Source organism: Clostridium sp. 1001271st1 H5 (assembly GCF_005845215.1).
GTDB lineage: Bacteria > Bacillota > Clostridia > Lachnospirales > Lachnospiraceae > Enterocloster.
This window is the reverse complement of the sequence record NZ_SPHO01000014.1, coordinates 1-57671: the sequence shown is the minus strand read 5'-3', so window position 1 is coordinate 57671 and position 57671 is coordinate 1. Positions and strand designations below refer to the sequence as shown.

53 protein-coding genes and 1 pseudogene (1 of these 54 running past the window's edge) are annotated in these 57671 nt (G+C 50.4%); 47 read left to right on the top strand and 7 right to left on the bottom strand.

Features of this window, described 5'->3' with window-relative positions; genetic code table 11:
- The 8 genes from polA to FGS84_RS20025 form a co-directional block, all read left to right on the top strand.
- Positions 1–521, top strand: the 3' end of a protein-coding gene (polA, locus tag FGS84_RS20060; RefSeq protein WP_138310169.1) for a DNA polymerase I. It extends 2227 nt beyond the left edge of the window; 521 of the gene's 2748 nt are visible here — the last part of the coding sequence; its start codon lies off the left edge, out of view; the stop codon is at positions 519–521.
- A gap of 69 nt (positions 522–590) precedes the next feature.
- On the top strand, positions 591–1217 hold the full coding sequence (gene coaE / locus FGS84_RS20055; RefSeq protein ID WP_138310168.1) for a dephospho-CoA kinase: 627 nt from the start codon (positions 591–593) through the stop codon (positions 1215–1217).
- Positions 1218–1238: 21 nt separating this feature from the next.
- Positions 1239–2036, top strand: coding sequence for an MBL fold metallo-hydrolase (locus tag FGS84_RS20050; RefSeq protein ID WP_138310167.1), 798 nt, complete (start codon positions 1239–1241; stop codon positions 2034–2036).
- A gap of 58 nt (positions 2037–2094) precedes the next feature.
- Positions 2095–2367, top strand: coding sequence for an ACT domain-containing protein (locus tag FGS84_RS20045; protein WP_002583283.1), 273 nt, complete (start codon positions 2095–2097; stop codon positions 2365–2367).
- A gap of 57 nt (positions 2368–2424) precedes the next feature.
- On the top strand, positions 2425–3795 hold the full coding sequence (locus tag FGS84_RS20040) for a PFL family protein (RefSeq protein ID WP_138310166.1): 1371 nt from the start codon (positions 2425–2427) through the stop codon (positions 3793–3795).
- Between the two features lie 40 nt (positions 3796–3835).
- The gene (locus FGS84_RS20035; RefSeq protein WP_138310165.1) at positions 3836–4477 is read left to right on the top strand and encodes a histidine phosphatase family protein; all 642 of its coding nucleotides are present in this window, start codon (positions 3836–3838) and stop codon (positions 4475–4477) included.
- A gap of 54 nt (positions 4478–4531) precedes the next feature.
- A complete protein-coding gene (locus FGS84_RS20030; protein WP_138310164.1) occupies positions 4532–5167 on the top strand; it encodes an HAD family hydrolase in 636 nt (211 codons plus the stop codon).
- 9 nt (positions 5168–5176) lie between these two features.
- On the top strand, positions 5177–6505 hold the full coding sequence (locus FGS84_RS20025; protein ID WP_138310163.1) for an SAM-dependent methyltransferase: 1329 nt from the start codon (positions 5177–5179) through the stop codon (positions 6503–6505).
- A gap of 72 nt (positions 6506–6577) precedes the next feature.
- Here the strand turns inward: FGS84_RS20025 and FGS84_RS20020 are convergent, their stop codons facing one another.
- Entirely contained in the window at positions 6578–7966 is a 1389-nt protein-coding gene (locus tag FGS84_RS20020) for a nucleotidyltransferase family protein (RefSeq protein ID WP_243277707.1), read from the bottom strand.
- A 259-nt stretch (positions 7967–8225) separates the two neighbouring features.
- Between FGS84_RS20020 and FGS84_RS20015 the strand changes: the two genes are divergently transcribed.
- The 6 genes from FGS84_RS20015 (at position 8226) to FGS84_RS19990 (ending at position 14640) form a co-directional block, all read left to right on the top strand.
- Positions 8226–9728, top strand: a complete 1503-nt coding sequence (locus tag FGS84_RS20015; protein WP_138310162.1) for a trypsin-like peptidase domain-containing protein — start codon at positions 8226–8228, stop codon at positions 9726–9728.
- A 149-nt stretch (positions 9729–9877) separates the two neighbouring features.
- Positions 9878–10570, top strand: a complete 693-nt coding sequence (gene pduB / locus FGS84_RS20010; RefSeq protein WP_138310161.1) for a propanediol utilization microcompartment protein PduB — start codon at positions 9878–9880, stop codon at positions 10568–10570.
- A gap of 91 nt (positions 10571–10661) precedes the next feature.
- Entirely contained in the window at positions 10662–10994 is a 333-nt protein-coding gene (locus FGS84_RS20005; RefSeq protein WP_002564328.1) for a cyclic-di-AMP receptor, read from the top strand.
- A 272-nt stretch (positions 10995–11266) separates the two neighbouring features.
- Entirely contained in the window at positions 11267–12262 is a 996-nt protein-coding gene (gene pta, locus FGS84_RS20000; RefSeq protein ID WP_138310160.1) for a phosphate acetyltransferase, read from the top strand.
- 24 nt (positions 12263–12286) lie between these two features.
- A complete protein-coding gene (locus FGS84_RS19995; RefSeq protein WP_138310159.1) occupies positions 12287–13483 on the top strand; it encodes an acetate kinase in 1197 nt (398 codons plus the stop codon).
- Positions 13484–13755: 272 nt separating this feature from the next.
- Positions 13756–14640: a hypothetical protein gene (locus FGS84_RS19990; protein WP_330640942.1), complete on the top strand. Its 885-nt coding sequence runs from the start codon at positions 13756–13758 to the stop codon at positions 14638–14640.
- Here the strand turns inward: FGS84_RS19990 and FGS84_RS31995 are convergent.
- Entirely contained in the window at positions 14637–14849 is a 213-nt protein-coding gene (locus FGS84_RS31995) for a glutaredoxin family protein (protein ID WP_319638382.1), read from the bottom strand. The genes FGS84_RS19990 and FGS84_RS31995 overlap by 4 nt on opposite strands.
- A 54-nt stretch (positions 14850–14903) precedes the next feature.
- Positions 14904–15422, bottom strand: a pseudogene (locus FGS84_RS19985) (peroxiredoxin); the annotation flags it as partial.
- A gap of 92 nt (positions 15423–15514) precedes the next feature.
- On the opposite strand from FGS84_RS19985, the gene FGS84_RS30975 reads away from it, so the two are divergent.
- Entirely contained in the window at positions 15515–15685 is a 171-nt protein-coding gene (locus tag FGS84_RS30975; RefSeq protein ID WP_171042682.1) for a hypothetical protein, read from the top strand.
- Between the two features lie 167 nt (positions 15686–15852).
- On the opposite strand, the gene FGS84_RS19980 is transcribed toward FGS84_RS30975, so the two are convergent.
- Genes FGS84_RS19980 through FGS84_RS19970 form a run of 3 tightly spaced genes read right to left on the bottom strand, consistent with a single transcriptional unit; the run spans position 15853 to position 18241 of the window.
- Entirely contained in the window at positions 15853–16311 is a 459-nt protein-coding gene (locus tag FGS84_RS19980) for a heme-binding protein (protein ID WP_138310157.1), read from the bottom strand.
- A gap of 15 nt (positions 16312–16326) precedes the next feature.
- Positions 16327–16872, bottom strand: coding sequence for a BMC domain-containing protein (locus tag FGS84_RS19975; RefSeq protein ID WP_138310156.1), 546 nt, complete (start codon positions 16870–16872; stop codon positions 16327–16329).
- Positions 16873–16888: 16 nt separating this feature from the next.
- The gene (locus tag FGS84_RS19970) at positions 16889–18241 is read right to left on the bottom strand and encodes a 4Fe-4S dicluster domain-containing protein (protein ID WP_138310155.1); all 1353 of its coding nucleotides are present in this window, start codon (positions 18239–18241) and stop codon (positions 16889–16891) included.
- 224 nt (positions 18242–18465) lie between these two features.
- Between FGS84_RS19970 and FGS84_RS19965 the strand changes: the two genes are divergently transcribed.
- The 22 genes from FGS84_RS19965 to tnpA all read left to right on the top strand — a co-directional run bounded on the left by FGS84_RS19965 (position 18466) and on the right by tnpA (position 37684).
- Positions 18466–18846 carry a BMC domain-containing protein gene (locus tag FGS84_RS19965; protein ID WP_138310154.1) on the top strand — a complete coding sequence of 127 codons (381 nt, stop codon included), beginning with the start codon at positions 18466–18468 and terminating at the stop codon, positions 18844–18846.
- A 26-nt stretch (positions 18847–18872) separates the two neighbouring features.
- Complete coding sequence (eutP, locus tag FGS84_RS19960; protein WP_138310153.1) at positions 18873–19364, top strand: EutP/PduV family microcompartment system protein; 492 nt, start codon at positions 18873–18875, stop codon at positions 19362–19364.
- Positions 19336–19908 (top strand): DJ-1/PfpI family protein, encoded by a 573-nt coding sequence (locus tag FGS84_RS19955; protein ID WP_138310152.1) that lies wholly within the window; start codon positions 19336–19338, stop codon positions 19906–19908. The genes eutP and FGS84_RS19955 overlap by 29 nt, the downstream gene beginning before the upstream one ends.
- 183 nt (positions 19909–20091) lie before the next feature.
- Positions 20092–22659 carry a glycyl radical protein gene (locus tag FGS84_RS19950; protein WP_138310151.1) on the top strand — a complete coding sequence of 856 codons (2568 nt, stop codon included), beginning with the start codon at positions 20092–20094 and terminating at the stop codon, positions 22657–22659.
- Between the two features lie 37 nt (positions 22660–22696).
- The gene (locus tag FGS84_RS19945) at positions 22697–23614 is read left to right on the top strand and encodes a glycyl-radical enzyme activating protein (RefSeq protein ID WP_138310150.1); all 918 of its coding nucleotides are present in this window, start codon (positions 22697–22699) and stop codon (positions 23612–23614) included.
- A gap of 27 nt (positions 23615–23641) precedes the next feature.
- A complete protein-coding gene (gene pduB, locus FGS84_RS19940; protein WP_138310149.1) occupies positions 23642–24433 on the top strand; it encodes a propanediol utilization microcompartment protein PduB in 792 nt (263 codons plus the stop codon).
- A 44-nt stretch (positions 24434–24477) separates the two neighbouring features.
- Positions 24478–24756, top strand: coding sequence for a propanediol utilization microcompartment protein PduA (gene pduA, locus FGS84_RS19935; RefSeq protein ID WP_002583259.1), 279 nt, complete (start codon positions 24478–24480; stop codon positions 24754–24756).
- Positions 24757–24871: 115 nt separating this feature from the next.
- Positions 24872–25693, top strand: a complete 822-nt coding sequence (locus FGS84_RS19930; protein ID WP_243130026.1) for a hypothetical protein — start codon at positions 24872–24874, stop codon at positions 25691–25693.
- Positions 25694–25714: 21 nt separating this feature from the next.
- A complete protein-coding gene (locus FGS84_RS19925) occupies positions 25715–26329 on the top strand; it encodes a BMC domain-containing protein (RefSeq protein ID WP_138310147.1) in 615 nt (204 codons plus the stop codon).
- Complete coding sequence (locus FGS84_RS19920) at positions 26330–26659, top strand: EutN/CcmL family microcompartment protein (RefSeq protein ID WP_347563858.1); 330 nt, start codon at positions 26330–26332, stop codon at positions 26657–26659.
- Between the two features lie 27 nt (positions 26660–26686).
- Entirely contained in the window at positions 26687–28009 is a 1323-nt protein-coding gene (locus FGS84_RS19915) for an aldehyde dehydrogenase (RefSeq protein ID WP_279232824.1), read from the top strand.
- A gap of 27 nt (positions 28010–28036) precedes the next feature.
- Positions 28037–29221 (top strand): methionine adenosyltransferase, encoded by a 1185-nt coding sequence (gene metK / locus FGS84_RS19910; protein WP_138310144.1) that lies wholly within the window; start codon positions 28037–28039, stop codon positions 29219–29221.
- A 45-nt stretch (positions 29222–29266) separates the two neighbouring features.
- Positions 29267–29545, top strand: coding sequence for a propanediol utilization microcompartment protein PduA (gene pduA, locus FGS84_RS19905; RefSeq protein WP_002568818.1), 279 nt, complete (start codon positions 29267–29269; stop codon positions 29543–29545).
- Between the two features lie 65 nt (positions 29546–29610).
- On the top strand, positions 29611–30246 hold the full coding sequence (locus tag FGS84_RS19900; protein WP_347563859.1) for a phosphate propanoyltransferase: 636 nt from the start codon (positions 29611–29613) through the stop codon (positions 30244–30246).
- A gap of 25 nt (positions 30247–30271) precedes the next feature.
- Positions 30272–31096 carry an ethanolamine utilization protein EutJ gene (gene eutJ, locus FGS84_RS19895; RefSeq protein WP_138310142.1) on the top strand — a complete coding sequence of 275 codons (825 nt, stop codon included), beginning with the start codon at positions 30272–30274 and terminating at the stop codon, positions 31094–31096.
- 21 nt (positions 31097–31117) lie between these two features.
- The gene (locus FGS84_RS19890) at positions 31118–32533 is read left to right on the top strand and encodes an aldehyde dehydrogenase family protein (RefSeq protein WP_138310141.1); all 1416 of its coding nucleotides are present in this window, start codon (positions 31118–31120) and stop codon (positions 32531–32533) included.
- A gap of 47 nt (positions 32534–32580) precedes the next feature.
- Positions 32581–33696 (top strand): 1-propanol dehydrogenase PduQ, encoded by a 1116-nt coding sequence (locus tag FGS84_RS19885; protein ID WP_138310140.1) that lies wholly within the window; start codon positions 32581–32583, stop codon positions 33694–33696.
- Between the two features lie 178 nt (positions 33697–33874).
- Positions 33875–35206 carry a PocR ligand-binding domain-containing protein gene (locus FGS84_RS19880; RefSeq protein WP_138310139.1) on the top strand — a complete coding sequence of 444 codons (1332 nt, stop codon included), beginning with the start codon at positions 33875–33877 and terminating at the stop codon, positions 35204–35206.
- A gap of 14 nt (positions 35207–35220) precedes the next feature.
- A complete protein-coding gene (locus FGS84_RS19875) occupies positions 35221–36237 on the top strand; it encodes a response regulator (RefSeq protein WP_243130025.1) in 1017 nt (338 codons plus the stop codon).
- Positions 36238–36293: 56 nt separating this feature from the next.
- Positions 36294–36821 (top strand): DUF177 domain-containing protein, encoded by a 528-nt coding sequence (locus FGS84_RS19870; protein ID WP_138310137.1) that lies wholly within the window; start codon positions 36294–36296, stop codon positions 36819–36821.
- 3 nt (positions 36822–36824) lie between these two features.
- A complete protein-coding gene (gene rpmF / locus FGS84_RS19865) occupies positions 36825–37007 on the top strand; it encodes a 50S ribosomal protein L32 (RefSeq protein ID WP_002564324.1) in 183 nt (60 codons plus the stop codon).
- A gap of 203 nt (positions 37008–37210) precedes the next feature.
- Complete coding sequence (gene tnpA, locus FGS84_RS19860) at positions 37211–37684, top strand: IS200/IS605 family transposase (protein WP_048931400.1); 474 nt, start codon at positions 37211–37213, stop codon at positions 37682–37684.
- A 231-nt stretch (positions 37685–37915) separates the two neighbouring features.
- Here the strand turns inward: tnpA and FGS84_RS19855 are convergent, their stop codons facing one another.
- A complete protein-coding gene (locus tag FGS84_RS19855; RefSeq protein ID WP_138310136.1) occupies positions 37916–38845 on the bottom strand; it encodes a diguanylate cyclase in 930 nt (309 codons plus the stop codon).
- Between the two features lie 311 nt (positions 38846–39156).
- Between FGS84_RS19855 and FGS84_RS19850 the strand changes: the two genes are divergently transcribed.
- The 10 genes from FGS84_RS19850 (at position 39157) to FGS84_RS19805 (ending at position 57577) form a co-directional block, all read left to right on the top strand.
- Positions 39157–41922, top strand: a complete 2766-nt coding sequence (locus FGS84_RS19850) for a transporter substrate-binding domain-containing protein (RefSeq protein WP_171042681.1) — start codon at positions 39157–39159, stop codon at positions 41920–41922.
- 207 nt (positions 41923–42129) lie between these two features.
- Entirely contained in the window at positions 42130–43563 is a 1434-nt protein-coding gene (locus FGS84_RS19845; protein ID WP_138310134.1) for an MBOAT family O-acyltransferase, read from the top strand.
- 14 nt (positions 43564–43577) lie between these two features.
- A complete protein-coding gene (locus tag FGS84_RS19840) occupies positions 43578–44393 on the top strand; it encodes a GDSL-type esterase/lipase family protein (protein ID WP_138310133.1) in 816 nt (271 codons plus the stop codon).
- 243 nt (positions 44394–44636) lie between these two features.
- Positions 44637–45365 carry a flavodoxin gene (locus tag FGS84_RS19835; protein ID WP_138310132.1) on the top strand — a complete coding sequence of 243 codons (729 nt, stop codon included), beginning with the start codon at positions 44637–44639 and terminating at the stop codon, positions 45363–45365.
- A gap of 311 nt (positions 45366–45676) precedes the next feature.
- On the top strand, positions 45677–49903 hold the full coding sequence (locus FGS84_RS19830) for a PAS domain-containing hybrid sensor histidine kinase/response regulator (protein ID WP_138310131.1): 4227 nt from the start codon (positions 45677–45679) through the stop codon (positions 49901–49903).
- 166 nt (positions 49904–50069) lie between these two features.
- On the top strand, positions 50070–50270 hold the full coding sequence (locus tag FGS84_RS19825) for a response regulator (protein ID WP_171042680.1): 201 nt from the start codon (positions 50070–50072) through the stop codon (positions 50268–50270).
- A 287-nt stretch (positions 50271–50557) separates the two neighbouring features.
- Positions 50558–51685 carry a cobalamin-dependent protein gene (locus FGS84_RS19820; protein WP_138310129.1) on the top strand — a complete coding sequence of 376 codons (1128 nt, stop codon included), beginning with the start codon at positions 50558–50560 and terminating at the stop codon, positions 51683–51685.
- Between the two features lie 32 nt (positions 51686–51717).
- Entirely contained in the window at positions 51718–53955 is a 2238-nt protein-coding gene (locus FGS84_RS19815; RefSeq protein WP_138310128.1) for an EAL domain-containing protein, read from the top strand.
- A 167-nt stretch (positions 53956–54122) separates the two neighbouring features.
- Positions 54123–55460, top strand: coding sequence for an extracellular solute-binding protein (locus FGS84_RS19810; protein ID WP_138310127.1), 1338 nt, complete (start codon positions 54123–54125; stop codon positions 55458–55460).
- Entirely contained in the window at positions 55457–57577 is a 2121-nt protein-coding gene (locus FGS84_RS19805) for a hybrid sensor histidine kinase/response regulator (protein WP_138310126.1), read from the top strand. The genes FGS84_RS19810 and FGS84_RS19805 overlap by 4 nt, the downstream gene beginning before the upstream one ends.
- Positions 57578–57671: the final 94 nt, after the last annotated feature.

Genomic DNA, 57671 nt, shown 5'->3' with positions numbered 1-57671 from the left:
ATGCAAAGGCAGTGAACTTCGGTATTGTTTACGGAATCAGCGCCTTTGGACTCAGCGAGGGACTCAGCATTTCCCGCAAGGAGGCCGTGGAGTATATTGATAAATATTTCGAGACATACCCCGGCGTAAAGATATTCCTGGACAGTCTGGTCAAGCAGGGCAAGGAACAGGGCTATGTAACCACCCTGTACGGCAGGAGGAGGCCCATACCGGAGCTTAAGTCCGCCAACTTCATGCAGCGCCAGTTCGGCGAGCGTGTGGCTATGAATTCACCGATTCAGGGAACTGCTGCAGACGTTATGAAGATTGCCATGATTGCAGTGGACCGGGAACTGAAGAAGAGAAACCTGAAATCCAGAATCGTGCTTCAGATTCACGATGAGCTTTTGATTGAGACAGCCGTGGACGAGATTGAGACGGTTAAGGATATACTGACCGATAAGATGAAGCATGCGGCGGATTTACGGGTTTCACTGGAGGTGGAAGCGGAAGTGGGAAAATCCTGGTTTGACGCAAAGTAGGGGTGCGGAAAAAACAGCGGAAAAAACAGCGCGCAAAAAACCAACGTATCGGAAGGGCAGCGGCAGGATATGGAATCGATAGGAAATGCACCCGCCACAGGCGGTAAATTTATATTGGGAATCACAGGCGGTGTTGGCTCCGGCAAAAGCCGGGTGCTGGAGATACTGAAAGAGGAGTACGGCTTCCGTGTTATCCAGGCGGACCAGGTGGCAAAGAAGCTGATGGAACCGGGGCAGGAGAGTTACCGGGCAGTGGTGGACTGCCTGGGCCCTTCCATCCTGAATGAGGATGGAACCATCAACCGTCCTGCCATGGCCGGGGTCATCTTCGGCTGTCCTGAAAAACGCAGCCAGGTGGACCGTCTGACCCATCCCCTGGTGTGGAAAACAGCCTTCCGGGAGGCCTTGGACTGCCCTGAACCGCTGGTGGTTATAGAGGCAGCCGTCCCATCAAAAGAATTCCGTGACAACTGCCGGGAAATGTGGTATGTTTATACATCGAGGGAGAACCGCACGGCCCGTCTCAGGGAGAGCCGCGGCTACACCAAGGAGAAGACGGAGAGCATCATGGACAGCCAGGCGTCTGAATCCGGGTTCCGGGCATTTTCCGACGCAGTGATTGACAACAACGGCTCTGTGGAGGAGACAGGGAACCAGATTCGCCAGCTCCTGAAAAACAAAATCAGAATGCAATAATAAGACAAAGGACTGTAAAACATGAGAATGGTAAGTATTGCCAGCGGAAGCAGCGGCAACTGTATATACATAGGTTCCGACAGCACCCACATACTGGTGGATGCAGGAATCAGCAACAAGCGGATTCAGCAGGGACTGAATGAGATAGGGCTTACGGGAAATGACGTAGACGGGATTCTCATCACCCATGAGCACTCGGACCATATCAAGGGGCTGGGAGTGCTGTCACGCAAGTATGAGATTCCTATTTACGGGACCCGGGAAACCCTGGATGAGATTGCGTCCGCAGGCAGTCTGGGCAAATTTGACAAAGGGCTTCTGACTCCGGTATGCCCGGATTTGGATTTCATGGTAGGGGATTTGACTGTGAAGCCCTTTAAGATTGACCACGACGCTGCCAATCCGGTGGCATACCGCGTACAGAACGGGGAGAAATCCGTGGCAGTGGCCACGGATATGGGACATTTTGACCAGTATATCATAGACCACCTGCAGGGGCTGGATGCCCTGCTTCTGGAATCCAACCACGATGTGAGAATGCTGGAGACAGGCCCCTATCCCTATTACCTGAAACGGAGGATTTTAGGGGACCACGGCCATCTGTCCAATGAAAATGCGGGCAGGCTTTTGAACTGCGTCCTCCATGACAAACTGAAAAAGATTCTATTGGGACATCTCAGCAAGGAAAACAATTACGAGGAGCTGGCCTACGAGACTGTACGGCTGGAGATTGACGAGGGAGACTGCCCTTACGGGGCCTCTGACTTTTCCATCTCCGTGGCCAGCAGGGACTGCATGAGTGAAATCATATATCTGTAAAACGTATGGATATCCGTTCACCGGATTTCAATAAAACAAAAGCGTGAGGAGAATGAAGATGAATAAGGCAATCATTACAGTAGTAGGGAAAGACAGGGTAGGAATCATTGCAGGCGTATGCACGTACCTGGCTGAGAACCAGATTAATATACTGGATATCACCCAGACCATTGTCAAGGGATTTTTCAATATGATGATGGTTGTGGACGTGGAGAACATAACCAAGTCCTTTGGCGAAGTGGCCCGGGAGCTGGAACAGGTGGGAGAGGAAATCGGCGTGAGCGTGAAGATTCAGCGGGAAGAAATCTTTCTCAAGATGCACCGTATCTAACGGCATCCCCAGAGGATAGGGCGGGCCTGTAATTCAGAAGAAAGGGACGAAAGAACTATGATTAACGTAAATATGTACGAGGTAAATGAGACCTACAACATGATTGAACATGAGAAGCTGGATGTGCGTACCATTACCCTGGGCATCAGCCTTCTGGACTGTGTGGACAGCAATCTTGAGGCTCTCAATGAAAAGATTTATAAGAAAATCACGACCCTGGCAAAGGACCTGGTTTCCACCGGCCAGGATATTGAGGCTGATTTCGGTATTCCCATTGTCAACAAGCGTATCTCCGTCACCCCTATTGCGCTGGTGGGCGGTTCTGCCTGCAAGCGCCCTGAGGATTTCGTCACCATAGCCAAGACTCTGGACAGGGCTGCAAAGGAAGTGGGCGTGAACTTCATCGGCGGCTATTCCGCCCTTGTAAGCAAGGGTATGACCAGGGCTGACAAGAACCTGATTCTCTCCATTCCCCAGGCGCTGTCCCAGACAGAGCGCGTGTGCAGCTCCGTCAATGTAGGCTCCACCAAGACAGGTATTGACATGGACGCAGTGGAACTGATGGGAAGAATTGTGACTGAGACAGCCGAGGCCACCAGGGACCATGACTCCCTTGGCTGTGCCAAGCTGGTGGTATTCTGTAATGCCCCTGACGACAACCCGTTTATGGCAGGCGCTTTCCACGGCGTAACTGAGTCCGAAGCCATCATCAATGTAGGCGTAAGCGGACCCGGGGTTGTGAAGGTTGCACTGGCAAAGGTAAGGGATGCCAACTTTGAAGTGCTCTGCGAGACCATCAAGAAGACTGCATTCAAGATTACCCGCGTGGGCCAGCTGGTTGCCCAGGAAGCCTCCAAGCGTATGGGTATTCCCTTTGGCATCATTGACTTGTCCCTGGCCCCCACTCCTTCGGTGGGAGACAGTGTTGCCGAGATACTGGAAGAGATTGGCCTGGAGCGCGTGGGCGCGCCCGGAACAACAGCAGCCCTTGCCATGCTCAATGACCAGGTGAAGAAGGGCGGCGTCATGGCTTCCTCCTATGTGGGCGGTTTGAGCGGCGCGTTCATCCCGGTCAGCGAGGACCAGGGAATGATTGACGCGGTCAGCATGGGCGCCCTGACCATTGAGAAGCTGGAGGCCATGACCTGTGTTTGTTCCGTTGGTCTTGACATGATTGCCATTCCGGGGGATACGCCCTCCAGCACCATTGCAGGCATCATTGCAGATGAGGCCGCGATTGGAATGGTGAACCAGAAGACCACAGCGGTGCGTCTGATTCCCGTGGTGGGCAAGAAGGTTGGGGAAACTGCCGAGTTCGGAGGACTGCTGGGATATGCGCCTGTCATGCCTGTGAACACATTCTCCTGCAGGAGATTCGTGACCAGGGGCGGAAGGATTCCGGCGCCAATCCACAGCTTTAAGAATTAATGCTGTCCGGGATTCAAACAGCCGGACGGAGGGAAAACAGATGAAGATATTTTTGATACGCCACGGCAGGCAGTGCAGCAAGCTGTGCAACGTGGATGTGGATTTAAGTGAAGAAGGTTACAGGCAGGCGTCTCTCTTAGGAGAGCGCCTGTTTCATGAAAACATACAGGTGGTTTATTCCAGCCATCTGCTGCGGGCCGTGGAAACGGCTCAGGCAGCCAATCTCTACTGGAATGTGGAGCATATCATACGGCCGGAGTTAAGGGAGATATCCTTTGGCCGCATGGAGGGCATGACAGACCAGGACATTGCGGTAAAATACAGGGATTTTAAGGTGCAGCAGTCCCTTATGGAGGAAGACCTTCCTTATCCGGGCGGGGAATGCGCCGGGGACGTGGTCCGGCGGGCGGAACCCGTGTTCAGGGAAATGGCTGAAAGCGGCTATGAGCGCATAGCAGTGGTGACCCACGGAGGCGTTATCCGTTCCATGACAGCGCACTACCTGGGAATTCCCATGAAAACATGGAGGATACTTGGAAAAAGCCTGGAAAACTGCAGCATAACAGAGCTTAACTGGGATGGAAAAACAGACCGGTTCACCCTGGAGCGCTTTAACGACTATGCCCATCTGGAGCCTTATCCGGATTTGCTGCGAAAAGGCTGGGTCAGCGCGGAGAATTAAGGACAGCAGGACGGGGCTGGTTTTAAATGATTGTGAAAAGGATGGTTTCAGGGTATGAATAAAGGGGTACTATTTGATGTGGACGGCACACTCTGGGATTCAGCTGCCCAGGTGGCTGAATCCTGGAATGAGGTGCTGGAGCGTTATCCCCATCTGGGAGTCAGGATTACGGCTCAGGATATGTATGACAATATGGGAAAGACCATGATGGATATTGGTAAGACATTGTTTCCGGGGCTGGCCCAGGATGCGTGCAGAAGGGTAATGGAGGAGTGCATGACCTATGAGAACCATTACCTGCTGGCCCATCCCGGAATCCTGTATCCGGAGGCAAGGGAAATCATGGCGCGGCTCAGCCGCCAGTATGGCCTGTATATTGTCAGTAACTGTCAGTGCGGATATATCGAGGTGCTTCTTAAGAGCTGCAGTCTCCGGGAATATGTCCGTGATATTGAGTGTTACGGCAATACCGGCCTTCCAAAAGGAGATAACATCCGCATGGTGGTGCAGAGAAACCATTTGGACCGCTGCTTTTATGTGGGAGATACCCATATGGATGAGGAAGCGGCAGGTGTGGCAGGAATCCCCTTTGTACATGCAGCATATGGGTTTGGCAGGGCAGAGCGGCCGGCTGGCTCCATCGAGTCATTAAGCCAGCTTCCTGTTCTTGCCAAGAAACTTCTGGATTAGGAGCTGGAAATGAATCAGGAAGAATGTAACGAAATCAAACAGGCGCTGGAGCTGTTCTTAAATGAATCCCTGGAACGGATTCTTATGAGCAACCCCATTGACAGCGAAACAATTTCCCGGTCCAGAATCCGTCCCCTGCTCATGAAGGGCAGGCTGGTGTTCCAGGCAGAGGAGCAGTGCGGCAGACAGGCGTTTCACCGCAATCTGGACCGGGTCCAGGCAGCTGATTATGTAACAGGGCTTCTGGATGGCTCCTTCCGCCAGGCCGAGATTGCATCCGGCCTTGGAAAAGCCCTTATCCTGGTGAGCAGGAAGGGAAAGGTAACTGTGAAGGTGAAGTTGAATCCGAGGCCGGGAGGGACCCAGCCGGGCGGTACCCAGTCAGCCGGGACTCAGCCGGACGGTACCCAGCCGGGCGGGATTCGGCAAGCCGGAACTCAGCTGAACGGAACCCAGCCTGCCAGGATTCAGTCTCCCGGAACCCAGTTTCCCAGGGAACCAGGGCTTTCCGGCCTGCTGTCCCATAACCGGAAAAAGCATTATATCCTGGAAGAGGGAATACCGGTTCCATTTCTGGTGGACTTAGGAGTCATGACAAAAGAGGGCAGGGTGGTAAACAGCCGTTATGACAAATACAGGCAGATAAACCGTTTTCTGGAGTTCATTGAGGATATTCTCCCCAACCTGGACCAGAACAGGGAGTCCACCATCATTGACTTTGGGTGCGGTAAATCCTACCTCACCTTTGCCATGTATTATTATCTGAAGGAATTAAAGGGATATCCGGTCCGAATCATAGGCCTGGACCTTAAGAAGGATGTCATAGAGCACTGCAGCCGCCTTGGCAGGCAGTATGGTTACGAGGGGCTTACCTTCTGCCATGGTGACATTGCCTCCTTTGAGGGAGTGGAGCAGGTGGACATGGTGGTCACCCTTCACGCCTGCGACCTGGCCACGGATTATGCCCTTGAAAAAGCAGTGAACTGGGGAGCCAGGGTCATTTTGTCGGTCCCCTGCTGCCAGCATGAGCTGAACGGGCAGATGGCCAACAGCCTCCTTAAGCCGGTACTTCAATACGGCCTGATAAAAGAGCGCATGGCAGCTCTTTACACGGATGCCATCCGCGCCCAGGTCCTGGAATACAGGGGATACAGGACCCAGATTCTGGAATTTATTGACATGGAGCACACGCCGAAGAATATTCTGATTCGGGCTGTGCGCCAGGGAAAGAGACGGGACAACGGCCGGCAGATACGGGAGCTGGTGGATTTTCTGGATGTGAAGCCCACTGTGGTGGAACTGCTGGCCCCGGAGTTATGGGAGCTGTCTGGGAAATAGTAATAAAGAAAACAATAGGGCAGGTCAGCGGCAATGCAAAGCATCCGCGGACAGGCCCTTTTGTCCTTTATATCATAAAATACAGATTGGCTGGTTAAATTCGTTGCGTACAGGCTTACCCAGCTTTTCCGAAAGCAGGGCCTGGCGGATATGGGAGGCGTAGATGTCCTGTGTGAACATGTCCAGGGCTGTCCCGGTGAGAATATGGGGAGCATCAGCTGTCTTGGTAATCAGGGGAATGGAGGTTTTCTGTTTTACCAGGGCCAGCAGTTCCCTGGATTCCCTCCTGAATCCCAGGATTCTGGCGTAAGGGGCGCGGCCTGCGGCCTTGTAGGCCTGCACCTTGACAGCGGTCAGGCCAAGCACCATGTGCAGAAGGGCCCGGCTGATTCGTGTATAAGTATACTGGCGGGTCTTAAGCTGTTCAATCCGGCCTTCCCAGCTGGTCTGCTGAAGAAGGCAGTTGTCCAGTCTCCGGGCCATTTCCGGGGACACATCCCCGTATAAGCTATAGTCCTGTCCCTCCCGTTTCAGGGACAGGAGGCAAAAGTTCAGCACCTCCGACAGGTCATTGGCCTCCACTGGCGGTTCCTGGCCGTACAGGGACCAGATTGCCCGGGGAATGTGCGGCCTGGCCTCCTGGGCCAGCTTTCCATGAGAGGACAGGCCCCTATCATGGGGCGGCTCCTGTTTTTGGAGTATCCGCCGGATGGCGGAGGCGGAGGCCTGACCGTATTCCAGTTCCTTATCGTGGTATCCCCGGCCCTGGCGCAGGATGGTCAGCGGGATAAGGGGACTGTTCTGGCGCAGGATGGCCTTGCAGTATTCGATTCCCAGAAGATTGTTGGGAGAACCCAGAAGCCGGCCCATTTCTTCTGGTTTCAGCGGAAAATCCCTGTCTTTTTCCGCCATTTCCAGCAGAGCCTGGTTGCGGGCCTGGGGCCAGCTGAGGCCGCTGCGCAGCCCCCGGCTTAACAGAGCGGAAAAGTCCCCGCCTTCCTCCGCCAGAATATGGGCAGCTGTCTGAATCCTGTGTATCTCCCCATCCTCACTGCCAAAGCAAAGCACATCCACTGCCCCCAGCCCTGTGAGCAGGGCCACACCGCAGGCGGCAAAGTCCTCTGCACTGCTGACCGCAAAGGCGGAGGGCAGCTCCACCACCAGGTCTGCGCCGCAGGAAAGAGCCATTTCTGCCCGCAGGTATTTGCTGTAGACCGCAGGCCCGCCCCTCTGTACAAAATCACCGCTCATGGCCACGATGCACCAGTCCGCGCCGGTCCGCCTTTTTGCTTCCTCTATCTGATATCTGTGTCCGCTGTGAAACGGGTTATATTCGGCAATGATGCCGATTACCCTTAGGGGCTGTTCCTGTTTTTCTGTTTTCCCTGAATTCGCAGGTTTTTCCCATGTTGCTGTTTTCCCGAAATCCGCTGGTTTTCCCAAGTTTACTGACTGTCCCAAATTTCTTTACCCCTGTCCTGATTGTTTACCGGTTTATTTTATCATGTCCATTATATCTGCAAACATCCATTCCGTCCAGACGGCATTTGTTTATGTTCAGTTTATAAATCTATAATAATTAGAACACAGATTCTCCACAATCGTTTCACAATTCCACCATAAATGACGGCTATATTAATAAATGTAAAAAGGAAGAGCAATTAAGAGACAGCCCTTACAGTTAATAAAAATAGAGAAAAGTATGAAAGGAGACTTTGCTATGTACGAGAATGAAAATAAGAATATGAATGGTTTGGGAAATGAAACGGTGGAACACAGGGATATACCGGAGACAACCGTGAACTGGACGACTCCAGGTGATGGGAGGAACCAGCAGGGCCAGGGAAATCAGAGTGCCCGGTTCCAGCACAGCCAGGGACAGGAGGGCGGATTTCCTCCTTACGGCAGCCAGCCCCAACGCCAGGATTACTATGGAGGAAATTCCTATCAGGGCTGTCAGGGCGGCGGCGATAAACGTCAGAACCGTTCAAACAAGGGACGCTTCGCCAAACGGGTGGCCGGAATCACGGCAGCAGCAGTCCTCTTTGGAACCGTGTCAGGCGGAGTGATGACAGGCGTAAATTATCTGGGAAACAGGCTTACCGGTGCATACGCTGCTGCAGGCACAATGGCTGAGACACAGGCACAGAGCCAGATAGGCCAGGCGGTACCGGCCAATACACAGGCATCCGGAAACCAGGGAACCACGGCCGTGTCCGCTGTCACCGACGTATCGGGCATCGTGGAAAACGCCATGCCGTCCATTGTGGCCATCAATGACACCATGACCGTGGAGCAGCGGGATTTCTTCGGAATGCCCCAGACCTACACGGCGCAGAGCAGCGGCTCCGGCATCATCGTGAACCAGACCGACACAGAGCTTCTCATTGCCACCAATAACCATGTGGTGGACGGAGCCTCTGACTTAAAGGTTACATTTGTGGACAACAAGGACGTAAGCGCGGCTGTTAAGGGAACGGATTCCGCATCTGACCTGGCAATCATTGCAGTGCAGTTAAAGGATATCCCGTCGGACACCATGAGCAAGATTAAGGTGGCAACCCTGGGCAACTCCGATGAAATCAAGGTGGGGCAGCAGGTTATCGCCATCGGAAACGCCCTTGGCTACGGCCAGTCCGTCACCGTCGGGTATGTAAGCGCCCTGGACCGTGAGATTACAGATGAAAAAGGAATCAGCAGAACCTTTATCCAGACAGACGCTGCCATCAACCCGGGCAACAGCGGCGGTGCGCTCATTGATTTAAATGGAAACGTTATCGGCATCAACGCAGCCAAGACAGCATCCACGGAAGTGGAGGGAATGGGCTTTGCCATTCCGATTTCCAAGGCCCAGGACATTTTAAACAGCCTGATGACAAAGAAGACGCGTGTGGCTGTATCCGAGGACGCTCAGGGCTATCTGGGTATTCAGGGAACCAACATTGACGCTGCCACATCGCAGATGTACGGAATGCCGGTGGGTATCTATGTTTACAAAATCGTGGAGGGCGGAGCTGCCTCATCCTCTGATTTAAAAGAAAAGGACATCATCACCAAATTTGACGGCCAGTCCGTCACCAGCATGGAAGAACTGAAGCAGATGCTTACTTACTATGAGGGCGGCGCTTCCGTCACCCTGACCGTCCAGTCACTGACGGACGGGGCATACGTGGAGCACGATGTGCAGGTGACCCTGGGGACCAGGCCGGCAGCCCAGAGCTAATTTACAGATACATGTATTTTACAAATTTATGGTTTTGATTGTGCATGTATCTGGATAAACGGCTATGGTATAATATTCATGTTCCATCATCATAAGCCGGATAAGGGCCGCCGGCAGACCGGCGGCTCCTTATCAACAGGAGGATACATATGTCAGAACACAGCCAGTTAACGGAGTTTGTAGGTACCGCCATCGGAGATACGATCGGTCTGGTGATTCCCGGAATCGACCCGTCCCTTGTACGGTTCATGAAGCTGGGAAAATACCGTTCCATCGGCATATTCGGAGGCCGGGCGGCAGTGGGCCCCCAGGTGATTGCAGTGGACGAGGCGGTAAAGGCAGCAAACGCGGAGCTGATATCCATGGAAGCCTGCCGGGACAGCAAAGGCGGGGCAGGGTGCGGCACCCTGTTCTACATTGGGGCAGACGATGTATGGGACGCAAGACGGGCGGTGGAGATTGCCCTGGAACAGCTTCCCAGGCAGTTTGGAGAGGTTTACGTCAATGAGGCGGGCCATCTGTCCTTCAGCTATACGGCCAGAGCCGGACAGTGCTGCGTCAAAGCCCTGGGAGCAGTGGAAGGAAAAGCCTTTGGTATCATATGCTGCGGTCCGGCGGCCATTGGATGTGTTGTATCGGATTTGGCGGTAAAATCAGCGCCTGTAACCGTCACAGGCTATCATCATCCCCTTGACAATTGTTTTGCCAATGAAGTGGTGCTGTGTTTTACAGGGGAATCAGCAGCCGTAAGACAGGCGCTGCGGACAGCGGTCCGCGCGGGCAGGCAGCTTCTGGGCAGCATGGGGGAGGAACCCTATTCCCTGGGCACCCCGTGGATTTAGGGAATTAAGAAACATTTGCGAAAAAATTACAGATTTTAACTGGAAAATGTGCTATACTAACGTATATAAACTCGCCAAGGAGGTACAGCTTATGAAATTAGTGTATGCAATTGTGAGAAATGATAATGAAGATGATGTTGTAAGCCAGCTGACCCAGCATCATTACAGTGTTACAAGACTCTCCACCACAGGAGGTTTCCTGAAAAAAGGGAATACAACATTGATGATTGGTGCAGAAGATGATAAGGTGCAGGAAGTGATTGATGTGATTAAGCAGGAATGCGGACAGCATCAGAAGCTGACAGTCAACATGCCGTATATATCAGGCACCACCATGGTCAATTATGCAACGATGCCGATGACGGTGGATGTGGGCGGCGCCACTATCTTCGTGATTAACGTGGACCGTTACGAGAAAATTTAATCATCCGGTATCTGAATCCGCGGGCAGGACACAGGGGCCCCGCGGATTTTTTGCGTTCCGGGACAGCAGAACGGCTGATTGTGTCATGGGAAATGGCACAGGCCCTGCTGCATACCGGCTGCCACTGCAGAAATGGTGGAAAATAAACACAAAATGTCCTCAGGTATACGAAAAAGTGCAATATTTGGATAAAATCGGCTTGTATCTCCAATTCTGTCAGTATATAATAAAGATGTATGCTTAAATACACCAAGGAAAGGGGTAAATTTATCATGGGATTTATCGATTTAGTTAAAGCTCGTGCCAGGGCTGACAAAAAGACCATAGTACTGCCAGAGTCTATGGACAGGAGAACCTGGGAGGCGGCCGAGACGATATTGAAAGAGGACATCGCCAATCTGATTATTATAGGAACACCGGAGGACATTGCCGACCACAGCAAGGGACTGGATGTATCAGGTGCAACAGTGATTAATCCTCAAACCTATGAGAAGACTCAGGAGTATATTGATTTATTTGTAGAGCTGAGGAAATCAAAGGGAATGACACCGGAAAAGGCTAGGGAAATCATTTTGTCCGATTATGCCTACTACGGCTGTCTTATGATTAAAAACGGAGATGCAGACGGATTAGTATCCGGCGCCTGCCACTCCACGGCCGATACATTAAGGCCATGCCTGCAGATTGTCAAGACAAAGCCAGGCACAAAGCTTGTATCTGCATTTTTCCTCATGGTAGTTCCGGACTGCGAATACGGAGCAGAAGGAACCTTTATTTTTGCCGATTCAGGACTGAACCAGAATCCCAATCCGGAGGAACTGGCAGCTATCGCCAAATCATCCGCTGATTCATTTGAACTGCTGGTACAGAAGGAGGCAAGGGTGGCCATGCTGTCCCATTCCACCAAGGGCTCAGCAAAGCATCCTGATGTGGACAAGGTAGTGGAGGCTACCAGGATTGCCAACGAGCTTTATCCTGAGCTTAAGCTGGACGGGGAACTCCAGCTGGATGCAGCCCTTGTACCGGAGGTTGCTTCCTCCAAGGCGCCGGGCAGTGAAGTGGCCGGCAAGGCAAACGTACTGATGTTCCCGGATTTGGATGCCGGCAATATCGGATACAAGCTGGTTCAGAGACTGGCAAAGGCAGAGGCTTACGGCCCTGTTACCCAGGGAATTGCAAAACCGGTTAACGATTTGTCCAGGGGTTGTTGTGCAGATGATATTGTGGGTGTAGTAGCAATTACGGCCGTTCAGGCACAGGCTGAATAGGCCGGAATATAGGAGGAGATATCAATGAATATATTAGTTATTAACTGTGGGAGCTCATCATTAAAATACCAGCTGATTGATTCCGCGTCAGAGGCCGTGCTTGCAAAGGGACTTTGCGAGAGAATCGGTATTGAGGGAAGCCAGATTACCTATCAGCCGGCAGGGGGAGAAAAGGAAGTAACCGTTTCACCTATGCCTACCCATACCCAGGCCATTCAGATGGTATTGGATGCCCTGACCAATGATAAGACAGGCGTAATTAAGAGCCTGGACGAAGTAGGGGCAGTGGGACACAGAATCGTACATGGAGGAGAAGCATTTACAGCATCTACCCTGATTACGGAAGAGGCAGTTAAGGCTATCGAAGAGTGCAGCGATTTGGCGCCTCTTCACAACCCGGCAAACCTGATTGGCATCCGTGCCTGCCAGGAACTGATGCCAAATACTCCAATGGCAGGTGTATTCGATACAGCCTTCCATCAGACCATGCCGGAGAAGGCATACCTGTATGGACTTCCATATGAGTATTATGAGAAATACAAGGTGAGAAGATACGGCTTCCACGGTACAAGCCACAGCTACGTGTCCAAGAGAACAGCCGAGGTTCTTGGCCGTTCCTATGATTCCCTTAAAACAGTTGTCTGCCACCTGGGCAACGGTTCCAGTATCTCAGCTGTCCTCAACGGAAAATCCGTGGATACCAGCATGGGACTTACTCCATTAGAGGGACTTGTTATGGGAACCAGAAGCGGCGATGTGGACCCGGGCGCCCTGCAGTTCATCATGCACAAAGAGAATCTGGACATTGACCAGATGCTGAACGTGCTGAACAAGAAGTCCGGCGTATACGGAATGTCCGGCGTTTCCAGTGATTTCCGCGATGTGGAGACCGCTGCAAAGGACGGCAATAAAAAGGCAGAGGTTGCTCTGGAATCATTTGCTTACAGGGTAGCTAAATACGTAGGCGCATATGCAGCTGCTATGAGCGGCGTGGATGCCATTGCATTCACAGCAGGCGTGGGCGAAAATGACAAGGAAACCAGGAAGAAAGTGTGCGAATATCTTGCATTCCTGGGAATTGAGATTGATGATGAGGCCAACTCAAAGAGAGGACAGGAAATCGTGATTTCGACCCCTGATTCCAAGGTAAGCGTTCTTGTTATTCCTACCAACGAGGAGCTGGCAATTGCAAGGGAAACACTTGCATTAGTGGAGCATTAAGGAAGAAATAATAAAAACAGTATGGTAAAACAGCAAAAGGCCGGTGTGCATGTAATTTCAAAACATGCGCACCGGTTTTTTTGCGGCGTATTTATGGGTTGATATGGAAGAAAATGTCTTGAAAGTACCTTTTTTTAGCATGAATAGGATAAGGGAAAACAGCACAGGGGATGTTAAAATCATAATAACAAAAAGGTAGGGAAAGGAGGGAAGGGTACATATAAGGGGACTGCCTTCAGGCAGATAAAAAAGAGAAGGGAGAATACAAACATATGAATTTGTTTGCATTAGTAGCATCATTTGGAGGAGGAATCATAGGCGCATACATGGGAGCACTGCCTGCATTTATACTGACCGGCGTGATTGCAATTGCAGGGTCGGTGGCCGCCATGGCAGGAGGAGCGGACACGACAGTGGGTTTCATTGCCTTTGGCTCCTACCTTGGTCCGCACATTGCCTTTGCCGGCGGTGTGGCTGCTTCCGCCTACGCAGGCAGGGCAAAGAAGCTGGGAAGCGGAACCGATATCCTGTCCTGTCTTAATGGACTGGCAGACCCGGCCACATTGCTGGTAGGCGGTGTGTTCGGCGTGATTGGTTTTCTCATTCATTATCTGATAGGGACGGTTCTTCATCTGAATACGGACCTTCCCGGATTTACCGTTATCCTGTCAGCCGTCATTGCGCGCCTGGTGTTCGGCACCAGCGGCCTTATCGGAAAGGCTGCGCCTGGTGAAACCAGGGAGTATTTTACCGGCGGAAAGGGAATGCTCTGTAATGTAATCCTTGGTCTTGGCCTGGGAACCACAACCGGTTTTGTGTATCAGGCCCTTCTAGACGGCGGGGCGTCAGCAGCTGCCATAGGCAGCTATCCCGTGCTCTGCTTCGGAATAGCAGCCGTTTCCCTGATTTTTGCCCAGACCGGCTTTGCCATGCCTGCAACCCATCACATTGCGCTGATTTCGGCTTTGGCAGCTGTTTCCTCCCAAAATCCCGTTATGGGTATTGTATTCGGAATACTGACCTCGCTGTTCGGTGACTTTGTGGGCAAGACATTCAACAGCTGCTGCGACACCCATATAGACCCTCCTGCATTCACCATCTTTCTCTTTACGTTCATTGTGAATATACTGTTTGGAAACGGATTCTTCAGCGTTTAAAGCAGCAAATCCCTGATTTTATCCAGGCGGAATCCGGAAATCTCATGGCTGCCAATGACGGTTACAGGAAGAGCGGTATAGCCCCTGCTGTCCATGAAAGCCTGGCCTTCGGCGTCGTTTTCCAGGTTGATTTCCTTGTAGGAAATGCCGTTGTCTGATAAGAATTCCTTGACCTGGCGGCAGTAGGAACAGCCCGGAAGGGTATATATCCGTACTGTTTTGTCAGAGGAAACCGTGTGAGGGAGCGAGGGCCTGTCTTCCTTCAGGGGCCGGCTTCCAATGGTCCAGTTGGCCCCGCAGAGGGAGCCTGTCTGCAGCGCCTTCAAGACACGCAGGACCTCCTGGGTATTTCTGCCGATGTTGTTGTCATGTATCACGCTGTAACGTATTATCCGGTCAGGGTCAATGATGAACAGACCCCGCAGGGCAACCCCCTGGTCTTCCAGGAGAACGCCGTAGTCAGCTGTCATGGACAGGGTCTTGTCGGCGCCCAGGGGATATCCGATAGGGCCCAGGCCGTTTCTAATCCATGCCTGATGGGTGTACTCGCTGTCCGTGCTGACGGCAAGCAGTCTGGCATCCGCCTCTTCAAACAGATGCAGGTCATTGCTGAATGAGGTAATTTCAGTTGGGCAGACAAATGTAAAATCCATGGGATAGAAGAACAGGACCAGCCAATGGCCTTTATAGGTGTCAAGGCTTACGTCAAAAAAATCTTCTCCATCTCCGGAGACAGCTTTTAAATGAAAATCAGGAGCTTTTTTTCCAATGATTCGGTTCAATCTTGATTCCTCCTTTATCTGAATGATGGTTTCTGTTATAATGATATCACAGAAAGAGGAGAAATACACCACGTTTTTAAGGAGGCAACAGCATGAGCGATAAAAAATATTCCGGCAACTTCTACAAGACGGACAAAGTAGAAGAAACCCCGGACGATTGTCCAAGCTGCATCTATCAGAATAAGAAGGCAGAAAAGGACCCGGATGAATGCCCGAACTGCTATTACATTCCCAACAAGGAAAAGAAGGAAGAACAGGAATAGCTGTATGCAGGGCCAAATGCCGCATGTAAGACAGGCAGCAGGGGCTGCGCGCAGTACCAGCGGCAAGAAAACCGCATATAAGACCCGGCATCAAGAAAGACAGGAAACACGGTATCAATTCCCGTGTATCCTGTCTTTTTTGCTGTTGTTTCTAAGAAAAAATCGGGTCAGTCCTGTGACAGTGCATATCTGGCCACAGCCACATCCTGTTCCACCGAGCCGCCGGATACACCCAGGCCGCCGATACAGCGTCCGTTCTTCATGATGGGGAGTCCTCCGCCAAAGATACAGAACCTGCCGGGGTGGGTCTGCTGAAGCCCGTACAGGGGCTGTCCCGGCAGGATGTCCCTGGCAGCGTTCTCCGTGGGCGCGCGGAGGGCGGCTGCCGTGTAGGCCTTTGAACAGGAGATGGAGATGCTGGCCAGAAGGGAATCATCCATCCGGTGCATGGCAACCATATTCCCTCCCTGGTCCACCACTGTGATGACCATGGGAACCCGGATGCGCTCCGCCATTTCCTCGCCCTTTTCAATCAGCCTCAGGGCTTCCTTCAGACATAATCCCTGATGCTTCAGGGCGTCCACCAGAGCGGCTGTTATTTCCTTTGCTGCATAAGTATCATTCATGGTGTTACCTCCTTATCAGAGCAGGCTGCGGTACAGTTCCCTGTCCGGATGCGCAATTACGACCTTTGCCACCAGGGCGCCGCTGTTCTCCGCTGTTTTCGCCCCTGCCTCCGCACTTTCCTCAACTGCGCCCACATCCCCTGTAAAGGTGACAAAGGATTTGCCTCCGATGCCCGTGCCCAGACGGATTTCAATCAGGGAAACATTGGCCGCCTTGGCTGCTGCGTCGGCTGCAATGACTGCACCGGTGACGGAGAAGAATTCCAGGATGCCCAGGGCCTTCAGGCTGGAAGGCATGGAGGACATGTTGATGGCCTCGATTACCTGGGGATGTACCCTTGGGATGAGAAGCCGGTCCACCACATTGATTTTCGCGCTTTCCTCTCCAGTCCTCAAAGCCGATTCCACGGCTGAAACCTCTCCGGTTATTAGTATCTGGTATTTGCCCGGACAGCTGGGTCTTGCAGAAACAAGCCTGATTTCCGCTGCCTTAAGCATCATGTCTGCTGCCAGGATACCTCTGGCAATGCTGTTTAACTCTAAAAAACCAATGGTAATCATAAGATTTTCCTCCTGACTACTGCCTGCCGGCAGAGATGACAATTTCTGTTTGGGTGACCCGGGTAACGGTTCCGGATATGCTTGCGTGGATATTGGCGCCCAGGGCCTGTTCCGGGATTGCTCCTATCAGCTGTCCGCGCTCAACCCTGCCGCCCGGCTGTACCATGGGTACGCTGGGCGCCCCAATGTGCTGCCTGAGGGAAATGCGCACAGTATCAGGCTCTGCGGTTACGCAGCGGTCAATGTGATAATCGTAGTACTGGTCAACGCCCAGACGGACCGCCATACGTTTGGAAGGCGCTTTCCGGAAGCTTCGCTCTTCCAGCTGTGTGAAGGTCCCGGAAGGCTTTTGGTAGCGGAACTGATTCTGCCGGAGCAGGTTTTTGATATGGATATTGACCTGGCGGGGCTGAAGGCCCATGGGGCAGGCATAGGTTTCACACAGCCCGCATTCACTGCATATCATGGTCTGTTTTACATGCTCATCCTCCAAGACATCCTGGGGAGACTGCGCATAGGCCAGCTTCCTCATAATCATATGGGGCTTCAGGGGATGGCCTGTAAGGTAGCGCGGACACATCTGGGTGCAGCAGGAACATTGGATACAGCACATTTTAGCCCGCTTCAGGGAAACAGACACAGGAATGTTATGTTTCTCCACAAGGGGCGTCTGGTCTGCCACAATGATATAACCGGAGGTGGTTTTTGTGACAGTGAGTGCAGCAGCCTCCTCCATATCATGGCATTTACCCATCATGGGTCCTCCCGCAATTACATGATAGGAGGTAAGCAGACTTCCTCCCGCCAGGGCAAGACATTCTGCAAAGGATGTCCCCAGGGGGGCGCGGACAATACAGGGGGAGGCGACGGCGCCTGTGACAGTCAGATATTTTTCCGTAAAGGGCTGTCCCTGGGCAGCGTTGAAAATGGTGTGGACCGTGGCCAGGTTGGAGACAACGGCTCCCACGTCAAGAGGAATTCCGGAAGGAGGAACCGTGCGGCCCGTGATGTCACAGACCATGACCTGTTCATCTCCGGCCGGATAGAAGTTTTTCATCCTGTACAGCCTGACAGGACTGCCCAGGTCCGCAATAGCGGCTTCCAGGGCAGCAATCTCCTCCGTGTATGTCTCTTTCAGTGCGATATAACGTTTGTCCGCCTGCACCATGTCGCCAATCATGCCGGCGGCAGCAGCAATCTCCTTTGCTTTGTGAATCATGAGCCAGCGGTCGGTCCGCAGAAGCGGCTCACACTCAGCGGCATTGATAATCAGATATTCCACGGTACAGTTCAGCTTGACATGAGCAGGGAAGCCGGCCCCGCCGCACCCGACGATTCCAGCTTCTTTTATTTGTTCCAGCAGTGTCATATATATCTCCCTTCATATACCATTAAGGTCCTTTTTTATTAATTATAAAGAAAAAAGACATCCTGTACAATGAATGGCCAGTCTAAAAAACGGTATTATCCAATACTGTCTGCTTCCCGGAGGATACGTCTGGATAATACAGTAAATCAGTTTGTCTATTACTAAGGGAAAGCCTTTGTGTAATGTTACAATATAAAAATAAAGTTGGAAAGGCGATGAAATGAATGGAAATAAAGGACTGGAAGGCCGGTCAGGAAGGCCTGATGCGGATTATACAGGAATCAGTGCCGGGCAAACAGATTACCATGGCTCATATAATAGCCAGCCCGGATGAGATTATTTACAGAAAATTGGGACTGGATCCAAAGGTTGATTATCACCGGTCGGCCATCGGAGTGCTGACACTTACACCAAGCGAGACAGCAATCATAACCGCGGACCTGGCCATTAAGGCTTCGGCCATACAGATTGGTTTCATTGACCGGTTCAGCGGCACGCTCATTATCACGGGAACCATTTCCGATGTCAATATTGCCTTTGAGCGTATTCTGGAGTATACGTCCTCGGAGCTGGGTTTTACCGTATGCAAAATAACAAAGGCCTGATTCCATACCAGAAGCAGGGAGGGGCAATGAAAAAAATTATGCTGGTGGGGCGCAGCGGCGCCGGCAAGACAACGCTGACGCAGGCCATGAAGGGCAGGAAGATAACATACCATAAGACCCAGTACATTAATAACTATGATGTGATTATTGATACGCCGGGGGAGTACGCGGAAAACAAAACCCTGGCAAGGGCGCTGATTCTGTACTCCTATGAGGCGGATATCGTGGGACTGCTGATGAGCGCCATTGAGGATTATTCATTATACAGCCCGAATATTGTGTCCATGGCAACCAGGGAGGTCATAGGAATCGTGACCCAGATAGACCAGCCCGATGCCAGGCCGGACCTGGCCGCCATGTGGCTGGAGCTTACGGGCTGCAAAAAGATATTTTATGTCAGCTCCGTGACCGGCGAAGGGGTGGGGGATATTCTGAATTACCTGAGGGAAGAGGGCGATGTGATGCCGTGGGAGAGAGAGGAGGAAACAGATGAAACGAGTGTTGATGCTGGCAGGTGACTACACGGAGGATTATGAGGTAATGGTCCCGTACCAGGCACTGCTGGTAACCGGGGTGGAGGTGGATGTGGTCTGCCCGGATAAGGCTGCGGGCGATACCATAAGGACAGCCATCCATGACTTTGAAGGTGACCAGACCTATTCTGAAAAGCCGGGACATAACTTTGTGCTCAATGCTTCTTTCCAGTACCTGAAGCTGGAGCAGTATGACGGATTGTTCCTCACAGGCGGAAGGGCGCCGGAGTATCTCCGGCTGAATCCAAGGGTTCTGGATATGGTGCATTATTTCATGGATTTGCAAAAACCGGTTGCAGCTATCTGCCATGGGGTGCAGATTCTGACTGCGGCAAGGGTGCTCAAAGGAAAGCAGGTTACGGCTTATCCGGCTGTGCGTCCCGAGGTGCTGGCAGCAGGAGGCATTTTCATGGAAAAGGAGCCGTACGAGGCGGTGGTTTGTGATAATCTGGTAACTTCCCCTGCCTGGCCGGGCAATGTGGAAATTCTGAAAGGGTTTCTGAAGCTGCTGGGCGTCACGGCACTGTAGTGAAAATGGCTGGTCTTTAATCATCAAAAGTCTGGATTTTACTTTTTTTACGTTTTAATAATATGTCCTGTTTTCCGGCTCCATAGGATATTATGGGGAGGAGGGACGCCCCGGGAAATGAGCCGGGACATTCTTGGAAACCGGAAACCATAAATCGAAAACAAAATAAAGGAGGATATTTGTATGATAGCAAAGGGGTTTACAGAACCAACCGAGAGAGTGAAACGTCTTAAGAGAGCCATTGTCGACGCAACTCCATACGTTGAGTCTGAGAGGGCGGTTCTCGTAACAGAGTCCTACAAAGAGACAGAGGGGCTGTCTCCTATTATGCGTCGTGCCAAGGCTGCTGAGAAGATTTTCAACAATCTTCCCATCACCATCCATGATGATGAGCTGGTGGTAGGCGCAATCACAAAGAATCTGCGTTCAACAGAGATTTGTCCTGAATTTTCTTATGACTGGGTTGAGAAGGAATTTGAGACAATGGGCACCAGAATGGCTGACCCCTTCCAGATACCAAAAGATACGGCGGCAGAGCTGCATGAGGCGTTTAAATACTGGGAAGGAAAGACCACCAGCGCCCTGGCTGACTCCTACATGTCCCAGGAGACAAAGGACTGTATTGCCAACGGCGTATTTACAGTGGGCAACTACTTCTACGGCGGCGTAGGTCATGTGTGCGTGGACTACGGCAAGGTTCTGGAAATCGGTTTTACAGGAATCATCAAACAGGTAATTGAGGCAATGGATAAGCTGGATACCAGCGACCCGGAATATATTAAGAAGAAAAACTTCTATGAGGCTCTGGTGATTACATATACAGCAGCAATCAATTTTGCCCACCGCTATGCTGCAAAGGCAAGGGAAATGGCGGCCGCCTGCCCGGAACCCGCAAGAAAGGCAGAGCTGCTTCAGATTGCAGCCAACTGCGACCGGGTGCCTGAAAGAGGAGCCACCAATTTCTACGAGGCATGCCAGGCATTCTGGTTTGTACAGATTCTTCTTCAGATTGAGGCCAACGGACATTCCATTTCACCAGGACGTTTTGACCAGTATATGTATCCCCATCTGGCGGCGGATAAGAACATTTCCAGGGAATTCGCGCAGGAACTGGTGGACTGTATCTGGGTTAAGTTAAATGATGTGAACAAGACGCGCGACGAGGTTTCCGCACAGGCCTTTGCAGGATACGCGGTATTCCAGAACCTGATTGTAGGCGGACAGACCGAGGACGGACTGGATGCAACCAACGACGTATCTTATATGTGTATGGAAGCAGTTGCCCATGTGGCGCTGCCGGCCCCGTCCTTCTCCATCCGTGTTCACCAGAATACACCGGATGAATTCCTTTACAGGGCCTGCGAAGTGACCCGCCTGGGTCTGGGCGTACCGGCCATGTATAACGACGAGGTTATCATTCCCGCGCTGTGCAACCGGGGCGTATCCCTGGCAGACGCCAGAAGCTACTGCATCATCGGCTGCGTGGAGCCGCAGTGCCCGCATAAGACAGAGGGATGGCATGATGCCGCATTCTTTAACATTGCCAAGGTTCTGGAAATCACCCTGAATAACGGCAAGGTGGGCGACAAGCAGTTAGGGCCGCAGACAGGCGACATCACTTCCTTTAGCAGCCTGGAAGACATATTTGCAGCTTACAAAAAACAGATGGAATACTTTGTGTATCATCTGGCTGAGGCTGACAACTGTGTTGACTTCGCCCATGCGGAGAGAGCACCCCTTCCATTCCTGTCAGCACTGGTTGACGACTGTATCGGAAGAGGAAAGAGCGTTCAGGAAGGCGGAGCAATCTATAACTTTACAGGGCCGCAGGCATTCGGCGTAGCTGATTCCGGCGATTCCCTGTGCGCTATCAAGAAGCATGTATTTGAGAGCAAGGAAGTGACCATGGCCCAGTTAAAGGAAGCCCTGGCCAATAACTTCGGCTATGCGTGCAATGCCTCCGCCCCGGCAGCAGCTGACCCGGGCACGGACGAGGCAAGGATTTATGAAGCAGTGAAGCGAATCCTGAGCAATAACGGCTCCATCAACCTGGCAGACCTTCAGGCACAGCTGTCCGCCCCGGCACAGGCATGCCGCTGGCCGTCAGCAGCAGAGCCTGCCAAGGCAGAAGCTGCCTGTGTAAATGCGGATTACGCCCACATTAAGAGACTGATGGAGAATACGCCATGGTTTGGCAACGATGACGACGAAGTGGATATGATTGCAAGGCGCTGCGGACAGATTTATTCCTACGAGGTAGAGAAATATAAGAATCCGCGCGGCGGACAGTTCCAGGCAGGATGCTATCCTGTATCTGCCAACGTATTATTCGGCAAGGACGTAGGCGCCCTTCCGGACGGCAGGCTTGCCAAGTCTCCTCTGGCTGACGGCGTATCCCCAAGACAGGGCAAGGATACCAACGGACCGACAGCAGCAGCCATGTCCGTGGCAAAACTGGACCATTCAAACTATTCCAACGGAACCTTGTACAACCAGAAGTTCCTTCCATCCGCACTTGCAGGAGACGAGGGCCTGAAGCGTTTCGCATCCATTGTGCGTTCCTACTTTGACCACAAAGGAATGCATGTGCAGTTTAACGTTATTGACAGAGCCACGCTGCTTGCAGCCCAGGAGCGTCCTGAGGATTACAAGGACCTGGTTGTCCGCGTCGCAGGATACAGCGCGCAGTTTACGGTTCTGGCAAAAGAAGTTCAGGATGATATCATCAGCCGTACAGAGCAGACCTTATAGTGAGGTTTCAGCATAAATACAGTGAAGGGAGTTCGGCATGGATTCAATCAATTATAATTTAACAGGAACCGTGTTCGACATACAAAGGTTTTCCCTGCATGACGGGCCGGGTATCCGGACAATCGTGTTTTTAAAGGGCTGTCCTCTCTCCTGCAAGTGGTGCAGTAATCCTGAATCCCAAAGTATCAAGCCAGTTATTATGTATAAAGCAGATGACTGCCTCCATTGCGGCCGTTGCATGACGGCCTGCAAGAGGGGGGCAATCAGCCCGGAACATAAAAATTGGGTCAGCAGGGAGCTGTGCAGCGGATGCGGCGAATGTGCCAATGCATGTCCGGCAGGCGCTCTGGTGCTCAAGGGAAAGACAATGTCAATCCAACAGGTAATCCGGGAACTGAAGAAGGATGCCACGACCTACAGGCGTTCCGGCGGAGGCATCACTTTATCCGGCGGGGAACCGCTGGTGCAGTATGAATTTGCTTCTGAACTTCTGCAGGCCTGTAAGGGGCAGGGATGGCATACTGCCATTGAGACCACGGGTGTGGGAAGCAGGGAAGCCATTGAAAAGGTGATTCCTTATGTGGACACGGTGCTTTTGGATATCAAGCACATGGACAGCGGGCAGCATAAAAAGTTTACAGGCGTTACCAATGAACGGGTCATTAAAAATGCCCCTGAAATCTGTAAGATAAGCAATACTGTCATCCGTGTTCCTGTGATTCCGGGATTTAATTATTCGGTGGAGGACATAAGGGCAATCTCAGAATTTGCAAGAAACCTGGTGGGCATACGGACCATACATCTGCTGCCGTATCATTCCTTTGGCGAGAATAAGTATGGATTGTTAGGCCAGGATTATGCGCTGAAGCAGGTTAAGCCGCTGACCCCGGAAGATTTGGAGGAATGCAGGGCAGTGGTGGAGAGTTATGGTTTTCAATGCATCATTGGCGGTTAGACACGATTTTAGAATGGAGGAAGAAGAATGGACCAACAGTTAATTGAGAAAGTAATGAAGCAGGTTTCCGACGAGCTTGGCATCAGGCAGGAGGAGTGTAAGGCAGAGGCGCCAAAGGAAGAATGCAGCACCAATATCGGATTGACCGAGTTCGTAGGAACCGCAATCGGAGATACAATCGGGCTGGTGATTGCCAGTGTGGACCCCATGCTGGTGGATGTGATGAAATTAGGCAAATACCGTTCCATCGGCATTGTAGGCGGCAGGGTTGGAGCCGGTCCTCAGATTTGGGCGGTTGACGAGGCTGTAAAGGCAACCAACACTGAGATTATTTCCGTGGAGCTTCCAAGGGATACAAAGGGCGGAGCCGGACACGGCAGCCTGATTTATATTGGTGCGGATGATGTATCAGATGCAAGAAGAGCAGTTGAGATTGCCCTTCAGGTTCTTCCCAAATATTTCGGCGACGTATATGGGAACGATGCAGGCCATCTGGAGTTCCAGTATACCGCAAGAGCCAGCTACTGTCTTGAGAAGGCGTTGGGCGCGCCGGTTGGAAGGGCATTCGGCATGACGTGCGCTGGGCCGGCTGCAATCGGTACGGTTCTGGCTGATATTGCGGTGAAGGCAGCCAATGTGGAGGTGGTAGGATACTGCTCACCCACCAGCGGCACCAGCTATTCCAACGAGGTTATCCTTACATTTACCGGTGATTCCGGAGCCGTACGCCAGGCAGTGAAAGCTTCCATCGAAGCAGGCAAGAAGATGCTGGGTGCATTGGGCGCTGAACCGAAGTCTACAACAACTCCATACATCTAGTAAGTCCGGTCTGGAGAATGTGAATCAATTAAGGAGGTTCTAATATGAATGCAGATGCATTAGGTATGGTCGAAACAAAAGGATTAGTGGGTGCAATTGAAGCAGCGGACGCAATGGTTAAGGCTGCCAATGTTTCCCTGGTAGGATATGAAAAAATCGGTTCCGGACTTGTTACCGTTATGGTAAGAGGTGATGTTGGTGCGGTTAAGGCAGCTACCGATGCCGGCGCAGCTTCTGCAGCAGCAGTTGGAGAGGTTGTATCCACCCACGTTATTCCTCGTCCTCATACAGATGTTGAAAAGATTCTTCCGCATCTTGAATAAAGGCAGCAGATAGAAGCAGTTATCTGTCAGCGGTTGCAGCGGGGAATGCCCCTATCCGTTGGATAGGGGCATTCCCTGAAACGAGGTGAAGGAATTGAATATCAGCGAGGAACAGTTGAAAGAACTGATGCTGCGTGTCTTAAGGGACCTGGAGGCGGAAAAAAGGGCGGAATGCACCAACCATCCCGGACAAAAACTGTATATGCTGTGCGTATCCCCGTGGAGCGAACAATATATGGACTTTTTGAAGGAAATGGAAGAATGCGGCGCCTATGATGTGGTGCCTGTCATTCCGTCTTCCTGGAAGGATATGGGATATGAGGCCAGACTCCGCCAGTCTTCTGTCTGCGGCAGTATCCGGTACCGTTCCGGTGAAAAGCCGGCTGATTTGGACCGGGCGGTGACTCTTCTGCCGGTGGTTCCCAGGGATGTTCTGGTGAAAACAGCATTGTGCATCAGCGATACATATGAGACATCATGGATAGCGGAATGCATGGAACAAGGCGGCCGGGTCGTATTGCTTCGTTCCGGCCTGGCAAGGTTTTCCGGAAAGGAAAAGCCAGCCTACCGGAACCGTATCATGGAGTATTGCAGGCAGACTCTGGAGTTTGGAATCGAAATCTGCAGCGCAGAGGAGTTTTCAGGCAGAGAGCCCGATGAAATTCCTCCTGGAGAACCGGACCGGACAGCAGCCGGCCAGGCAGCCGGCAGCCGGACAATACCCGGCCGGGCAGCAGGCCGGGTAACGGGCGGCGGGGCAGAAAAGAGCCTGAGGGAAGCCGGTACATGTATGGCAGAGCCGAAGAAAAAAAGAGTGATAGCATCGTCCAATGTGGAGCAGCTTGCGTCTGAGGGCGTCATATATCTTCAGCCCGGAGATATCGTCACAGACCTGGCAAAAGACAGGGCGAAATTTTTAAAGATAGTATTCAGATAAACAGGAGAGTGAGGTGACAGGATGAAACAGGCGTTGGGATTAGTTGAAATCAGCGGACTGTCCACAGCAGTGGTGGCAGCCGATACCATGGCCAAAGCAGCCAATATCCGCATTCTGGAGATTGAAAACACAAAAGGTCTTGGCTATATGACCATTAAGATTGCCGGGGACGTGGGAGCTGTCAATGCAGCCGTCAATGCAGGAAAGCAGATAGGAGCAGCTAACAATAAGCTGGTTTCATGGAAGGTCATTCCAAGGCCGTCTGATTATGTGGAGCATGCGTTCTGCTGCCCTGAGCCGCCAGTACCGCCTTCCCCTCCGAAGAAAGAAGCGCAGGAGGAGACGGAAAACGGGGCCGAAAGCGAGCCAGCGGCGGAAACAGAAAACGGAGCCAAAGCCAAGAAAGTGGCGGAACCGGAAACCGCGGCCGAGGCCGATCCAGTGGCGGAGCCGGAAGCAGGAACCGAAGCCATGCCAGTAACGGAAGCAGAAACCGGGGTTCAATCCGAAGCTGAGACAGCTGAAACTGAGCCGGCCGGGCCGGAACCGGCAGCACTTCCGGAAAAACCAAAGAAGGCTTCCAGGCGCGGTTCAGCGGCCAAGGGCACAGGCACTGAAAGGCAAAAAAAGAGTTAGTTGAAATCAGGAATACCGGTAATGGCAGGGGACAGCCGGATTCTCCGTGAAAGGAATGTGAATGACATGAGATTAGCTAAGATAATAGGAACAGTGGTGGCAACCAGAAAGGATAACTCCCTGGTGGGCTACAAACTGATGATTATCAGACGGATTGATGGACACGGTAATTTCATTGATTCAGAGGAAGTGGCTGTGGATTATGTGGGAGCCGGAATTGGTGAAACCGTCCTGATTGGTTCGGGCTCTTCTGTACGTGTGGACCAGTCCAAACGGGAGGCTGTCATTGATATGGCAATTATCGGAATTGTAGATACAATGGATATATAGTGTAATCATTTTAAAGGAAAGGAGGTAATGAATGACATGAAAAGCAGTATTTATTCCAGCGTGACCGATGCAGCTGCTGCTGCAAAGGGAGCCTATGGCAGATATACAAAGCTGACCCTGAATGAACGCCAGGAAATACTGGAAGGAGTGAAAAAAGCACTTCGTCCTATTGCAAATGAGCTTGCCGCCATGACAGTTGCGGAAACCGGCATGGGAATTGTCCTTGACAAGGCGCAGAAAATAAAGCTTGCCATTGAGAAAACGCCCGGCGTGGAGGACCTGATTACGGAAGTCAATACAGGTGACCATGGAATGACGCTCTATGAGCTGTCCTCGTTTGGTATTGTATGCGCGGTACAGCCATGCACCAATCCCTGTGCAACGCTTATCAGCAACACCATCGGTATGCTGGCTGCAGGGAATGCAATCATCCATTGCCCACATCCGAGAGCAGTTAAGGTTTCACAGTTCCTGACCACGATTATCAGCAATACTATCCGCGATATCAGCGGTATCGACAATCTGGTAGTCACCCTTCACGAAAGCCTTATGGGATTTACCACAGAGGTCATGAGCCATCCGGATGTTGACCTGGTTGTATGCACCGGGGGCAGCGGTTCCCTTCGCCAGGCCATGACGTCCGGCAAAAAGGTAATTGGGGCCGGTCCGGCCAATCCAGTGACAATTGTGGATGCAACGGCCAATCTGGAGAAGGCGGCAAGGGATATTGTGCGGGGAGCTGCGTTTGACAATAATCTGATGTGTACATCGGAAAAGTGTATGGTAGTGGAGGATAAGGTGTCGGACCGTTTTATATATGAGCTTCTGAAAAACGGTGTGTACTATGTCAGGAATGAGACGGAAATCCGGAAGCTTCTGGATGCTGCAGTCACCGGGGATTTTGTGATTAATAAGAAACTGGAAGGCCGGAGCGCCAATGAGATTCTTGAATATGCCGGTATTTCCTGCAGCGGGAACATAAAGCTGATTGTGGCAGAGACAGGGCGTATGCATCCCTTTGTCACCACAGAACTTATGATGCCTCTTGTGCCGTTGGTAAAGGCGGCTGATTTTGATGAGGCCCTGGAGATTGCTTTGGAAGTGGAGCAGGGATATAAACATACGGCAACCATTCATTCGGAGTCCATTGAGCACCTGAACCGGGCCGCCAAGGAATTGCAGACTTCCGTATTTGTTAAAAACGGTCCTTCCTTTATGGGAATCGGCTTTGATAAAGAAGGTCATACCAGCTTTACAATCGCAACCACCACAGGAGAGGGAACTACCACGGCAAGGCATTTTGCCCGCAGAAGAAGATGCACGTTGACAAGTGGATTTTCGATTCGCTGATTGTAATTAGGAAAGCAGGTTGATGAAATGATGGAAGGACGGGATGACAGATTTTATTATGTGACTTCGGAATCTGTAACCGAAGGCCATCCGGATAAGGTTTGTGACCAGATTGCAGACGGCATACTGGATGCATATCTGGAACAGGATTCCAAATCCAGGGTTGCAGTTGAGGCCATGGCATCTGCCAATACGCTGATGCTGGCAGGGGAAGTCACATCAAAGGGCCGTGTGGATGTGGCGGCAAAGGCCAGGGAGATTATCAGAAACATTGGCTACACGGAACATGGAAAAGGGTTTGACGCCGATACATGTATGATACTGACCAATATCCACAACCAGTCGCCGGATATTTCCATGGGAGTCACCAGAAGCAGCGAAACCGGGAAAGAGGTTCTGGGCGGAGGGGACCAGGGAATTATGTATGGCTATGCTGTCAATGAGACGGAAAGCCTGATGCCGCTGTCCTGCCACCTGGCTAACCGCCTGGCCCAACGTCTGGCCTATGTGAGGAAGGTGCTGAAAACGGATTTTCTATATCCTGACGGCAAAACCCAGATTACCATGAAGTACGACGAGGCGGGGAAACCGGTGTGCATTCACAGCATTGTTGTATCCACGCAGCACAGCGAAGCGGTATCCCGTGAGCTGCTGGAGGCATTCATACGCTGCACCGTCATTGAGCCGGTCATTGATTCCCGGTGGATTAGGCCGGAGACAAGAATACATGTGAATCCCACAGGCCGTTTTGTCATCGGAGGACCTGCCGGGGATACGGGCGTCACGGGAAGAAAAATCATGGTTGACACCTACGGCACCATTGGCAAACACGGGGGCGGCGCTTTCTCAGGAAAGGACCCCACAAAAGTAGACCGTTCTGCTGCTTACATGGCCCGCTATGTGGCTAAGAATATTGTGGCAGCGGAGCTGGCGGACCGGTGCGAGGTTGCGCTGGCCTATGTAATCGGAGGCATTGAACCGGAGGCCATTACCATCAATACCTTTGGAACCGGCCTGATTCCGGACAGCCACATTGAGGAGCTGGTCAAATCCGTATTTTCATTTGGGGTGGCTGACTACATAGAGGAGCTGAATCTTCGGACACCCCAGTTTTTAAAGACAGCAGCATACGGGCATTTCGGCAGGGATGACCAGGGTTTCAGATGGGAAGAAACCGACAAGGCCTGGCTGCTGAAACAGTTGGCTTTTTAGCATTTCATATTTTAAATAAAATATAACATTCAGGAGGAAAATAATATGTCGAATGAAGCATTGGGAATGGTTGAGACAAAGGGTCTGGTAGGGGCAATTGAGGCGGCAGACGCAATGACAAAGGCAGCAAATGTGGCTCTCATTGGTTATGAGAAGATTGGTTCCGGACTGGTAACTGTCATGGTCCGCGGGGATGTGGGCGCAGTAAAGGCTTCTGTTGACGCAGGAGCGGCAGCGGCAGCAAACGTAGGCCAGGTTGTATCCCAGCATGTAATCCCAAGACCACACACGGATGTAGAGAAAATCTTACCGAAATCATTATAATATGCCAGTAAGTGTATACCGGCTCCGGGAGCCGGTATACAAACTTCCGGAAGGGGTTGAACATGATGGTAAACGAAGAACTGCTGAAACTGATTACTGAACGGGTAATGGAAAAAGTAAAAAAATATGATGCATTTAAAATCCCTGTGGGAGTTTCCAACCGGCACGTTCATGTGACCTCGGAAGACTTGGAAACCTTGTTTGGAAAAGGATATCAGCTCACCAAAAAAAGCGATTTAAAGCAGCCCGGGCAATATGCCTGCAATGAGACTGTGACCATCCGCGGACCAAAGGGTGAGTTTGAACGGGTGCGCATACTGGGGCCGGTCAGGAAGCAGAGCCAGATAGAGATATCCAAAACAGACAGCTTCCGTCTGGGCATCAAAGCCCCCATCAGGGAATCAGGGGATTTGACAGGAACGCCCGGACTGGAAATGGCAGGTCCAAAGGGAACGGTCAAACTGCCCCAGGGAGCCATTATAGCGCTCCGCCATATCCATATGACTCCGCAGCAGGCAGAAGCCATGGGAGTATGGGATAAGGATATCGTAGAGGTGGAAACATTTGGTGAAAGGCACGGAGTGTTTGGAGATGTATTAATCCGGGTGTCGGAACAGTTTGAACTGGAGATGCATGTGGATGTGGATGAAGCCAATGCATGTGCGCTTAAGAACAATGATTATGTAATTATCCGGCGATGAATAAAATTTAGAAAAGAGGGGTTATATGCTCATGACCAAAGAAGTGCTGTCTGAATTTGCGGAGCTGATAAGGGAGAACAAATGCAATCCCTTTTCAGGGCCCCTGAAGACAGGTGTGGATTTGGGAACCGCCAACATAGTAATCGCTGTTACGGATGAGAATAATCATCCCGTTGCAGGCGCCACTGCTGTCTCCAAAGTAGTAAAAGACGGCATAGTAGTGGACTTTGTGGGCGCAATGCAGACCGTGCGCCGCCTGAAGGCACAGCTGGAGGAATTGCTTGGAGTGCCTCTGGAAACAGCGGCCGCAGCAATCCCCCCCGGAATCATAGAGGGAAACGTACGGTGCATTTCCAATGTGGTGGAAGGCGCCGGATTCGAAGTGATTCATGTGATAGATGAACCCACAGCAGCTGCCTCGGTTCTGGGAATCAGGGACGGGGCCGTGGTGGATGTGGGAGGAGGAACCACCGGAATCAGCATACTGAAAGACGGAAAGGTAATCTTTACAGCGGATGAGCCGACCGGCGGAACCCATATGACCCTGGTTCTTGCAGGCTATTACGGTATCTCAATTGAGGAAGCTGAAAAGCTGAAAACAGATAAGGACAGGGAACGGGATGTCTTTCCGATTATAAAGCCGGTGGTTGAAAAAATGGCCTCAATCGTCAAAGGATTCCTTTCCGGGTATGAGGTGGACTGTGTCTATGTGGTAGGCGGAGCCAGTTGTTTTGACGAGTTTGAGAAGGCATTTGAGAAGGCATTGGGTATAACAACGGTCAAGACCAACGATGCGCTCCTTGTTACCCCTCTGGGGATTGCATGGAATGCCTCTGCTGACCCCGCATAAATGAAAGAAGGTGTGATACGCTTGGATATGGATATAAAAGTAATTGAACAGCTGGTTGAGCAGGCTCTAAAAGAGATAAAGGCAGAACAGCCCCGGAAATTTGAAGGGCCCAGGGTGGAGCCTTACGGCGTGTTCCGGACAATGGACGAGGCGATTGCAGCATCAGAAGAAGCCCAGAAAAAGCTGTTATTCTCTAACATTTCAGACAGGCAGAAATATGTGGATGTGATTCGCCAGACCATTCTTAAGAGGGAGAATCTGGAGATGATATCCAGGCTGTCGGTGGAAGAGACAGAGATAGGAGACTATGAACATAAACTGATTAAAAACCGTCTGGCGGCTGAGAAGACTCCGGGTACGGAGGATTTGCTGACAGAGGCCATGACCGGTGATAACGGACTGACCTTAGTGGAATATTGTCCCTTTGGCGTTATAGGCGCCATTACCCCGACCACCAATCCCACCGAGACAATCATCAACAATTCCATTTCCATGATTGCCGGAGGGAATACCGTTGTATTCAGCCCTCATCCCAGGGCAAAAAAGGTTTCACAGATGACAGTGAAGCTGCTGAACAAGGCATTGACAGAGTGCGGCGCCCCGGCCAACCTGATTACCATGGTAGAGGAGCCGTCCATAGAAAATACCAATAAGATGATTGAGAACCCAAGTGTCCGCCTGCTGGTGGCCACAGGAGGTCCCTCTATTGTCAGGAAGGTACTGTCCTCCGGCAAAAAGGCCATTGGCGCGGGAGCCGGCAATCCTCCGGTTGTGGTTGATGAGACCGCTGATATTGCAAAGGCTGCCAGGGATATTGTGGATGGATGCAGTTTTGACAATAATGTTCCGTGTATTGCGGAAAAAGAAGTGTTTGCCGTGGATTCCATCTGCGACTACCTGATTCACCACATGAAGGAAAACGGCGCGTATCAAATCACGGACCCGGCCCTGCTGGAACAGCTGGTAACCCTGGTAACCACGGAAAAGGGCGGTCCCAAGACATCCTTTGTGGGAAAGAGCGCCCGCTATATCCTGGATAAGCTGGGAATTACGGCGGATGCCGGTGTCAGAGTCATTATCATGGAAGTTTCCAGGGAGCATCTGCTGGTCCAGGAGGAAATGATGATGCCCATTCTTCCGGTGGTGCGGGTTTCCGATGTGGATACGGCCATTGAGTACGCCCATCAGGCAGAGCACGGCAACCGCCACACCGCCATGATGCACTCCAGGAATGTGGAAAAGCTCAGCAAGATGGCCAAAATCATGGAAACCACTATTTTTGTAAAAAATGCCCCTTCCTATGCCGGTATCGGTGTGGGCGGCGAGGGGTATACCACGTTCACCATTGCCGGACCTACCGGAGAGGGACTTACCTCCCCCAGGTCCTTCTGCAGGAAGCGCAAATGTGTCATGGCCGATGCCTTTAGTATCCGTTAAATCCTAAGCGGGGCAGTAAATGGACTGAATGTGAAGGAGAAGCGCAAATGTCAAATGTATATATAAAAACAAAGATACGCAGCGGAAGCTATGCAATGGAGTATCTGCGGAAAATACGAAAAAAAAGAATCCTGGTGGTATGTGATAAGTTCCTTGCAGAGAGCGGGGCAATCAGCTACATAACGGATGCTCTGGATTCCAGCAATACCGTGGATATATTTGACCAGGCCATACCGGACCCCACCATCGAGGTGGTGGGAAAGGGGCTCAGCGTAATCTGTAAGGTACGCCCTGAAATTGTCATTGGTTTTGGCGGCGGTTCCGCCATTGACACGGCCAAGGGAATGATTTATTTTGCCGGAGTGAGGAACCTGGTTCCCAAGCCGAAATTCATCACCATTCCCACCACCAGCGGAACCGGCTCAGAGGTTACCTCGGCCGCTGTCATAACAGATTCAGAGAGCAAAAGCAAGCATCTGATATCATCGGATGATATCCTGGCAGACGTGGCAATCCTGGACCCAAGGCTGACACTGTCCGTACCGCCTTCCATTACGGCAAACACCGGAATGGATGTTCTGACCCATGCCCTGGAAGCCTATGTTGCAAACGGAAGCAATGTGTTCTCTGACGCATTGTCGGAAAAAGCGGTTGAACTGCTGATTAAGGCCCTGCTGCAATGCTACCGGGACGGGAAGAACCTGGAGGCCAGAACCCTTATGCATGAGGCGTCCACATTGGCGGGGATGGCCTTTAACACAGCTGGTCTGGGTCTGAACCACAGCATTGCCCACCAGCTTGGGGGCACCTTCCATATTCCCCACGGACTGGCCAATGCCATGCTGCTGGATAAGGTCATTGATTACAACAGTGTGAACCATGATATCATGAACAAATATGCAGGCCTTGCATATAAGGTCCGGCTGGTTGACATGAATGAGCCGCCGGCAATGGCTGTCAGTGCCTTCAAGGAGCTGATTCGCGCCCTGATGCGGTGCATGGAGATGCCGTCCTCAATCAGGGAGCTGGGAATCAGCAGGGAGGCATACGAAGAACAGCTGCAGAACATGACGGACAATGCCCTGATGGACAACTGCCTTGCAGGAAATCCGAGGGAAGCCGGAACAGAGGCCATTAAGAAAATCTTACTAAGTATCTATTGATTGACAGAAAAGATGCCTTATGACGAGCTGGACATAAGACCGTGCTGCCCAAAAGGAGCTGGCACGGCCTTTTTCCATACGCCGCTACACCACTTTGCCCCTGGTCGGATTATGATTGTTTAAATGGTAAAAAGATGCTAAAATAACAATTACAGGCATAGAGAGAGGGATTAATCAGATGGCAGAATATCATAAGATGATGCATGTGGATGAGATGGAACCAGATGCATTGGATGAATATCTCAGCATGAATGAGGAAAACAGTATCAATCAGCTGGATATCATCCACCTGTTCGGAAAAGAGAAGCTGGAGACAATACAGGAGAGTCTTTCCAAGGCAACCGGACTGGCCTTTATCACAGTGGATTTCAAGGGGGACCCTATTACATCGGCTACTTCCTTTTCACGCTACTGCGAAAAGGTCCGCAATAACCCGGAGGCAATGGAACGGTGTAAATCCTCGGATGCCTTTGGCTCCATCCAGGCAGCGGTTACACAAAAGACAAACGTGTACTTTTGCCCCTGCGGACTATTGGAAGTGGCCATTCCAATCATTGTCCGCGGTCATTATCTGGGCGGTTTTATCGGGGGGCAGATACGATGCAGCGATGCCCCGGAATCTGTCAGCAGACTGTCATCCGTTATGCATGCCGCCAGGGCAGACGAGGCAGTAGCGGAATACAGACCCCTGCTGGAGGAGATTCCCTTCTATTCATATGAAAAATTTCTGGATATAGCAAACCTGGTATTTCTGGTAATCAACCAGCTGAGCGAAAATGAGGTCAGCCAGCACCTTCAGGAAGATATTCTAAAGAAACGGATTAAAAAGATACAGGCATTGAACCACAGCTATGCCAAGGAAATCACACAACTTAACAGGCAGGTACTGGAGCTGGAGATGCAGAGCAATCAATATGAGCTTTTGGATATGCTGACATCGCTGCTCAATCTTACTATCATAGAAGAAGCCGGCAGGACAAATGAACTGCTGACCTCCTATATTGACTATATAAAATATAAGTACACGGAAAAAGGCACCTTTGTCCATATTTCAGGGGAGCTGGAACATGCGGAGCAGTATCTGTTATTCCAGAAAAAGAAGACAGGGGACAGGCTGAAGTATTCCATTCAGGTGCCGAAGGAACTGCATATGCAGAAGATGCCCTCGGATATATTAATGCCCTTTATGCAAAACGCCTTTTATAACGGCGTGATGCTGAAAAAGGAAGGCGGGGAAATCACAGTGTCCGGTTATGTGCGAAACGGCAATGTGATTCTGGAGATAAGCGATACAGGACCGGGACTGACGGAAGCTGAATTGGATATCAGGTATGAAGCCTACAAGGAAAAACATGAAGGCCGTTATATTAAAATAGGCATGGAATACGCAAAGGAGAAGATGAAGAGACTGTTTGGAAAGGAGTACAGCATTATTACAGAGAATTACAGAAACAAGGGTTCGAAAAGTATCTTACTGTGGCCGGAGCATTATGAAGAAAGGACTGAGTAGTCATGTACAGGGTTTTGATAGCAGATGATGATATACTGATGCGCGAAGCGTTGAATGTGATGATTGCAAAGGACAGTGCTTTCAAAGTGGTTTCCATGACAGGCACCGGCGAGAGTGCGGTGCGGGCCTGCAAAGAGGATGTAATTGATATTGTATTCATGGACATGCAGATGCCGGGAATCACCGGCCTGGAGGCCAGCAGAATCATTCATCAGTCCAATCCCGGGATTAGTATATATATCCTTTCCGCCCATGCGGCCAATGTCCTGATTCGCAGCGCGGCCCAGAGCCAGATTAAGGATGTTCTGGAAAAGCCGATTACATACAGCTGCCTGAGGAAAATCCTGGAAAACTATAAAACAGAGCATGAGGATTCCGTGCAGAACCAGCTGGAAACCCTTGCTTCCTATCTTCGGAATAAGGATTTCGGGGATTTTTATGGCGGGATATCCGACGTAATAGATGAGATTTACGCAATTGCCGGAGAGGATTCCGTCCGTTTGATTAAACTGTTTACCTATCTGGGGCAGAACCTGTTAAATACCAGGAGCATGTACGGCGACAGCGGGAACATATCGGAGCTGTTTCCAATCAACGAGGTGCTGATTCCGGACCGAAAGACATCTGAGCTCTGGCTTTTCAGGGTCATGGATTATCTGTTCCGGCAAAACAGCATTGGCCGTTATCCGCTGCTGGAGAATATTTTTATTTATATAGAGAAACATATAAAAGAGGATATCACCCTCAACCGTATTATTGAGAACTGCGCAATCAGCCAGGGTTATCTGAGCCGTATATTCAGGGAGCAGTTCAAGGTCAGTGTCACGGAGTATCTTCATATGAGAAAACTGCATCTGGCCAAGGGCTATTTTTACTTTACAGAGGACAGTATTGCAGAGGTTGCATTCCGTTTGGGCTACAATGAAAGCAGCTATTTCAGCAAAGTTTTCAAAAAGTTTGAAAATATGACGGTAAAGCAGTATAAGAACAAAATTCGACGTCAATCTTCTGGAAAAAAAACGGAAATATAGTTGACAAAATGTGCAATGGTATGTATAATGCAAGAGATGCGTATTAGGAGGTTAATATGCTAATTAACTTATCTGAGCTGTTTCCTGTTGAGGGAAAGTCCAAAACATATACGCCTGAGCTTGAGATGAACCAGTTCAGGATGGCCGACGCTGTATACGACATTGCAGAGAAGGGACCGTTATCATTCGTGATAACAAACAAAGGAGATAAGAAGCTGACCATAGCCGGAACCGTTGATTTGGTTCTGATTATGCCATGCGCCAGATGTCTTGACCCTGTAAGAGTTCCTTTCCATCTGGAGATTGACCAGGAACTGGACATGAACCAGAGTGATGAAGAACGGGTGGAAGAATTGGACGAGCAGCCCTACGTAAATGGTTATAAACTGGATATCGACCAGCTGGTTGGTAATGAGTTAACCTTGAACCTGCCTATGGCGGTTCTCTGCAGTGAAGACTGTAAGGGAATCTGTGATAGATGTGGCACAAATCTCAACCATGAGACTTGTGACTGCGATAATAGGCCACTTGACCCAAGGATGTCAGTTATCCAGGATATTTTTAAACAGTCGAAGGAGGTGTAAACCATGTCTATCTGTCCAAAGAATAAATCTTCTAAAGCTAGAAGAGACAGCCGTAGAGCAAACTGGAAGATGAGCGCTCCAAATCTGGTAAAGTGCAGCAAGTGCGGTGCCCTGATGATGCCTCATAGAGTTTGCAAGGCTTGCGGTTCTTACAACAAGAGAGAAATCGTAAGCGTTGAAGATTAATTTTTCATAATCTTTGCGTCGTAAAAATGTAGTAGAATTAAGACCTTCGGGGTGAAAACCCCGGAGGTCTTTTACATTGTGTCACAGTAAAAATAAACCACCTGCTCTGCAGGTGGAGGGGATATCTTCAGATAAAAGCAACTCCTGTGCTAAACTAGATGTAGGTCTGCAAACCACAAATAAAAAAGCACAGGAGGTCCAAAATGGACAATAATAGTTTAGCGCATACAAAATGGGATTGCAAGTATCATCTGGTTTTTGCACCAAAATATCGTAGACAGGTAATCTATAAAGATATCAAGGCAGATGTAGGACAAATCCTTGGGACATTATGTCGAAGAAAAGGGATTGAGATAATCGAGGCACAATGTATGCCAGATCATATTCATATGCTGGTAAGCATTCCACCCAAATATTCAGTATCAGAGGTGGTGGGTTATCTCAAGGGAAAAAGTTCGCTCATGATATTCGAGAAGCATGCGAATCTAAAGTATAAGTACGGAAACCGTCATTTTTGGTGCCGTGGATATTATGTGGACACAGTAGGAAAGAATACGGCGGCAATAAAGGCATACATCCAAAATCAGATAAAAGAGGACTTGGAATATGACCAGATGTCGTTAGTAGAGTACATAGACCCGTTTACGGGCGAGCCGGTGAAGAAAAACAAGAAGTAGGACTCTTAAGAGTCAGTAGGAAGTCAAAGCAAACCAGTAAGCCCCTATTGGGGCAAAGCCGGAGTAAGGAAGCACTGAACATGCCCTTTTAAGGGCAGCTGAGAATGTGGTGCAGCAGGCAGACTTTTCAGTGCGCCTTCCGGGCGTAAGCAGGTAACAGCCCCTTATAGGGGCAGAGCAAGCCACCGGCTAAGCCGGTGGTCTTGACTAAAAGCCTTTTGTATAAAATATTCAGTTCCTCAGGATTTTCCATGTGTTTTTCCCGTCTTTTTTTGCCTGATACATGGCGGCATCCGCTTTTTCATAGCATTGTTTGTAGCGTATCTGCTGTCCTTCCTGCCGGAAGAATACCCCGATGCTGGCAGAAGGTGTGTAGAGCTGGGTGTTCAGGGTTATGGGCTGGGAAAAGCGGGAAAGGAAACCGGTCACGCATTGGATTACGTCCTCCTCCTTTTCCACGGAGGGAACCAGCACCACAAATTCATCCCCTCCCAGCCTGGCAATGGAGGCAGTGTCCCCAAAGGATTGGAGCAGCTGTGCGGCTGCCAGTTTCAGGACGCTGTCGCCGCAGCTATGGCCGTACTGGTCATTGACATATTTAAAATTATCCAGGTCAATCAGTATGCAGGCCATGGAGTCGGAACGGGTCAGGAGATAACTGGAAGCAAGCTCTTCAAAACTGGCCCGGTTCATCAGATGGGTCAGGGTGTCCTCTCTGGCCTTCTGCATAATGTTGTTAGCGAATTTAACAGGAAAATACTCATCCTTGTCCAGCAGAGCAGTGCCCACGGAGCAGTGCCAGGAGGAGATTTTATATCCATCCTCTGTTTCAACACATACATAGGTGCAGCGTGATTCAACAGACAGGCTCAGTTCACTGCCTCTGGAAAAGCTCATAAGCGCAAAGATGGAGGACACGTCCGGCTTCAGCATTGTTTCACGTATGTCCAGGATTTTTACTGAATAAGGCGTTGGATTGCCAAGGAAATCATCCTTCAGCAGAGGCAGGACCTCAGCCTTCCCAAAGCAATGTTCGTGCCATCCGGTGCCAATCCAGACAACATCCTTTGTCAGAAGACGGAGTACCCCTTCTATATCCAATGCCTCATATGCGCGAATCAGCTGATGTACTGCTTCCATGGCTGTAGCTGCATTTACCATCTAATTTCCTCTTTTTCCTTCATTTTGCATCCATCGGGCAACAAAGATTATTTATCAGTTTATCATGAAAATATATTTATTTCAATATTTTTGGTATGGAACAGGGAACATTGGAATAAGCCGTTACTTTTTAGGATATGTTCTGTAATGAAAAGCTGCCGGAGGGTAAAATGGCAAACGCAGCCAGCTTTAAAGCAACGGGTCCTGAGACAGCGAATCCGGATAATATAAAATAACATTTTTATTATTACCAGTGATATGTTATACTATTTTCAGAAATGTACAGGAATTCATGGTATATAGGAGGGCGAATGAGAGAAAAATCCAGCATCCGGATGACTGTTTTTTTGTGTACAGCATTTATATTGCTGGCCATGGACATGGTATCTTACGGGCAGGAAAGCGGAAAACCAGACAGGCTTCGGGTGGGCTTCTTTGAACATGAGGGATATCATGAGATGGACGCCCAGGGAAACAGGAAGGGCTATGGTTATGAGGTTTTACAGCTGCTGGCCCGTTATGAGTATGTTACATACGAATATGCAGGTTATGAAAAAACCTGGAGTGAAATGCTGGAAATGCTGGAGTCCGGAGAGCTGGATATCCTTACCTCGGCCGAAAAGACGCCGGACCGTATGGAGAGGTTTGATTTTTCCGAGCGTGATATAGGAACCAGTAATACCATCCTGACGGTCAGGGCCGGGAACAACAAAATAGCAGCAGGAAACTATCCTACCTACAACGGGATGTGCGTGGGAATGGTATCTGACAATATCAGAAACCAGCGTTTTGCGGATTTTGCCAGGGACCATGGATTCGGTTATGTCACCCAGTATTTTCCATCTGATTCAGAGCTGATAAAGGCGCTTCACGACGGCACTGTGGACAGCGCACTGACCAGCGACCTCAGGTCATTAAAAGAGGAATGGATTATAGAGACATTTGAGGACGTTCCCTTTTATGTGATGGTGAAAAAAGGAGATGAAAAGCGGCTGGCCATGGTAAACGACGCTGTCATGAAGCTGGATGCGGATTCTCCTAAGTGGAGGGAGCGGCTCTACAGTAAGTATTACCAGAGGGATATGGGAGGACAGCTTCATCTGACTGCGGATGAGCAGGACTTTCTGGACAGTGAGGGGGACCGGGTGTTCCGTGTTGCAGTAAATCCGGACCGTTATCCATATTCCTGGTTTGAGAAGGGAGAGGCCAGAGGAATCATGCCGGACTTGTTTGCCGAAATAGCAGGAAGGGGAGGCATCCGGTACGAAATCATGGAAACAGCCAGCAGGACGGAGTATGTAGAGCTGCTGAATACCCGCCGGGCGGATATATGCATAGATGTCCACGATGATTTTTCAAAGGCAGAATCCATGGGCATGGAAATTACGGACAGCTATCTGACCACGGATTTTTCATGGGTCATCCGCAAACAGTTTAACGGTAAAATGGAACGGGTAGCAGCCATTGGTCCCGGCTCAGCGTCAACCACAGCTTTATCTGGTCTGATAGGAGATGCCCGGGTCTGTTATTATGATTCTGCCCAGGACTGCCTGGATGCGGTGCGGACCGGGGCGGCGGACGGATATTATACTTATACGTATCAGGCGGAGCGGTATGTGTACGACGATGTGCACAATGAACTGGCAACGGTTCTTACGCCTCACTACGAACGTTTCTGCCTCGGAGTCAGAAATGATTTGGATTCATGTCTGCTTACCATCTTAAATAAGGGTGTGAATAGTCTGGATGAGTACTATACAGAAAGTGTGGTTCGGAGAAATACGGAACTGGGGGAACGGCCTTTCAGTCTGATACGCTTATTTTATGAATATCCCTTTTTGGTTGTGGGCATGTTTTTCTTTTTGGCTGTATTTGGAATCCTGTGTACGGCCACCTTTATTCAGAGAAGGTATCACCACAGAATCAGGATAGCCCTGAATGAAGCAGAAATTGCAAACCAGGCCAAAACGGATTTTCTGGCCAATGTTTCTCACGATATCCGAACCCCCATGAATGCAATTATCGGCATGGCCACCATAGCTGAGATGGAGGAGGATAACCTGGACCAGATGCGCAAATGTGTCCGCCAAATCAAGAAATCATCCATTCATCTGCTCTCCATTATCAATGATGTGCTGGATATGAGTGCCATTGAGGAAGGAAAATTCACGCAAAAGGAAGATGCATTCCGGATATCGGAAATGCTGCAGGAGATGGGCAGCATGATGGAACAGCAGGCCAGGGATAAATCCCTGTCATTTGAGATGGATATGTCCGGAATCCGTCATGACAATGTGATTGGGGATATGTACCATCTAAACCGTATTGTCATGAATCTGATTAATAATTCAATCAAATTCACAAGGCCCGGGGGATGGGTCCGAGTCAGGGTGACTGAACAGGAATGCAGTCAGGAAAACCAGGCTGCGTATCAGCTGAAGGTCAGCGACAATGGAAGAGGCATGAGCAAGGAATTCCAGCAGCACCTGTTCGAGCCGTTTGAACGTGAACACAGCAGTACGGACAGCAAGCTGGAAGGCACTGGACTGGGACTGTCCATTGTGAAGCATATCGTGGATATGATTGGCGGAGAGATTCATGTGGAAAGCCAGCTGGGCCAGGGAACGGAATTTACGGTATCCTTTTGTCTTGAGATTGACACCAGCAGCAGGAACGATGAGTCCCGGACAGACCAGGAGCTTCATTATGAAAACCGGCGGGTCCTGCTGGTGGAGGATAATGAAATCAACCGGGAGATTGCGGGGACTATATTGGCACATACCGGGCTTGCTGTTGATTATGCTTCTGACGGCCTGGAAGCCGTGGAAATTTTGGAAAAGGCATCTCCTGAAACCTATGATTTGATTTTCATGGATATTATGATGCCGCGAATGGACGGGTATGAAGCGTCCCGTCAAATACGAAGTATGGGAGTGACTATTCCTATTACAGCCATGACAGCCAATGCCTTTGCAGAGGACAGAAGGAAGGCTGCCAATGCAGGGATTGACGACTATCTGGCAAAGCCCCTTGAGATGGGGGAACTGAACCGGGTGCTGAGGAAGTTCCTGGGATAGGAGCGGCACAATCCGCAAAGCCGCCTGAGCGGAATAAACTGATTCATATGATAATAAATGGAGTGTCTGCAGTGGGAATTTGCAGGCACTCCATTTTAAATCCATGCCTTCAGGACTGCCCTGCCATATAAAAACAATTGTCCTGCAACTTTTGACCGCTTAAATGAGTCTAAAGATATGAGTGTGTACAAAAGAGAGGGTGGGAAAATGGTTTTCAGCAGTTTGGAATTTATCTTCCGGTTTCTTCCGGCGTTTCTGTTTATTTACTATATCATTCCGGGCAAAGGGAAGAATCTGTGGCTGCTTATGGGCAGTCTGGGTTTTTACTTTTATGGGGTCAGAGACACCCCATTTTATTTTGTCCTCCTGATTCTGTCCATTTTGGTGAACTACCGGATTGGGATATTGATTGGGAGACGCAGAATCGGCAGATTCCGGAGACGGTGGCTGATTTACGGAGTCATATATAATCTTTTTTGGCTGATTCTTTTTAAATACTGCGGTTTTCTGGTTCAGAACCTGAACCTGATGTTGAGTTTGGCCCGGATTCCCGCGGAGCTGCCGGTCATTGCGCCGGTACTGCCTGTGGGAATTAGTTTTTATACATTCCAGGCCATTTCTTATCTGGCGGACGTGTACCGGAAAACAGTTCCTTACGAACGCTCCCTGGTGGGGTTCGGCATGTATATCAGCATGTTTCCGCAGCTGATTGCAGGTCCTATCGTCACCTATTCCTCTGTCCGGCGTCAGATTGGATTCCGGCGGATTACGTTTCAGTCCATTGAGGACGGTCTGCGGGATTTCACAATCGGACTGGGATTCAAGGTACTTTTGGCCAACCGGATTGGCGGACTGTGGAACGAGGTTCAGGCAATCGGCTATGACAGTATTTCCACACCCATGGCCTGGCTTGGTCTGGCGGCTTTCAGTCTTCAGATTTATTTTGACTTCTGCGGGTATTCCCTCATGGCTAAGGGGCTGGGCTCTCTGATGGGCTTTCAGCTTCCGGATAACTTTCATCAACCCTATATGTCCCTGTCCATGACGGAATTCTGGCGGAGATGGCATATGACTCTGGGCAGCTGGTTCCGTGAATATGTTTACATTCCGTTGGGCGGCAACCGGTGCGGAACCTTTCTCACCTTCCGGAATCTGTTTGCGGTCTGGATTCTGACCGGATTCTGGCACGGGGCAAGCTGGAATTTTATTGTCTGGGGCCTTTTATTGTTCTTAATTATATCTGTGGAGCGGCTGGGCCTTCTCAGGATATTGGAACGGTGGAAGGTGATTGGCCATCTCTACATGCTGTGCATGATTCCGCTGACCTGGCTTGTGTTTGCAGTCACGGATATGAAGCAGACTGCACTGTATGTCCAGAGACTGTTTCCTTTTTTGCAAAATCTGTTCCCGTTTCATCAGGAACAATGTTTCTATTTCAGCGGCGATTATATGAAGTACGGAAGACTCTATGCATTCTCCCTGGCAGCCGGACTGCTGTTTATGACCGGCATCCCCATGAGGTTTTATGCCCGGTTCAGATATTCCATGGTTACGGCGGCTGGGCTTCTGGCTGTCTTTTGGCTGTGCGTGTACTGTATGCATATGGGGATGGATGACCCATTTCTGTATTTCAGATTTTAGGCAGAGGTGTAGAGATGAGAAGATATTGGTACAGCATTTTTTTGACATGCAGCATCGTCGTCATGGCAACCGCAAATCTGTCACCGGACAGACATGGCAGCATTTCCGTGAGCCAGGCAGCAGACAGGACAGATTCAGGGCCGGACCTGCGGATGGCAGTCCGGGAAACCGCAGTCACGGAAACAGCAGCCCGGGAAATATCAGTCACGGAAACAGCAGACCGGGAAACAACCGCCCTGGAAACCGATGGAATCAGTATAGAAACCGATTTTTCAGAGGCCCTGTTTATCGGTGATTCGCGGACAGTGGGGCTTTATGAGTATGGGAATTTAGGCCGGGCAGAGGTGTTTGCCAATTCCGGCATGTCGGTATTTAACCTTCTGAATACCCGGGTTTCACTTAAAAATGGAGACAGGCAGAATCTGGACCAGGTTTTATCGTCAGGAGATTTCAAAACCATTTATCTCATGCTGGGCATCAATGAGCTGGGATATGACATTCAAAGCATTGTCACCCAATACCGGGATATGGTGGACTGGATTCGTGGAAAACAGCCTGGGGCAATCCTGATATTGGAGGCCAATTTACATGTCACCGGGGAAAAAGCTGCCAGGAGCAGTATTTATAACAACCAGAGAATCGATGAACTGAACAATGCCATCCGGAAAATAGCAGAGGACACCGGCTGTCTCTATTTGGATGTCAACCCCATTTTTGACGACGGGAATGGAAATTTGTCCGCTGCTTACTCCACTGACGGCGCCCATATTCTGGGGAAATACTATTCCGTATGGGCGGATTGGCTTCGGACCAATTCAGCGGAATCATAGTCCCTGATGAGCAGAGGGATGGAGGATACTTTGCGGCATGGGTTGATGAAAGGCGGTTCCTGGGAAGGTGGGAAGGTGGGAAGGTCCGGCAGGCGCCATGCCCTAAAAGCATGATGCAGGCAGTGAATCTAAGCATTAGACATTAGCAACGCTGTAAATTATAATATGGGTGTAAGGAGATGGTTTATATTTCTTTATGCCCATATTAATTTAAACACAGATAGAAACGGAGGACAAGAGAATATGAAAAAAATCACGGCCCTTTTGCTTACGCTCTCAATGGCCTTATCTCTGGCAGCCTGCACCGGGAGCAGCAGACCGGAACGTACAGCTGCCGACACTGCGGGAAATATATCAGCTAAGGCCGGTGGGGAGGCTGGGACAGATACACCGGACAGCGCCGCGGACAACCCAGACGTCACAGAGGCAAGCGGGAATGATGATACCGGAAATGACAGTAATATCCTGGTTGCTTATTTTTCCGCCACAAATACCACAAAAGGCGTGGCAGAACATATAGCCAGCGGACTGGGTGCTGATTTATATGAAATAGTTCCGGAAGAACCTTATTCAGATGCGGATTTAGACTACGGCAGCGATAACAGCCGCAGCACGATTGAGATGAACGACCCGTCCTCGCGTCCGGCTATATCCGGCGCAGTGGATAACATGGAGCAGTACGATATTGTGTTCATTGGTTATCCAATCTGGTGGGGTGAGGCTCCTAAAATTGTAAGCACCTTTATGGAGAGCTATGATTTTTCTGAAAAGACAATCGTTCCTTTCTGCACCTCCGGCAGCAGCGGCATAGGGTCCAGCGCATCAAACCTGGAGGAATTGACAGATAAGGCCCAGTGGCTGCCAGGGCAGAGATTCCAGGGCGGGAGCTCCCAGGAGGAAATTATGGCATGGGTAGAGGGCCTTGGACTGGATATGGCCCGCAATTCCTCTGATGAAATGGGGCCTATGTAATCCCGGAATAGAAATTCAAGCCAGAATAATATATAATCCTGAGGAACCTGAATAATTTGGTTCCTCAGGATTTTCTGCATATTCTGCCCTGTTTCCTATAGTCTCCGGACAATGAATACAAATATAGACAGAGTTGATTTTCAGACTGCTTTTTAATGGAATCATTGTCTGTTATTGCCGCAGATGTTATAATAAACAAATATAGACAGAGAATTCGTCCTCATGTATCCTTGTCAATAACACCGTGAACATAACAGAATGAGGCAAAGGCCGCAGACGGCCGAAAACGGAAATGAAAGGAGGCGTGCAGCATGAATCAGGCAATTTCCGCGTCCGGGGCGCAGATGAAAGAGGCGCTGGACCTTGCGCCCATGGCAGTTTTAGTCAGTTCAGCCGGAGACAACCGGCTTTTATATGCGAACCGCCTGGCAAAGGATGTATTTTTAAAGGACTTGGAGGAAGGCGAAAACGGCTTTTTCCCCGCAGGCCCAGAATCCATGGCAGGGGAGTACCGGCATCCGGTGAACCATCGCATCTACCGGTTCAACGTCCAGCGGATTGACTGGGGCGGTGAACCGGCACATATCCAGTATATCTCAGATATTACGGATATGGTTTCCGCCAGCGAGAAAACCCAGAACATTATTAACTCCATTCCCGGAGGCATTGCCATTTATCGTGTCACGGATGTTTTTGAGACTGTATATTTCTCAGACGGGGTTTCGGCCCTGTCCGGTTATTCGGCAAAAGAGTACCGCAGACTGGCAGGACAGGACGCAGCCAATTTAATTTATGAGGAAGATATCGGGATAGTGAAAGCCAAAGCAAACGAGGTGATAGAAAGCCGTGGAACGGCCATGCTGGAATTCCGCAAAAAGCACCGTGACGGCCATGTTGTATGGGTCCGCGCCCAGGCCAAGTGGATGGGGGAGGAGAATGGCTGTCCGCTTCTTCACTGTGTGTTCCACAATATTTCTGACATAAAGGACGCCCAGTTTGAAATGGAACAGCTTTTGAATTCCATTCCCGGAGGCATTGCCAGCTACCGGCTGGAAGGCCAGCAGCTGGTTCCGGTCTTTTATTCAGACGGGGTTCCGGCCCTGTCAGGTCACAGCAAGGAAGAGCTTAATGCCCTGGTGGCGGACAACACGCTCAACACTGTCTATGAGCTGGACCGGGAGCGGGTCAGGGAGGCTGTGAAAACCGCTCTGCGCAGCGGGGAAGTTCTGGATATTTCCTATCGGATGTATCATAAGAACGGAACCCTAATCTGGATACATGTCAGAGGCCGCCGCATGGGCCCGTTGACTGAAACAGCAAGATTTTATGCCGTGTTCACGGGGATGTCCGAGGAAGCGCGTCTGTTCCAGAACATGGCCAATGATACGGCGGACGGCATCTATGTGATTGGAAAAGAAAATTATGAGCTGCTCTACCTAAACGAGTCCGGGGATTTGTTTTCCAAAGGCCGTTCCTGTCTGGGACAGGCATGTTATTCCGTCCTGCATGGAAAAAGTGAACCCTGCGGTTTCTGCACCCTGAAAAGCCATAAGCCGGATGGGAAAGAACATGAAATGATGGCAGACGACTCTGGCCGTGTTTTCACCACCCATTTTCGTGAAATCGACTGGAATGGCATACCGGCCTATGTGAAATATATCCGGGATGCCACAGATGAGGTCAGGACCCGCAGGGAACGGGACCGCCTGGAACAGTATTTTCAGAACATGTTAAAAAATCTGCCCGGCGGGGTGGCTGTGGTGCGCTATGAAAAGGATGGCAGCCTGGTCCCTGAGTATATTTCAGAGGGACTGGCAGCAACCACCGGAATGACTCTGGAAGAAGCCTGGAAGCTCTATCAGAAAGACGCATTGACGGGCGTTCATCCGGATGACCGGGAACACGCGCTGTCGCAGCTGGCGGAATACCTTGCAAGCGGTAAGAACCGCTGGGAGATTGAGTACAGGCTTCTGAACGGTTCCGGGGAATATGTATGGGTCAAGAATACCCTGTCTCTTATCCGGTACGAGGATGGCGTCCGGAAAATTTATTCTGTGTACAGCGATATGACAAAGGAGCGCGAGGAACGGGCTCATGTCCGTCAGCAGTACAATGACCTGATACTGCAACATTACCAGCGGCCTGACCCCAACGCCCTGGTGCTTGGCCACTGCAACATCACCCAGGATAATATAATAGAAATCATTGACCGCACGGGTATGGAACTCCGGAAAACCTTCGGGTCTGTCCGTGAAGAGTTTTTTACCGGTCTTTCAACCCTGATTGAGGACGGGGACCAGCGGCAGGCTTTTAAGGATATCTACATGCGTGAGCCGGCTCTTGCCGCTTTTAAACGGGGAGAAACAGAACAAAAGCATGAATTCTATATACAGCTGCCCGGCGAGGACATCGGCCGGTATGTGCTGTTTGAGATGCACATGGTTTCCACGCCGGACAGCGGCGATGTTACAGGAATATTAACCGTAACGGATATTACGGAGCAGACAGTAGCAGACCGGATTCTCCATCAGCTTTCGGTTACCGGCTATGATTTTGCGGCGGATTTGGATTTGAAGCGGGATACATATAAAATTCTGTCCCTGGACGCCAATGCCCGCTTTGTCCCCCCGCGGCAGGGGCCTCACTCCCGGTGGATGGACTATATGATGAAGAACAGGGTGGTTCCCAGGGACCGGGAGCAATACTGGAACGGCCTGAGCCTGGGATGCATGTCCCAGCGTCTGGAACAGGGCGGGGCCTATACATTTGCCTTTTCCCTTATTGATGATGACGGGGAAATCAGGACGAAAAACATGACGGTTTCTCCGGTTGATTTGCGGTTGGGACGGGTCTGCCTGTCCAGAACAGATATTACGGAATCCATCCGGGAACAGCAGCGGCTGCTTCGGGTCATTGCCTATACCTGTGAGCTGGCCGGTTTTATTGATGTCTCCACAGGCGGTCTTGTCATGTATACCAGGCAGATGGTCCTGGAAAACCTGCCGCCTCATACAGCAGGTAACTATAATGAGGTATTGGACAATCTGGCTGGCTATTATGAGAAAGCAGCGGACCGTGAAACGGTGAAGCAGCAGTTCCGCCTGGAAACCCTGCGCAGGGAACTGGAGGAAAGGCCGGATGGGTATGATTTTGTCCTGCCCTATTGGTCAGGGGAAGGACTGCGGTACAAGCAGGTCAATGTATTATGGGGTGACCAGAACCATAAGACAGTTTGTCTGGTGCGTTCCGATGTGACGGATATGCTGGCCGCTGAACGGGCGGCAAAAACAGAACTGGAACGGGCATTGGCGCTGTCACGGGAGGCCAGCCGTGCAAAAAGCGACTTTTTGTCCGCAATGAGCCATGATATCCGTACGCCCATGAATGCCATTATGGGAATGACAACGCTGGCAAATGCCAATATTGGTGATTCCATCCGGGTACAAAGCTGTCTGCAAAAGATAGCCATGTCTTCCAGACATCTGCTGAGTCTGATTAATGACATCCTGGATATGAGCCGGATTGAACAGGCCAAAATCCAGCTGAACCGGGAACGAATCTGTCTGCCGGATCTGGCTGCCCAGGCCACGGAGATTATTGCGCCCCAGGCGGAGGCGGCCGGACTGCAGTATGAAGCCCGAATCAGCGGGATGCGGAACCCCTGCTGCTGCGGGGACGCGCTGCGCACCAGCCAGATTTTGATTAATATACTGGGAAATGCGGTAAAGTTTACGCCGAAAGGCGGTTCAGTACATTTTTCCGTTGAAGAGATTCCCTCCGTAAAGGGAAAACAGTGGGTGCGCTACCGTTTTACGGTCAGCGATACAGGGATTGGAATGTCGGAGGAAACCCTGGCACATCTGTTTGAGCCATTTACGCGCAGCAGGGCGGTGTCCCGGGTGGAAGGCTCAGGACTGGGCCTTAGCATTGTCAAGGGACTGGTGGACCTCATGGGAGGAACCATATCCGTTCAGAGTGAGCTGGAAAAGGGCTCCACCTTTATAGTGGAACTGGAGGGGAAGATTGCCGCGGCTCCTGAGGCAGCTGAAATCAGGAAGCCTGAGGAACCGTCAGGACAGCCCTTTGCAGGAAAACGGTTTCTGGTGGCTGAGGACAATGAGATAAATGCTGAGATTTTATGTGAAATCCTTCGGATGTATGGGGCGGAATCAGAAGTAAAAGAAAACGGCGCCTTGACTGTACAGGCCTTTTTTGCCGCGGAGCCGGGAACCTATGATGCCATTCTGATGGATATACAAATGCCGGAAATGGACGGCTACCAGGCTGCCCGGGCTATCCGTGGGGGAGCTGGTTCGGATGCTGAAGCCGTGCGTGCCGGTGCGGGAACATACGCAGCCGCTGAATCCGGCGCAGCCGCCAGGGCGGACGCAGGTACAATCCCCATCATTGCCATGACCGCCAATGCTTTTGCAGAGGACATCCATGCAGCCATGGAGGCCGGTATGGACGCCCATATAGCAAAACCCATTGACATAGGAATACTGCGGGAAACGCTGAAAACAGCGCTGGCAGATTAGTTATCAAATATGCAAATGATTATGTGGTGCCGGAAGACAGGGCGAGAAAACAGAGGTCCGAAGCCTGCCATTACAGGGAATCCGTATCCTGGCGGCTGAAGACAATGAGCTGAATGCTGAAATCCTTTCAGAGCTTCTGCGCATAGCGGGAGCAGAATGTGAAATTGTGCCCAATGGACAGGAGGCGGCCCGCAGCATCAGAAAGCTGGACTGTGAAAAAGCAGGAACAATACCCATCATCGCCATGACGGCCAATGCCTTTACCGAGGACCGGGAAAAAAGCCGGGCAGCCGGAATGAATGCCCATCTTTCCAAACCAGTGGATGTCGGTAAGCTCATTCAGACTATACTGGAATATATATGTTAACAGGACGCTGTGGGTCAGGTCAGAGGGATTGCTCCCTCTTTCCTGCCTGATAACCGGCCTGCATTCAGTCTGGCAGTTTCCGCTAACTTTCAGATTAGGAAAAGACATAAGTTTGGCCCGGACGCTTGCGCCCGGGCCTTTCTTATGGTAAAATTTGTATAATATATATGGGCAGAGTTAGAATGACTGCCTTCCATCTGCTCCGTCACTGTAACTCTGATGGCTGATGTCCCGCAGGAGAACGGCAGTGGCACATCATACGATTTCAACGAAAGAACGGAGGATTTATGGGGTTATTATTAATGAAGCAGAATCCGGAGTTTCAGAGATTGACAAATGAAATATTTAACCGGCAGCTCTCGCAGGACGCCTGTTTGCAAGAGGAACTGGACGGCCGTGCCAGGCAGAAAATGTATCAGGATGTACAGTATAATGTGGACTTTCTTTATACTGCCATGGAGCTGGAGGATGAAGGAATCTTTGAACGGTACGCAAGATGGCTCTACCAGCTTCTCGTTCCGCTGATGCCCTACTGCACCAGGGAAAGGGTGAAGGATATCATGACGGACCATTATGAGCTCATACGCAGCTCCATGGAGGCAGTCATGGAAGAAGAGAAACGGCCCAAGCTTCACCGCCTTCTGGACTGTGCTGTCCGCGTCACGGCCGAGGAATATGAACATGGCGGCCACCATGAAAAGGAGGACGGATACCGGGAGGAGGGATGCCGGGGGGATGGAACAAAGGAGCCTGGAGCGAAGGGGGCGGAAACAAACCGGGGCGGAACATATGAACAGGAGATAACACAATATTTATCCTCCATGCTCCGGTCCGATATGAAAGGCTCCATGGCTCTTATAACAGAATATGTAAATCTCGGTATTCCTCTGAGCGACATTTGCGTGGATATTGTGGCCGAAGCAATGAGAAGGGTAGGCGATTTGTGGCACAGCCACCGGATTTCTGTGGATATGGAGCATTACTGTACCTCGATTACCCAGTTGTCCCTGTCCCAGCTTTACCCGCTGATTTTCAACCAGCAGCGGAAGGGCAAAAAGGTACTGGTGGCATGTATTGGCAGTGAGCTCCATGAGATAGGCGCGCGCATGGTGGCGGATATGTTTGAATACAATGGCTGGGACAGTATTTACCTGGGCGCTGCTGTTCCGGTAGAGTCGGTTGAAAACGCCATCAAGGAGCATCAGCCGGTCCTGGCTGCCTTATCCGTCACCATGCCCCAGCATCTGCCGCTGTGCAGGTCTGCCGTGGAACAGCTGCGGAAAACATGTCCGCAGGTGAGAATTGCGGTGGGCGGTCTGGCGTTTGAACATACGGATATATGGAAAAACTGGGATGTTGATATCTACACAAAAGATGCCAAGGAACTTGTGACATGGGCGGATGAAACGATATAATTACTTTAAGGCAAACAGCAAAGAGGTAAAAAATGATTTCTAAAAAGAAGATTCTGGTGGTAGAAGATAACAAAATGAATCGTATGCTCCTGTGTGAAATAGTGACATCCGTCTCAATTTATGAAGTGCTGGAAGCTGAGAACGGACAGGAAGCCCTTCGCATACTAAAACAGTATGGGGAGGAAATTTCCCTGATTCTCCTGGATTTGGTCATGCCGGTTATGGACGGATATACCTTTCTCTCCATCATAAAAGAAGACCCCGCATACGCATCCGTCCCCGTGATTGTCACAACCCAGAGCGACAGTGAGTCCGACGAGGTTACGGCACTTTCCAGGGGAGCAACGGATTTTGTCACCAAACCTTATAAAGCAGAGGTAATCCTTCACAGGATAGCCAATATTATCAATCTGCGTGAAACAGCCTCCATGGTCAATCTCCTGCAGTATGACCGGCTCACCGGGCTGTTCAGCAAAGAATTTTTTTATCAGCGGGTCAAGCCGTTTTTAGAGCAAAGACCAGACCGGGAATACGATATTATCTGTTCCGATATTGAGAATTTTAAATTGGTGAATGATATCTTCGGTGTTCCGGCAGGGGACCAGATTCTCCGCGGTATAGCTGATATGTACATAAACCAGGTAGGCGAAAGGGGAATCTGCGGACGGCTGACTTCGGACAAATTTGTCTGCCTGATTGAACACCAGTCACGGTACAGGGAGGAATGGTTTAGGGAGGCAGTAAGGAAAATCAATGAATTATCCAATGTGAAAAATATTGTGATGAAATGGGGCATTTATTCCAAGGTGGACAGAAGCCTTTCCGTGGAGCAGATGTGCGATTGGGCCCTGTTGGCGGCCCAAAGCATCAAAGGCCAGTATGGAAAATATTACGCCTATTACGGGAACCAGCTGCGGAGCAGGCTTCTGCTTGAGCAGGCAATCACAGACAGCATGGAGTCCGCCCTGGCAAAAGGGCAGTTTAAGATTTACCTGCAGCCCAAGTACAGAATCAGGGACAATGCACTTTCCGGAGCCGAGGCACTGATACGATGGAACCACCCTAAATTAGGCATTCAGTCCCCTGGCCAGTTCATCCCCATATTTGAGCAAAATGGCTTTATTACAAAGCTGGACCAGTTTGTGTGGGACCGGACCTGCGCCGTGCTGCATGAATGGGACCGGAAGGGATATCCTCAGCTGTCTGTATCAGTGAATGTGTCCCGGGCTGATATCTATAACGCGGAGCTTGCAGATGTACTGATGAGCCTGGTGGAAAAATACAGCCTTACACCGTCAAGGCTTCATCTGGAAATTACAGAAAGCGCTTATACGGAAAATCCAAAACAAATCATTGATACGGTAACACACCTTCGCAAACTGGGGTTTGTAATTGAAATGGATGATTTCGGCAGCGGGTATTCATCCCTGAACATGATTAACCAGATGCCCCTGGATGTTTTGAAGCTGGACATGAAATTCATCCAGAATGAGACAGCCAAACCAGTTCACCAGGGTATCCTTCGGTTCATCATGGGACTGGCTCGCTCCATGAACTTAAATGTGGTAGCGGAAGGCGTGGAGACAAAAGAACAGCTTGAACGGCTCCGCCAGTTTGGCTGCGATTATGTCCAGGGATACTACTTTGCCAGGCCCATGCCCTGTGAGGAATTTGAGACTCTTTTATGCCGGTCGGTCCTGGAACCGGCGGTATTTTCCTGTCCCAATGATGACAGGAAAATACTGCTGGCTGCCGATGAAATATGCCGCAGAAGAGAGCTGGACCTTCAGAAAGAAGCGTACAGGGATTACATGACGGACCTTCTCAACCGCAGAGGTTTTATGATGGCAATGGAGATGGTGCGTATGGAAGAAGGGCCATGCGCAGTATTTTTCTTTGATTTGGACGGACTTAAGAAAATCAACGATACCTATGGGCACAGCAAAGGAGACGAGGCAATCTGCCGGTTTGGAGAAATTCTGCGCGCCCATACCCGGGAAACAGATGTGGCGGCCCGCTATGGAGGCGATGAATTTGTTGTTGTGATGAAATGTATGAGGACAGAGGAGGATGCAGTTAAGAAGGGAGAGGAAATCTGCCGGGCCATCCAGGAGGACTGGGTGTTCCAGGAGGTACCGTCGGCCTGCTCGGCGGGAATCGCCATCTGGAATCTGAGGGAACCGATTCAGGAAGTAATTGAAAAGGCGGACCAGGCATTGTACCAGGTGAAGCGGGAAAGCCGGGGCGGATGCCGTCTGTGGAAAGCTTGAAACCGGCGGCTCACATCCTGTTCCAGTGACGGAAGCCTCATAATAAAGGGCAGTGATGCCTAAATGATTGCGGAGCTGACATGGCTATGGTATACTGACATTAGTTCCTATGTGAACAGGGACCTGATATTTTATTAAAAAAGAATAGGGAAGCAGGGAGCAGGAAGATGGAGAAACGGGGATTTTTTCTTACACTCATTTTCATTGGCGTCACATTGATTACAGGATGTGGGAACCGGAGGCCAGATTCCGGCGTTAATCCGGCTGCTGAGGCTTTTTCAGGTCCCCAGTACCAATGGCAGAAGGAGTATCCCGAACCCCTCAGGATTCTGGGCATTTATCCTGATTTGGAGAGAACCTATCTTGACAGGGCATTCAAACGCTATGAAACCCTTACAGGCAATCAGCTGGAACTTATCCAGGTGGACCGTGAGGAGTTTGAACAGCGGATGTCCAGGGGCTTCCAGGGGCTGGAAGAGGAGCCGGATGTCATTCTCAGCTATGGGGGAACCAATATTGACGCTTATCACCCCGATGAGAACCTTTATGATTTTACCGATGCCCCATGGGTGGATGACCTGACTGATACCTCCATTAACCAGGCTGTTTATAATGGCAGAATTATCGGCATTCCCCATTGGGAAGCTTCCATTTCAGGCACCCTATATAATAAGACCATTTTTAAGCAATACCATTTGGAAATCCCCAAAACCCAGGAGGGGTTTATGGAACTGTGCGCCGTTCTCTCAGAACATGGAATCACCCCGCTCTATATACCGGGCAGGGAGCCATCCATGTTTTTGTACCAGTTTCCGCTGGATTCCATTGTAGAGGATACAGATATCCTTAATGGACTGAATGACGGAAGCCTTTCCTACAGCGATATCCCGCAGATGAAGCAGATTGTCTCATGGTACAGGACAATGGCCCATAAAGGATATATGGGAGAGTCCTATCTTACCGGTGACTGGTCCGGCATGGAGTCTGCAATGAGCAGCGGACAATATGCCATGATGCTGTGCTGGGACACCTGGCTTTATACGGATTACAAAGGGAATCCGGATGAGTTTGGCCTTATGCCTGCTTTTGTGGGCGTACCGGAAGAAGGTACCTATGAGGGGCCGAATCTTGGCCTTTTCCTTGTAAATAAAAACAGCAGGAGCCTTGAGAGTGCCTTGAATTTCATTACCTTTTTGTCAGACCCCTATAATTATAACGCTGCCTTTGAAGGAATTTATACTGCCCCTGTATTCAAAAACCAGATAAACAGCATATCAACCCCTCAATATCAGGAAGCGGAACGCTTGATTGAACGGAACTACAGGTCATCCACTGCCTGGCTGAGAATCAGGGGATTTTCCCAGATGGATGCAGCGGTCATTCAGGAATATATGAAACCGGATAACAAATGGACTGCAGAAGAATGCCTTAAACAGATGGATATGCTGAGAGACAGCCGCCTGAACCAGCTGACGGCAGACGGTTCAGGAGGGATTTCCCAATGAAAGACTTGCATAAGAAATGGTATGTGGTTCTGGCAGCTCTGTTCTTCGCAGTTATGTTGGCGGGTTTTATCCTGTGCACAGCCTCCTATATCAAAAAATTCAATCAGACGCTGAAGGAGGAAAACCAGGCGCGTCTGGAGGAAATATCCGACCATATCACCGCCTATGTCCAATCCATTGTGACCGATACGCAGGATGCCCTTGAAACAGCGGCGCTGGCAACCTATGCTATCCGGGATGAAAACAGGCTGATTTATCTGAACAATGTTGCATCCCGCCACGGTTTTGCCTATGTGGGTTATGCCTGGGAAGACGGTATGCTTCACTCCACAGAGCCTTCCCAGAATACAGATATTTCCCGGGAGGCCTGCTATCAGGAGGCCATGGAAGGAAGATTCTCAATGTCCGGTCATGTCCGGCGTATTTTGTCCGACCGTGCGGTATCCGGAATCATCATGGCAGCCCCCATCAAAAACAAGGATGGAAAACCAATCGGCGCTTTGGTTGCTTTGCTGGAAACATCGCGGTTAAAAGAAGCTCTGGATATTGAAAGTTTTGGCGGGGAAGGGTATTCCTATATCATTGACGAAAAGGGCAGCCTTCTTCTCCATAACAAGAGCATGGATTACAACAATTTTTATAAGGTTCTGGACAATGTGCAGCTGGAAGACGGGAAAAGCAAGGCGGAGATTATGGAAAGCATTGCCGCCGGCGAATCGGGCATTTTTTCATACAGCCAGCTGGGAACATCCCAATATGCCTATTATGCACCTATGGGATTTGATTCCTGGACGGTTCTCACCATTGTGTCCGGGAAAGTCATTACACAGAAGACCGCAGTCCTTACAAAGGAACTTGTAACCCTGTGTATTGTGTTTATTGTTGTATTTATGTTCCTTCTGGCTGCATCGGGCATTTCCTGGGTGAATTCCCAGAACCAGCGTCAGCGTTCCAGACTCAAATCGGAATTTATGGCAAATGTGAGTCACGAAATCCGAACGCCGATGAATGTTATCATCGGAATGAGCGAGCTGCTGCTCCAAAGCGACTTAACAGATGTCCAGAAGCGGTATGTTCAGGGAATCCGGAACTCCGGGCACGGCCTGATTACCATTATCAATGACATCCTGGACATGTCTAAAATTGAGTCGGGGCTGTTTGAAATCTTGGCAGATGAATATGATATCCGGGAGCTGATAAAGGAGCTTGCGGTCATGGCCGAAACCCGTATCGGCAATAAGCCGGTGGACTTTGTAGCGGATATCGACGAAGCACTGCCGTGCCGTCTGGTGGGCGACCGGGACCGCATTAAGCAGATTCTGCTGAACCTGATTGGAAATGCCGTCAAATTTACTGAACAGGGTCAGATTACCTTAAGCGCCGGATGTTTGGAGGAAAACGGAAAATTTTATCTCAGAATCAGGATTGCAGACACCGGCATCGGCATCAAAAAACAGGATGTATCAAAGTTGTTTGTCAGCTTCAGCCAGCTGGATGCCTACCAAAACCACAACAAGGAGGGCACTGGTCTGGGTCTGGCCATTTCAAAATCCTTAAGTCAGATGATGGGAGGAAATATCCAGGTGGAAAGTGAATACGGGAAGGGCTCTGTATTCACCGTGACGCTGCTCCAGGTTCCGGTACATAGAGACGGCAATGAGTCCGGGGAAACCTTGTACAGTGAGTCCGCAGCTTCAGCTCCGTCCGGGTTCCGGACTTTAAACAGCGGAAAGGTACTGGTGGTGGATGATAACAGGATAAACCTGGAGGTTGCATCCCTTCTTCTGAATTCCTTTGGTGCAGAAACAGTATGCGCAGAGTCAGGGAAAGAGGCCATCCGCCTTATTCAGGAACAGGATTTTGATTTGATTTTCATGGACCACATGATGCCCGGTATGGATGGAGTTGAATCTATGAAGCGGATTAAAAAATTAGAGGCGGAAAAGTACAGGCACATTCCGATTGTGGTTCTGACAGCCAATGCAACGGTGGATGCCCGCAGGATGTTCTTTGACGAGGGCTTTGATGCATTTCTGGCCAAGCCTATTGAACTGGCAAATATGTACGAAATACTTAAAACATATCTCGGGACAGCGCCCATGGATATAAACCAGTGAGATAGGAGTTACTGTTCAGAGGTATCATAAATCAGTATTGGCAAAGTGACGAAATTTAAAATTTAAGAAATAGCGTATTTTGTGGCTATGTCTA

Bases quoted from the DNA above. Each gene is read 5' to 3' on its own strand.
- coaE (WP_138310168.1), top strand. From the start codon at position 591: ATGGAATCGATAGGAAATGCACCCGCCACAGGCGGTAAATTTATATTG.
- FGS84_RS20050 (WP_138310167.1), top strand. From the start codon at position 1,239: ATGAGAATGGTAAGTATTGCCAGCGGAAGCAGCGGCAACTGTATATAC.
- FGS84_RS20045 (WP_002583283.1), top strand. From the start codon at position 2,095: ATGAATAAGGCAATCATTACAGTAGTAGGGAAAGACAGGGTAGGAATC.
- FGS84_RS20040 (WP_138310166.1), top strand. From the start codon at position 2,425: ATGATTAACGTAAATATGTACGAGGTAAATGAGACCTACAACATGATT.
- FGS84_RS20035 (WP_138310165.1), top strand. From the start codon at position 3,836: ATGAAGATATTTTTGATACGCCACGGCAGGCAGTGCAGCAAGCTGTGC.
- FGS84_RS20030 (WP_138310164.1), top strand. From the start codon at position 4,532: ATGAATAAAGGGGTACTATTTGATGTGGACGGCACACTCTGGGATTCA.
- FGS84_RS20025 (WP_138310163.1), top strand. From the start codon at position 5,177: ATGAATCAGGAAGAATGTAACGAAATCAAACAGGCGCTGGAGCTGTTC.
- FGS84_RS20015 (WP_138310162.1), top strand. From the start codon at position 8,226: ATGTACGAGAATGAAAATAAGAATATGAATGGTTTGGGAAATGAAACG.
- pduB (WP_138310161.1), top strand. From the start codon at position 9,878: ATGTCAGAACACAGCCAGTTAACGGAGTTTGTAGGTACCGCCATCGGA.
- FGS84_RS20005 (WP_002564328.1), top strand. From the start codon at position 10,662: ATGAAATTAGTGTATGCAATTGTGAGAAATGATAATGAAGATGATGTT.
- pta (WP_138310160.1), top strand. From the start codon at position 11,267: ATGGGATTTATCGATTTAGTTAAAGCTCGTGCCAGGGCTGACAAAAAG.
- FGS84_RS19995 (WP_138310159.1), top strand. From the start codon at position 12,287: ATGAATATATTAGTTATTAACTGTGGGAGCTCATCATTAAAATACCAG.
- FGS84_RS19990 (WP_330640942.1), top strand. From the start codon at position 13,756: ATGAATTTGTTTGCATTAGTAGCATCATTTGGAGGAGGAATCATAGGC.
- FGS84_RS30975 (WP_171042682.1), top strand. From the start codon at position 15,515: ATGAGCGATAAAAAATATTCCGGCAACTTCTACAAGACGGACAAAGTA.
- FGS84_RS19980 (WP_138310157.1), bottom strand. From the start codon at position 16,311: ATGAATGATACTTATGCAGCAAAGGAAATAACAGCCGCTCTGGTGGAC.
- FGS84_RS19975 (WP_138310156.1), bottom strand. From the start codon at position 16,872: ATGATTACCATTGGTTTTTTAGAGTTAAACAGCATTGCCAGAGGTATC.
- FGS84_RS19970 (WP_138310155.1), bottom strand. From the start codon at position 18,241: ATGACACTGCTGGAACAAATAAAAGAAGCTGGAATCGTCGGGTGCGGC.
- FGS84_RS19965 (WP_138310154.1), top strand. From the start codon at position 18,466: ATGGAAATAAAGGACTGGAAGGCCGGTCAGGAAGGCCTGATGCGGATT.
- eutP (WP_138310153.1), top strand. From the start codon at position 18,873: ATGAAAAAAATTATGCTGGTGGGGCGCAGCGGCGCCGGCAAGACAACG.
- FGS84_RS19955 (WP_138310152.1), top strand. From the start codon at position 19,336: ATGAAACGAGTGTTGATGCTGGCAGGTGACTACACGGAGGATTATGAG.
- FGS84_RS19950 (WP_138310151.1), top strand. From the start codon at position 20,092: ATGATAGCAAAGGGGTTTACAGAACCAACCGAGAGAGTGAAACGTCTT.
- FGS84_RS19945 (WP_138310150.1), top strand. From the start codon at position 22,697: ATGGATTCAATCAATTATAATTTAACAGGAACCGTGTTCGACATACAA.
- pduB (WP_138310149.1), top strand. From the start codon at position 23,642: ATGGACCAACAGTTAATTGAGAAAGTAATGAAGCAGGTTTCCGACGAG.
- pduA (WP_002583259.1), top strand. From the start codon at position 24,478: ATGAATGCAGATGCATTAGGTATGGTCGAAACAAAAGGATTAGTGGGT.
- FGS84_RS19925 (WP_138310147.1), top strand. From the start codon at position 25,715: ATGAAACAGGCGTTGGGATTAGTTGAAATCAGCGGACTGTCCACAGCA.
- FGS84_RS19915 (WP_279232824.1), top strand. From the start codon at position 26,687: ATGAATGACATGAAAAGCAGTATTTATTCCAGCGTGACCGATGCAGCT.
- metK (WP_138310144.1), top strand. From the start codon at position 28,037: ATGATGGAAGGACGGGATGACAGATTTTATTATGTGACTTCGGAATCT.
- pduA (WP_002568818.1), top strand. From the start codon at position 29,267: ATGTCGAATGAAGCATTGGGAATGGTTGAGACAAAGGGTCTGGTAGGG.
- FGS84_RS19900 (WP_347563859.1), top strand. From the start codon at position 29,611: ATGGTAAACGAAGAACTGCTGAAACTGATTACTGAACGGGTAATGGAA.
- eutJ (WP_138310142.1), top strand. From the start codon at position 30,272: ATGCTCATGACCAAAGAAGTGCTGTCTGAATTTGCGGAGCTGATAAGG.
- FGS84_RS19885 (WP_138310140.1), top strand. From the start codon at position 32,581: ATGTCAAATGTATATATAAAAACAAAGATACGCAGCGGAAGCTATGCA.
- FGS84_RS19880 (WP_138310139.1), top strand. From the start codon at position 33,875: ATGGCAGAATATCATAAGATGATGCATGTGGATGAGATGGAACCAGAT.
- FGS84_RS19870 (WP_138310137.1), top strand. From the start codon at position 36,294: ATGCTAATTAACTTATCTGAGCTGTTTCCTGTTGAGGGAAAGTCCAAA.
- rpmF (WP_002564324.1), top strand. From the start codon at position 36,825: ATGTCTATCTGTCCAAAGAATAAATCTTCTAAAGCTAGAAGAGACAGC.
- tnpA (WP_048931400.1), top strand. From the start codon at position 37,211: ATGGACAATAATAGTTTAGCGCATACAAAATGGGATTGCAAGTATCAT.
- FGS84_RS19855 (WP_138310136.1), bottom strand. From the start codon at position 38,845: ATGGTAAATGCAGCTACAGCCATGGAAGCAGTACATCAGCTGATTCGC.
- FGS84_RS19850 (WP_171042681.1), top strand. From the start codon at position 39,157: ATGAGAGAAAAATCCAGCATCCGGATGACTGTTTTTTTGTGTACAGCA.
- FGS84_RS19845 (WP_138310134.1), top strand. From the start codon at position 42,130: ATGGTTTTCAGCAGTTTGGAATTTATCTTCCGGTTTCTTCCGGCGTTT.
- FGS84_RS19840 (WP_138310133.1), top strand. From the start codon at position 43,578: ATGAGAAGATATTGGTACAGCATTTTTTTGACATGCAGCATCGTCGTC.
- FGS84_RS19835 (WP_138310132.1), top strand. From the start codon at position 44,637: ATGAAAAAAATCACGGCCCTTTTGCTTACGCTCTCAATGGCCTTATCT.
- FGS84_RS19830 (WP_138310131.1), top strand. From the start codon at position 45,677: ATGAATCAGGCAATTTCCGCGTCCGGGGCGCAGATGAAAGAGGCGCTG.
- FGS84_RS19820 (WP_138310129.1), top strand. From the start codon at position 50,558: ATGGGGTTATTATTAATGAAGCAGAATCCGGAGTTTCAGAGATTGACA.
- FGS84_RS19815 (WP_138310128.1), top strand. From the start codon at position 51,718: ATGATTTCTAAAAAGAAGATTCTGGTGGTAGAAGATAACAAAATGAAT.
- FGS84_RS19810 (WP_138310127.1), top strand. From the start codon at position 54,123: ATGGAGAAACGGGGATTTTTTCTTACACTCATTTTCATTGGCGTCACA.
- FGS84_RS19805 (WP_138310126.1), top strand. From the start codon at position 55,457: ATGAAAGACTTGCATAAGAAATGGTATGTGGTTCTGGCAGCTCTGTTC.